Source organism: Micromonospora sp. BQ32 (assembly GCF_059358895.1).
In genome coordinates this window covers 566,283-621,102 of record NZ_JCADBI010000002.1, presented here as the reverse complement: position 1 = coordinate 621,102, position 54,820 = coordinate 566,283, and the positions used below count along the sequence as shown (strand labels likewise).

Sequence of the window (54,820 nt, the reverse complement as noted above, 5' to 3'; positions counted from 1 at the left end):
CGCACGATCGCCCGAGCCGACCGGGTGGTGTGCTTGATCGCGTACCGGCCGCCGACCCGCAGGGGTGCCGTCTCGTCCATCCAGCAGACCATCGCCTCGATGTCCTGGGCCACCGCCGGTGCGTTGTTCGGCCGGCAGATCAGGTCACCCCGCGAGATGTCGATCTCGTCGGCCAGTCGTACCGTGACCGACATCGGCGGGAACGCCTCCGAGACCGGCCCGTCGGCGGTCTCCACGGCGGCGATCCGGCTGGTGAAGCCGGAGGGCAGCACCATCACCTCGTCACCCGGCTTCAGCACGCCGGAGGCGACCTGGCCGGCGTAGCCGCGGTAGTCGGTGACCGTGGTGGACTGCGGACGGATGACGTACTGCACCGGGAACCGGACGTCGACCAGGTTGCGGTCGCTGGCGATGTGCACCCGCTCCAGGTGGTGCAGCAGCGACGGGCCCTCGTACCAGGGCATGTTGTCCGACCGGGTGACGATGTTGTCGCCGCGCAACGCGGAGACCGGCACCACGGTCAGGTCCGGTACGTCGAGCTTCGCCGCGAACGCGGTGAACTCGTCGGCGATCCGCTCGTAGACCTCCTGCGACCAGTCGACCAGGTCCATCTTGTTGACACAGAGGACCAGGTGCGGCACCCGCAGCAGGGAGCAGAGGAACGCGTGCCGGCGGGACTGCTCGACGAGGCCCTTGCGCGCGTCCACCAGGATCAACGCCAGATCCGCGGTCGACGCCCCGGTGACCATGTTGCGGGTGTACTGGATGTGCCCCGGGGTGTCGGCGATGATGAACTTGCGCCGGGGGGTGGCGAAGTACCGGTACGCCACGTCGATGGTGATGCCCTGCTCCCGCTCGGCCCGCAGACCGTCGGTGAGCAACGCCAGGTTGGTGTATTCGTCACCGCGGGCCGCGCTGACCGCCTCCACGGCGGCCAACTGGTCGGTGAAGAGCGACTTGGTGTCGTAGAGCAGCCGCCCGATCAGGGTCGACTTCCCGTCGTCCACGCTGCCGGCGGTGGCGAACCGCAGCAGGTCCATCGGCCGCGCCTCGGGGGCCGCGGCCACCATCTCGGTGCTCATCAGAAGTAGCCCTCCCGCTTGCGGTCCTCCATGGCGGCCTCACTGACCCGGTCGTCACCACGGGTGGCGCCGCGCTCGGTGATCCGGGTGGCCGCCACCTCCTCGATGACCTTCTCCACGGTGTCCGCGTCGGAACGGACCGCGGCGGTGCAGGAGGCATCGCCGACGGTGCGGTAGCGCACCTGCGCCTTGAACCGCTCCTCACCCGCGCGGGGGCGGAAGAACTCGTTGACGGCGTAGAACATGCCGTCCCGCTCGATCACCTCACGCTCGTGCGCGTAGTAGATCGACGGCAGCGGGATGCGTTCCCGGGCGATGTAGTGCCAGACGTCCAGCTCGGTCCAGTTGGACAGCGGGAAGACCCGGATCGACTCGCCCGGGTGGTGCCGGCCGTTGTACAGCGACCACAGCTCCGGCCGCTGGTTCTTCGGGTCCCACTGACCGAACTCGTCGCGGAAGCTGAACACCCGCTCCTTCGCCCGGGCCTTCTCCTCGTCCCGGCGGGCGCCACCGAACAGCGCGTCGAAGCGGTGCTTCTCCACCGCGTCCAGCAGCACCGGCGTCTGGATCCGGTTGCGCATGCCGTCAGCGGACTCCCGGACCATGCCGCTGGCCAGTGCCTCCGGCACGCTCGCCACCACGAGCTGCAACCCAAGCTCGGCGACCCGTTGGTCACGGTATTCCAGGACCTCGGGGAAGTTGTGCCCGGTGTCGACGTGCATGACCGGGAAGGGGACGTTGGCCGGGGCGAACGCCTTCTGCGCCAGCCGCAGCATGACGATCGAGTCCTTGCCACCGGAGAAGAGCATCACCGGGCGTTCCATCTCGGCGACCACCTCACGCATCACGAAGACGCTCTCCGCTTCCAAGGCGTCCAGGTGGGAGACCTGGTACGCCGCGGGGGTGGTCATGACACCGGCTCGATTCGCTCGCTCATCCGATTTCCAGACCTTTCCGGTCGGGCATGTCAAGAAAGTCCGCTCAGGCTACCCGGAATGTTTCTGCAGCGCTGCAAGCAACCGGGTGGCGAGATCCTTGCGGCAGACCAGGAGGTCGGGCAGCCGCGGATCCGCCTCGTTGTATTTCAGCGCAGAACCGTCGATCCGGGAAGCGTGCAGTCCGGTGGCCGTCGCCACAGCGATCGGGGCCGCGGAGTCCCACTCGTACTGCCCACCGGCGTGGATGTACGCGTCCACCTCGCCGGTGACCACGGCGGCGATCTTCGCTCCGGCCGACCCCATCGGCACCAGGTGCGCCCCGACGTCCTCGGCCAGGTCGGTCAGGAACACCGGCGGCCGGCTCCGGCTCGCCGCCAGGCGGATCTTCCGCTCGCCGGCCGTCGCCGCCTCCACCGTCATCGGCGGGTACGCCGGCGGGTAGTCCGTGCCCAGCACCCGGTGCTGCGCCGGCAACCCCACCGCCCCGGCGACCAGCCCATGCGGGCTCGGCGCGTTGCGCGCCCAGAGCGCCACGTGCACCGCCCAGTCCGAGCGGCCCTCCTCGGAGAACTCCCGGGTGCCGTCCAACGGGTCGACGATCCACACCCGGTCCGCGGTCAACCGCGACACCGCTCCGGTGTTCACCTCGGCGGCCCAGGCCAACCGCGACCCCTCGTCCTCCTCGGAGAGCACCGCGTCACCCGGACGCCACTTCGCCAACTCCGTGCGGATCAGGTCGTGCGACACCTTGTCCCCGGCCGACTTCAACGCACCCGTGTCGGCGAAACCCATCTCCGTGCGCAGGTCGAGCAGCGCCTGCCCAGCCCGGGACGCCAGCCACCGGGCGAACGCGCCATCGATCATCGGAGGACTGCTCATCTGTCCGCTCCCGTCGCCTCGCCGCGCTGCCCGCACGGGCCGATCCGCCGCGACTCGCGTCGCCGGTCGCGGCACGCCGAAAGGCGCAGACTACCGGCCCGCTGTTTCGGATTCGGGTACGCCCCGCCCGGCTCAGCTGCCGTGGTAGAGGTTCTGGGTCGGCTCCACGCCCTTGGTGATCACCGACTCCACCACGTCGGCAGCCCGATCCACCAGGAAATCCAGCTCCTTGCGCTCGGCCGCGCCAAAATCCGACAGCACGTAATCCGCCGGATCCTGCCGCCCCGGCGGTCGGCCGACGCCGAACCGCACCCGGGCGTAGTCCTTCGTCCCCAACGACTTCGACATCGAGCGCAGGCCGTTGTGCCCGCCCTCGCCGCCGCCGAACTTGACCCGCACCTGGCCGAACCCGATGTCCAGCTCGTCATGCACCGCGATCACCTGCGTCGTCGGCACCTTGTAGAACTGCGCCAGCGCCGCGACCGGCCCGCCGGAGAGGTTCATGTACGTCAGCGGCTTCACCAGGACCAGCTTCGGCCCACCGAACCCCAGCCGCGCCTCGGCCACCTCGGCCACCGCCCGCTTGTGTCGGCCGAAACGCGCACTCACCCGCCCGGCCAGCAGCTCGGCCACCATGAACCCGACGTTGTGCCGGTTGCCGGCGTACTCCCGACCCGGGTTGCCCAGGCCGACCACCAGCCACGGCCCCGCCTCGTCCGTCACGACCCGTCCCTTCCGACGCCCAACCCACCGACTCCCGATATGCCGACAGGCGCCCCCGAACCTCCGGGGACGCCTGTCGCACAGTACGAACCGATCAGGCCTCGGTGCGCGCCTCGGTCGTCTCGCCACCCTCGGCCGGGGCAGCGTCCGCGCCCTCGGAGCCCTCGGTGGTCTCGCCGACCTCGGCCTCGGCCTCGTCGGTGGCAGCCTCGACCTCGGGCAGCGTCGCCTCAAGCTGCTCGGCGGTCGGGGCGGCGGTCACCGACGCGACGGTCAGGTCCGAGTCGGCGGCCAGCTCGACGCCGGCCGGCAGCTTGACATCGCCGGCGGTCACCTGGGTGCCCGCCTCCAGGCCCTCGATCGACGCCTCGAGGTGGTCCGGGACCTTGGTGGCGTCCGCGGTCACCGAGAGGGTGTCGTGGTCGTGCACGATCAGGGTGTCCCGGGCGGCCTCGCCGGTCAGCTGGACCGGGACCTCGACGGTGACCTTCTCGCCCCGGCGGACCAGGATCAGGTCGACGTGCTCGAAGGTGTCGCGGATCGGGTCACGCTGGATCGCCTTCGGCAGCGCCAGCACCTGGGTGCCGTCGGTGATGTCGATCGCGAAGAGCTGGTTGGCACCGCCCTTGCGGATCGCGGCGGCGAACTCCCGCGACGGCAGCGCGATGTGCTTGGGCTTCTCGCCGTGGCCGTACAGCACGGCGGGCACCTTGCCGGCCCGGCGGGTACGGCGGGCACCACCCTTGCCGAACTCGGTACGGGGCTCGGCGCTGATCTTTACCTCGGACACGGGGAAACTCCTGATGCTTTTCGCTGCGGCGGCTTGTCGTCTAACGGTGCTGGGGCGAGGGGCTCGCTGGGGCTCATGCGTCATGAACGACTGCCCGGAGCACCGCGTCGATGACGGTGCCTCCGTGCGGCGCTTTTCAGCGGCCCGCCGGGCACCCTCGCCGTGGCAACCGCACCAGTCTACCCGAGCTGTTTCCAGGGTTTCCGGCAGTCCCCGATCACGGCTCAAGACCGACGCGTCGGTGGCATTCCCACCAGCGTGCCGGCCCCGTCTCCGCCAGTTTGCCAGCCCCGTTGCCGCCAGCGTGTCGAGTGGCGGAAACGGGGCCCGGGCTCAGCTCAGGCCACCGAAGAGGGTGGTCACCGACCCGTCGTCGAAGACCTCCCGGATCGCCCGCGCCAGCAGCGGCGCGATCGACAGCACGGTGAGCTTGTCCAGCTGCTTCTCCGGAGGCAGCGGCAAGGTGTTCGTCACCACGATCTCGCTGATCGAGCTGTTCTTCAGCCGCTCGGTGGCCGGGTCGGAGAGCAGCGCGTGGGTGGACGCGACCACGATCTCCGCAGCCCCCGACTCCTTGAGGATGTCGGCGGCCTTGGCGATGGTGCCGCCGGTATCGATCATGTCGTCGACGATCAGGCAGACCCGGCCCTCGACCTCGCCGACCACCCGGTTCGCCACGACCTGGTTCGGCTTCATCGGGTCGCGGGTCTTGTGGATGAACGCCAGCGGGCAGCCGCCCAACCGGTCGGTCCACCGCTCGGCCACCCGCACCCGGCCCGAATCCGGTGCCACCACGGTCATCGGTCGGCCGGCGTACTTGTGCTCCACGTACTCGGCCAGGATGTCCATCGCGAAGAGGTGGTCCACCGGGCCGTCGAAGAAGCCTTGGATCTGTGCGGTGTGCAGGTCGACGGTGAGGATGCGGTTCGCGCCCGCGGTCTTCAACAGGTCGGCCACCAGACGGGCCGAGATCGGCTCCCGACCGCGGTGCTTCTTGTCCTGGCGCGCGTACGGGTAGAACGGCAGCACCACGGTGATCCGCTTGGCCGACCCCCGCTTCAGCGCGTCCACCATGATCAGGGTTTCCATGACCCAGGTGTTCACCCCGTGCGTGACGGACTGCACCACGAAGGCGTCCGAACCACGTACCGAGTCCTTGAACCGTACGAAGATCTCACCGTTGGCGAAGTCATACGCGTCGGCCGGGGTCGGCGCGACGCCGAGCACCTCGCCGATCTCCTTGGCCAACTCCGGAAAGCCACGTCCGGAAAAGAGCATCAGGCTTTTGCGGTTTTCGGCGACGATGCTGCCCATGGGCCCGTCTGCTCCCGTTATGTCGGCGGTACCCGACCCGGTGGTGGTGGGTCAGGGACTATTCGGTTGCAGTATCTCCCGAGCCGGATGTGCCGCCCACCGTCTCGGTCGCCCCGTGCATTGCCTCACTGTGGCTTGCGGCACCGGTCGTACCGGACCCACCCTCCGCGTCGCCGACTCGCTGCGCGTCCTTCGCGTCGCGGGCCCGCTGCGCCGCCTCCGCCGCGGCAGTGCCGGCGCGCCGCTTGACCACCCAGCCCTCGATGTTGCGCTGGCGCGCCCGAGCGACACCCATCGCACCCGCCGGCACGTCGTCGACGATCACTGAACCCGCCGCCGTGTACGCCCCGTCGCCCACCTCGACCGGCGCCACGAACATGTTGTCCGCACCGGTCCGCGCGTGGCTGCCGATCACCGTGCGGTGCTTGTTGACCCCGTCGTAGTTCACGAAGACCGACGCGGCGCCGATGTTGGTCTGCTCGCCGATCGTTGCGTCGCCGACGTAGGTCAGGTGCGGCACCTTCGTGCCGGCGCCGATCTGCGAGTTCTTCACCTCGACGAACGTGCCGATCTTCACGTTCTCGGCCAGCTGGGCGGCCGACCGCAGGTACGCGTACGGCCCGACGGTCGCGCCCGGACCCACCTCGGCGCCGACGACGTGGCTGCGGACCACCGACGCGGCGGGGCCGACGACCGTGTCGACCAGCGTGACGTCCGGCCCGATCAGTGCGCCCGTCCCCACCACCGTGCCGCCGCACAACTGGGTGTTCTGGTCGACCACCGCGTCCCGGTCCAGCGCGACCGTCACGTCGATCCAGGTGGTGGCCGGGTCGAGCAGGCTCACCCCGGTGCGCATCCAGGCATCGTTGATCCGGTCGCGCAGCAGCCGGCGCAGGTTCGCCAGTTCCACCCGGTCGTTGCAGCCCAGCGTCTCGACGTGGTCCACGGCGACGTGCACCGCCACCGGCTCACCGGCCGAGCGGAGCAGGCCGAAGACGTCGGTCAGGTACTCCTCGCCCTGGTCGTTGTCGGTGGAGAGCTTGCCCAGCGCCTCGCGCAGCCGCACCGCGTCGAACGCGTAGATGCCGGCGTTGATCTCCCGAATCGCGCGCTGCGTCGCGTCGGCGTCGCGTTCCTCGACGATCTGCTCCAGGTGGCCGTCGGCGTCCCGGACGATCCGGCCGAGGCCGGTCGGGTCGGGCACCTCGGCGGCCAGCACGGTGGCCGCCGCGGCGGCCTCCTCGTGCGCGGTCACCAGCGCGCCCACCGTCTCGGGTCGCAGCAGGGGCACGTCCCCGTTGATCACCACGACCGTGCCGGCGCCGTCCGGTACGGCCTCCAGCGCGATCCGCACGGCGTGCCCGGTGCCGAGCTGCTCGGCTTGGAGCACCGGCGTGGCGTCCGGGGCGACCTCGGACAGGTGCGCCCGGACCTGGTCGGCGCCGTGCCCCACCACGACGACGGTGCGGTCCGCGCCCAGCGGGGCGGCGGCGCTCAGCACGTGACCGAGGAGGGTCCGACCGAGCAGGGGGTGCAGCACCTTGGGCAGTGTGGACTTCATCCGCTTGCCCTCACCGGCGGCAAGTACGACGACGGTACGGAGGTGGGGCTGGGGCACGACGTGGCTCCCGTCGGGACGGCGGACACTCTCGCGGCCATGCTAGCCGCGAGGCCCGGCACGTTTCCCTCTTACCCCCACCGGATCCTAAAACGGACGTAGGTGGGCAGCTCGGCCGCCAGGGTTCGAACCTGAAATACGGGTACCAAAGACCCGGGTGTTGCCAATTACACCACGGCCGATCAGCGACGCGAGCACGTCGCATGAGGGATTGGACATCCCGCCGCTACACCTTAGCGCCCCGGCCGCCGGACGCCAGCGCTCATCCCGCCGCACCGCGGGAGATCGACGGCGTCGACCTTCCGGGGCGGGCGGTCCGCACCTTGGTAGCTCGTTCCCCGGGCCAGTCGGGTACCCGCCGCAGGACCAGCTGACCTGCAATTTTGAGCACTTACGCGAAGATCATTCAAAACTTCCCCGTGCGATCTACGGTGCCGTAAGTTACGGTGACGTAGGCGTAGCTTCGTGATCGTTTCCATCCCCCTGCGAGGTCCCATGTCCACTGCTCTGCTCGATCCCAACACCGCCGGCCCCGGCCCCAAACCACTCACCGACGGCAGCCAGTCCCCCGGCATCCTGGCCGCCCTCTGGGCTTTCGTGGTCATCCCCTTCGTCGCCCTGCTGGTCGCCGTTCCGGTGGCGTGGGGCGGCTGGCTGGGCTGGACCGACGTGATCATCGGCCTGGTCTGGTACGTCGTCTCCGGGCTCGGCATCACCGTCGGCTTCCACCGCTACTTCACGCACGGCTCGTTCAAGGCCAAGCGGTGGCTGCGGGTGACGCTGGCGGTCGCGGGTTCGCTGGCGGTGCAGGGCGAGATCATTCAGTGGGTCGCCGACCACCGGCGGCACCACGCCTTCTCCGACCTGGAGGGTGACCCGCACTCGCCGTGGCGCTTCGGCACCAGCTTCTGGGCGTTGACCCGGGGCCTGTTCCACGCACACGTGGGCTGGCTGTTCCGCCGGGAACTGTCCAACCGCGGGCGTTTCGCACCGGACCTCATCGCCGACCGGGACATCAGCCGGGTCGACCGGCTCTTCCCCGCGCTGGTGGCCATCTCACTACTCGGCCCGGCGCTGATCGGCGGCCTGGTGACCTGGTCCTGGCAGGGGGCGCTGACCGCGTTCTTCTGGGCCGGGCTGGTCCGGATCGGCCTCCTGCACCACGTCACCTGGGCGATCAACTCGGTCTGCCACGTCTACGGCGAGCGTCCGTTCGCGATGCGTCAGGGCGACCGCGCGTCGAACTTCTGGCCGCTGGCGATCCTGTCGTTCGGCGAGAGCTGGCACAACCTGCACCACGCCGACCCGACCAGCGCTCGGCACGGCGTGCTGCGGGGTCAGGTGGACATCTCCGCCCGGGTGATCTGGTTGTTCGAGAAGGTCGGCGCGGCAACGCAGGTGCGCTGGCCAAAGCCGGAGCGCCTGGCCGCCAAGCTCGTGAAGCCGGTCGCACCCCGCTGAAACCGGGCGGTGCACGGGGACGCCGCCTGGCAGGATGGCCGGATGACCGAGCCATGCGGGGGGATCGGACGACTCGGCGGACGGGGGGCCCGGCCCGATCCGGGTACGGTCAGACGGCGCGGCAGGGTGGTCGGACCGCCCGACAGTGAGGCGACGACGTGAACGGGCACAGCGGAGGAACCATTCCACGGCAGGGCGTCACCGAGCGCCAGCAAGGCGGCGACATGCCTGAGGTCAGCGACGACGCGGGGGCGGCGGTCACCGGCCGACGGACGACGCCGACGGCGGCACCGAAAGCCAAGGCCCCCTCCCGGGTCCGCATGTCGGCGGCCCAACGACGGGAGCAGTTGATCGCGACCGGCCGGCAACTCTTCGCCGAGCGCGGTTTCGACGCCACCTCCATCGAGGAGGTGGCGGCCCGCGCCAAGGTCTCCAAGCCGGTGGTGTACGAGCACTTCGGTGGCAAGGAAGGGCTCTACGCGGTGGTGGTGGACCGGGAGGTCCGGGCCCTGCTGGACCGGATCACCACGGCGTTGACCGCCGGGCATCCGCGCGAGCTGCTGGAACAGGCGGCGCTGGCCCTGCTGGGCTACATCGAGGAGGAGGCCAGCGGTTTCCGGGTGCTGGTCCGCGAGTCGCCGCTGATGTCCGGCACGGCCAACTTCAGCAGCGTCATGAACGACGTGGCGCACCAGGTCGAGCACATCCTGGGTGCCGAGTTCAAGAGCCGCGGGTACGACCCGAAGCTCGCCGAGCTGTACTCGCAGGCGCTGGTCGGCATGGTGGCGTTGACCGGCCGCTGGTGGTTGGAGGTGCGGAAGCCGCGCAAGGAGACCGTGGCGGCGCACCTCGTCAACCTGGCCTGGAACGGGTTGTCGCACCTGGAGGCGAAGCCGACGCTGATCACCGCGCGACGTCACTGACCCCGATCAGCGGCGGTGCACGTCGGCCACCGGGTGCTTGCGGTGCTCCAACTCCGCCTCGGCGGATTCCGGTGGGCCGACCTTGTCGTAGAGGCCGGTGCCGAGCAGGATCAGGCCGAACAGCATCGACACGACCACTGTCGACATCGAGAAGTTGAGGAAGTTCGCCTCGGTCTGTAGCACCGACATCATCAGGATGCTGGTCACCAGGAACACCACGCCGGCGGTGAGGTTCATGTAGTGGCCGAGGTTGGTGCGCCGCGACGCCCCGATGATCAGGACGATCCCGAAGATCACCGAGGCGAGCGAGAAGGCCAGGTTGGTCCGGAGTCCGAGGGCCCAGGTGCTGCTGCGGTCGAAGAGCGGATCGCCGATCGTCTCGGCGACGCCCCAGACGCCGAAGACCAGGATGTAGACGCCGATCAGCCCGGAGAGGACCCGGTAGAGCGGCCGTGCCGGATGGTTAACCGGAAAGTGCGGCATGCCCAGACCCCCTGATGTGACCGTTTCAGGGGAATTGTCGCCCAATGCCTAGCCGACTGTCTGGGAAAACCCCAATGCGGGAGGTCCGCCGAATGGCTGGACCAGGTCAGGTTTTCGCCGGAGCCCGAGCTGCGCAGGGATCAAGCCTGACCGCCCGGAGCAGCTCGGGCTCCGGCGAAAACCCACGGCCGCAACCGTAGAAAACCCACGGCCGCAACCAACGATCAGAGAACGAGACGAGCCTTCTGGAACGCCTCCGCCTCATCCTCCGTGCCGACCTTGCCGTACATGCCGACCATGAGCAGCACCAGGGCGGCCGTCATCACCACGATCACGGTGGTGATGCTGAAGTTGAAGATGTTGGCATCGGTCCGGATGAACGCGAGACCCGCCAGGCTGACCACCATGAGGCTGTACGCCAGCCACTGGTTGATCGCCACGTCGATGTTGCGGCCGAGCGCGGTGCCGACCAGCACGACGATCCCGAGCAGCACGCTGAGCAGCGAGAAGCCGAGGTTGGTGCCCTGACCGAGGACCCGGGTGTCGTCCTGGGCGAGGATCTCGTTCCCGGTGCTCGCGATGATGCCGAGCACACCGAAGACGACCAGGTACAGACCGGTCAGCCCGCCGATCGCCCGGTAGATCGGCCGCGCGGGGTGGTTGACGGGGGTGTGGGCCATGTCTGTGTCTCCAACGCCGTGGGGTAGGTGTCGCCGACGATTGTCTCGCATGTGGTGGTGTGACGCCGCACACGGGGCCTGGGCCGGCGCGCCCGGCCGGTCAGCTCTCGGGCAGGTCCTCGGCGAGAGTCATCCAGCTCTCCTCGATCCGCTCCCGTTCGGCGCGCAGATCCTTGAGCTGGGTGTCCAACTCGGCGACCCGGGCGTAGTCGGTGGCGTCCGCCGCGAGCTGATCGAGCAGCGTGGTCTCGCGCTGGTCGAGCTTGCCGAGTTGCCGCTCCAGCCGGGTCAGCTCCTTGCGGGCCTGGCGGACCTCGGCGGCGGACATGCCGCCTCCGGAGGGGGCGGCGGGCGCGGAGGTCGAGGTGACGCCCGCCCGGGGAGAGCCGGCCCGCTCGGCGGTCCGCGCGAGGTATTCGTCCACACCGCCCGGCAGGTGCACCAGCCGGCCGTCGCCGAACATCCCGTACGCCGTGTCGGTGACCCGCTCGATCAGGTACCGGTCGTGACTGGCCACGATGATCGTGCCGGGCCACGAGTCGAGCAGGTCCTCCAGCGAGGCGAGGGTGTCCGTGTCCAGGTCGTTGGTGGGCTCGTCGAAGAGCAGCACGTTGGGCTCGCCGGCCAGCAGCCGCAGCATCTGCAACCGGCGGCGCTCCCCACCGGAGAGGTCACTGACCGGGGTCCAGAGGCGGCGGTCGTCGAAGCCGAACACCTCGGCGAGTTGCGCGGCGGAGACCTCCCGGTCCCCGAGCTGCACCCGGCGGGCGACCTCCTCCACCGCTTCCAGCACCCGCAGGTGCCCGGGCAGCTCGGTGAGCTCCTGGGAGAGGAACGCGGGCCGCACGGTGGAGCCGGTGCCGAGGCGGCCACCATCGGGGCGGGTGATGCCGGCGAGCATCCGCAGCAGCGTGGTCTTGCCGGCGCCGTTGGCGCCGAGGATGGCGATCCGGTCGCCGGGGCCGACCAGCCAGGTGACGTCGCGCAGGATCTCCTTCGGGCCGGCGTGCAGCTCGACGTTCTCCAGGTCGTACACCTGCTTGCCCAGCCGGGAGGTGGCCATCCGCTGCAACGACATCGTGTCGCGCGCCGGCGGCACGTCGGCGATCAACGCGTTCGCGGCGTCGATGCGGAACTGGGGCTTGGAGGTCCGGGCGGGCGGGCCACGGCGCAGCCAGGCGATCTCCTTGCGGAGCAGGTTCTGCCGGCGGGCCTCGGTGGCGGCGGCGACCCGCTCGCGCTCGGCGCGGGCGAGGGTCCACGCGGCGAAGCCACCCTCGTAGGCGCGAACGGTCTGGTCGGCGACCTCCCAGGTGGTGGTGCAGACCGCGTCCAGGAACCACCGGTCGTGGGTGACCACGACCAGGGCGCCCTTGCGCCCGACCAGGTGCCGGGCCAGCCAGTCGACACCGCCGACGTCCAGGTGGTTGGTGGGCTCGTCGAGGATGAGCAGGTCGGAGTCGCGGACGAGCAGCGCGGCGAGCGCCACCCGGCGGCGTTCGCCACCGGACATCGGGCCGACCGGCTGGTCGAGGCCGAGGTGCGGCATGCCGAGGCCGTCGAGGATGGCCCGCACCCCGGAGTCGCCGGCCCACTCGTGCTCGGCCCCCATGCCCTCGGCGAGCCAGGCGGTGCCGAGCACCACGTCCCGGACGGTGGCCTCGGGGGCGAGGGTGAGCTGCTGCGGCAGCCAGAGCACACGCAGGTCACGGCGGTGGGTCACCCGACCGTCGTCGGGGTCCTCCTGCTTGGTGAGCAGCCGCAGCAGGGTGGACTTGCCGGCACCGTTGAGGCCGACCACGCCGATCCGGTCGGCGTCGTCCAGGCCGAGCGAGACGTCCGTGAGCAGCCGCCCGGCGGCGCCGTACCCCTTGGACACCCGGTCCAGATTGACGATGTTCGCCACGTTCCACCCTTCATGATCAAGGCGTCCCGATGCCGGCGGGCACCTGGACGCCTGTCCCAAGGGTACGCGGACGCCCCGAACGCCCGCGCCGCGTGCCAGCGACCCCGGCGGGACGCCTCGTCAGCCGACCCGGGCGCCGGCGACCGGACCGTGCGCGACCCGCGCCTGCCGGCAGACGCCCGCGGCGGTCAGCTCGGCGGCGATCCGCTCCGCGTCGGTCGCGTCGGCCGCGAGAAACACGCAGGTCGGGCCGGAGCCGGAGACGATGCCGGCGAGCGCGCCGGCCGCCTCGCCGGCCTTGAGAGTGTCGGCAAGCGCCGGGCGCATGGCCAGCGCGGCGTCCTGGAGGTCATTGCCGAGCGTACGGGCGAGCACTCGGGGGTCGCGCTGGCGCAGCGCGCCCAGCAGGGCGTCGGTGCTGCCCAGCGGGGCGCCAGCGGCACCGGAGTCGCGGAGCCGATCCAGCTCCCGGTACGCGGCCGGGGTGGACAGGCCGACGTCGGCGATCGCCACCACCCAGTGCCAGGAGGTGGGGCGGGCCAGCACGGGGCTGATCGCCTCACCCCGGCCGGTGCCCAGCGCGGTGCCACCGTAGATCAGGAACGGCACGTCGGAGCCGAGGTCGGCGGCGATGCCGGCCAGCTCGTCGCGGGACAGCCCGGTGCCCCAGAGCGCGTCGCAGGCCACCAGCGCGGCAGCCGCGTCGGCGCTGCCACCGGCCAGCCCACCGGCGAGCGGGATCTGCTTGCGCAGGTGCAGTCGGGCGTGCGGCAGCACCCCCGCGTACCCGGCGAGGGCGTGCGCGGCGCGGATCACCAGGTTGCTGTCGTCCAGGGCCAGCTCGCCGGTGCCCTCACCCTCCATGGTCAGGGCGAGGGTGTCGCCCCGGCGGGCCGTCAGCTCGTCGTAGATCGAGATGGCGTGGTAGATCGTGTTCAGCTCGTGGTAGCCGTCCCGGCGCAGCGGGCCCACCCCGAGGTGCAGGTTGACCTTCGCGGGCACCCGCACCCGCACCGGGCCGACGACCCCACGTCGCTCGTCCTCGTCGTCCGGTCGCCAGGCCTCGGTCACGGGGTGGTGTCCCGCAGGTGCAGGCGGATGTCGAACGGCTTGGCCACGATCAGCTCCTCGGCGTCCTCGGCGGGCACGGCGTCAGCCTACTTCCCGGCCGGCGTACCGACCGGAGCCGACGCGGCGATGGCGGCGAACTGCTCGACGGTCAGTGACTCCCCACGGGCGCCGGGGTCGACGCCGGCGGCGGTGAGCGCCGCGGCGGCCCGGTCCGCGCCACCGGCCCAACCGGCCAACGCGGCGCGCAGCGTCTTGCGGCGCTGCGCGAACGCCGCGTCCACCACGGCGAAAACCCGCTCCCGGGGTACGTCGGCGCGGGGCGGCTCGTGGCAGGTGAAGGCGACCAGGCCGGAGTCGACGTTGGGCACCGGCCAGAACACGTTCGGCGGCACCTTGCCGGCGCCGCGGGCGTGGGCGTACCAGGCGAGTTTGACCGACGGGATGCCGTACACCTTGGAGCCGGGACCGGCGACCAGCCGGTCGGCGACCTCCTTCTGCACCATCACCAGGCCGTGTCGCAGGGTGGGCAGCACGGCGAGCAGGTGCAGCACCACGGGCACCGCGACGTTGTAGGGCAGATTCGCCACCAGCGCCGTCGGTGGCGGGTCGGCCAGCTCGGCGGCGGCGATACGCAGCGCGTCCGCGCGGTGCACGGTGAGCCGGGCGGCATCGGCCCCGGCGTGCCGCGCGACGGTCTCCGGCAGCGCCCCGGCCAGCACCGGGTCGATCTCGACGGCGTGCAGGTGACCGGCGACCGGCAGCAGCCCCAGGGTCAGCGAGCCGAGCCCGGGCCCCACCTCCAGAGCCACGTCGTCGGGGGTGAGGCCGGCCGCGGTGACGATCCGGCGCACGGTGTTCGGGTCGTGCACGAAGTTCTGGCCCAGCTTCTTGGTGGGCGCGACGCCCAACCGGGCGGCGAGTTCCCGGATCTCCGCCGGGCCGAGGAGACCGGTCATGGCTGGCAGCGTAGCGACGGGGTCGGTGCCGACCGTCGGGCCGGGCTCACCACGGGCCGAAGGCCCGGTCGCCGGTGGCGGAGATGGCCGCACACAGCTCGTCCAGGTCACTGCCGGTGGTCGCGGCGAGCGCGCGGACGGTGAGCGGGATCAGGTACGACGCGTTCGGCCGGCCGCGGTACGGCATCGGGGTGAGGTACGGGGCGTCGGTCTCCACCAGCATCTGGTCCACGGGGGTGAGCGCGGCGGCCTCGCGCAGCGCCGTCGCGCTGCCGAAGGTGACGGTGCCGGCGAAGCTCAGCAGGTAGCCGCGGCGGACGCACTCGCGGGCGAAGTCGGCGTCACCGGAGAAGCAGTGCAGCACCACCCGGTCGGGAGCGCCCTCGTCGTCGAGGATCCGCAGCACGTCGGCGTGCGCGTCGCGGTCGTGGATGACCAGCGTCTTGCCGTACCGCTTGGCGATGGCGATGTGCGCCCGGAAACTCGCCTCCTGCGCGGCACGGCCCTCGTCGCCGGTCCGGAAGAAGTCCATTCCGGTCTCGCCGATCCCCCGGACCCGGTCGCGGGCGGCGAGTGACTCGATCTCCCGCAACGCCTCGTCGAGGTCGCCCAGCCGGGGCGCCTCGTTGGGGTGCAGCGCCACGGTGGCCAGCACGGCGGGGTACCGGTCGGCGGTGTCCGCGCCCCACCGGGAGGAGGCGACGTCCACCCCCACCTGGACCAGTCGGTCCACGCCGACCTTCGCGGCCAGCGCGATGGCCACCGCGACCGGGTCGTCGGCCGGCCCGCCGCCGGGCACGCCGGCCTCGCTGACCGTGATGTCCAGGTGGGTGTGGCTGTCCAGCACCGCCCGGGGCAACGACTCGGGGGCGGGCGGAAACTCTCCGGCCCGCCGGGCGGCACGCTCGCGGCGGGATTCAGTGGGCTCGCTCATCAGCGACAGCATCACACACCAGGTCTGTCCATCTGCCCGCCACCCGACGTTCACCCCGGCTACGCCGTGCGACTCTACGGTCGCCGCGTGAGTGGACTCATGCACCACGAGGCGGCGGTGACAGCGTGACGGCACCCATCTCACCGAAGAGCGGAAGGTGACGGCATGAGCGTCACCCCCCAGGCCGGCGGTAGCGCCGGCGAACGGACCGGACTGCACGTGGCGTTCGGTGGCGGCGTGTACCCGGCCGAGGAGATCGCCCGAGGCGCCGCGTACGAGTTGTTCAGCGCCGACGAGGTGGCCGGCTTCGAGTGGGCGCCCCGCCCGGGTAGCGCCCTGCCGTGGCGCCGGTTCGTGCACGTCACCGAGGTGACCGCGGTGTACGGGGCGACGGAGCCGGCCGACGAGCCGGAGACGCCGCTGCTGATGCCCGCCCATCGCGAGCGGGGTTGGGCGTACCTGCACCAGCTCAGCCAGCAGCCGGCGGCGGCGGGTGACCCGATGCTGGCGATGGCACGCGCGTCGGCGGTGGTCCGGCGGGGCACCCGGATGATGAAGGTGCTCTCGACCCAGCAGGTCGCCGGCTACGTACGGGGTTGGCTGCCGCACGGCTTCTGCTACCGGGAGCACGATGTGGCGCACTTGCGTACGCCGGCGACGACGACGGTGCTGCGTACCGATGGTGACGCTGGCCGGGACGGCCCGGACGTGGCGTACGCGCTGCGCTGGCGCGCGTCCGACCCGGGCGACTACGACGTGCCGGCGGGCCCGGCGCACCGCGGCCTGACCGCGCTGGCCTCCCGGGACCGGCTCGGCGCCCCGGTGCTGGGCACCGGCTTCGTCCCCAGCAACGGTCAGCTGATCCCGGAGTTCATCACCCGGGACTTCGCCGACCTGCCGATGCCGGCGAACGCCGCCCTGGTCGCCTACCCGGCGGAGGGGGTGGAGGTGGTGCTGTACACCTACCAGGCCGAGCAGCGCGGGTGGCTGCGGATGGTGGGCCCGCAGTGGCGGCACCTGCTGGCCGCGGTGCCGGGCCTCTCCCCGGACCAGGAGTACGTGCCGAACGCCGACGCGCCCCGCTCCACCCAACTGGTCGGCATGTACGGCGAGAACGAGTACGAGGCGGTCGCCGACCTGCCCGGCGGGTTCCGGGTGCTGGCGATGACCCGGGCGGCCCGTTACCCGGTGGAGGCGGTGGCCCGCCGGGTCCGGTTCGCCCAGTGGCGGGGGGTGCCGTGCCTGGTGCTGCGGGAGGAGGCCGGCTGGCTGCGGATGCGGCTGCGCTATCCGAACCCGGACAGCGTGGCGAGCACCGGCGCGCAGTGCCAGGAACGAGGCGTCTACGAGGTCTGGGCGCCGGCCGCCGAGGTGACCGACGACCAGGTGATGGACACCCGGTACGCGATGTGACGGCGCGCGGCGGCGGGGCGTCCCGCCGCCGCGCGTCGCGCGTTCAGTCGGCGAGCCGGGCCAACTCCTCGTCGACGATCGACGGGTCGAGCTTGCGGAACACCGGCTTCGGCGCGGCGAGCGGGCGGCCCGCCTCGATCGACACCGACTCCCAGCGCGCGCCGACGGTGTAGTCCCCGGTGAGCACCGGGTACGCCGGGCCGCCGTCCAGGTCGTCGACCTGCTCGATCACCGGCATCGGCGCGTGCACGCCGGTGCCTCCGAGCAGCTCGTGCACCTGCTGCGCGGAGTGCGGCAGGAACGGGGTGAGCAGCGTGTTGGCGTCGCTGATCACCTGAAGGGCGACGTGCAGGATGGTGCCCATGCGGGGCTTGTCCGCCTCGTCCTTGAGCTTCCAGGGCGCCTGCTCGGAGAGGTACCGGTTGGCCTCGGCGACCACCTTCATGGCCTCACCGATCGCCTGCTTCTGCCGGTGCCGGCCGATCAGGTCGCCGACCGTGGTGAAGCCGACCCGGGCGACAGCGAGCAGCGCCTCGTCGGCCTCGGTGAGCCCGGCCGGGTCGACCGGCGGGATCGCCCCGAAGTTCTTCGCGGCCATCGAGACACACCGGTTGACCAGGTTGCCCCAGCCGGCGACCAACTCGTCGTTGTTGCGGCGCAGGAACTCGGCCCAGGTGAAGTCGGTGTCGTTGCTCTCCGGGCCGGCGGCGGCGATGAAGTAGCGCAGCGCGTCGGCGTCGTAGCGCTCCAGGAAGTCACGAACGTAGATGACCACCTTGCGGGACGACGAGAACTTGCGCCCCTCCATGGTCAGGTACTCGCTCGAGACCACCTCGGTGGGCAGGTTGAGCCGGCCCAGCTCGCCCGGCTCCCCGTCCCGGGAGCCCTCGCCGGAGTAGCCGGAGAGCAGCGCCGGCCAGATCACCGAGTGGAAGACGATGTTGTCCTTGCCCATGAAGTAGTAGGACTGGGCGTCGCCGCCGACTCCGTCGGCCGATGGGACGCTGCCCGCGCCGTCCTTGGAGTTCCAATACTTTCGCCACGCGTCCGGGTCGCCGGAGCGGCGGGCCCATTCGATCGAGGCGGACAGGTAGCCGATCACGGCGTCGAACCACACGTAGATCCGCTTGTCCGGCCGGTCGCGCCAGCCGTCGAGCGGGATCGGTACGCCCCACTCCAGGTCCCGGGTGATCGCCCGGGGCTGGAGGTCGTCGAGCAGGTTGCGGGAGAACCGCAGCACGTTGGGCCGCCACCCCTCGCGGGTGTCCAGCCACTGCCGCAGCACCTCGGCCAGGGCCGGCAGGTCCAGGAAGAAGTGCTCGGTCTCGACGAACTTCGGAGTCTCCCCGTTGATCCGCGACTTCGGGTCGATCAGATCGATCGGGTCGAGCTGGTTTCCGCAGTTGTCGCACTGGTCACCGCGGGCGCTGTCGTACCCGCAGATCGGGCAGGTGCCCTCGATGTAGCGGTCGGGCAGGGTACGGCCGGTGGACGGGGAGATCGCGCCCATGGTGGTCTTCGGCACGATGTAGCCGTTGCGGTACATCCCCTCGAACAGCTCCTGCACCACCGCGTAGTGGTTGCGGGTGGTGGTGCGGGTGAACAGGTCGTAGGAGAGACCGAGGCCGTGCAGGTCCTCGACGATCACCCTGTTGTACCGGTCGGCCAGCTCGCGCGGGGTCACCCCGTCGGCGTCGGCCTGCACCTGGATCGGGGTGCCGTGCTCGTCGGTGCCGGAGACCATGAGCACGTCGTGGCCGGCCATCCGCATGTACCGGGCGAAGACGTCGGAGGGAACGCCGAAACCGGAGACGTGGCCGATGTGGCGGGGGCCGTTGGCGTACGGCCAGGCCACTGCCGCGAGAACGTGACTCATGAGCAGCAAGCCTAGTGACCCGTCCGGGGCGTCCGCGAACCAATGGGGGGTGCCCGACCGGCGGACCGGGCCGACCACCTCGCCCGTTGGTCCGATTTGTCGTCGACACGCGGCTCAGCTGCCCGTTTCGCCTCCTGCGGCGGTGTGCAATGAACGTCGTGACGGGCAGAGGAGCGGCACGGGACCACGAGGACCGTCCCACCGGGCCGGCGGTCGGCGACGACCCGGGGCCCGAGCACGCCGCGCTCCGGGCCGCCGGGGTCGCGCCGCAGCCCCGGCCGGTGCCCAGCGCCGACCCGGGTGCGCAGCGGCCCACCCCGGCGGGGAGGTCCGCCACCCCGGCCCGCCCCACGCCGGCGGCGCCCTCGCCCACGCCGACCCGTCCGACCCCGGCGGCACCCGTACCCAGCCCGGCCCGGCCCGGCTCGGCGGGCCCGCCGGCCGGCGCGGCGCCGGCCAGCGCGGAGCCCGTCGAGGTGGAGCCGACCACCGGCGCGCCGGTGGACGCGGTGCCGCGTCGGGTGCCGGTCCGGCAGCAGGGCCGCCGGCAACGGGGCCAGCAGCCCGACGGCGGCCCGACGGACGCCGACGGTGGTGCCTTCTGGGCACCGATCGAGCAGGTGCACTGGGATGGCACCCCGGTCCGCAAGGACCCGGCACCGGAGCGGTTTCGCGGCTTCCGGCTGGCGCGACGCCGGGCACCCAGCCGCCCGCCCCCACCGCCGGATCCGCTGCCCGGGCTCGCCGCGCTGGTGCTGCTGAGCCTGGTCGCGGCCTTCTTCGCCTGGGTCAGCGCCGGCCCGTTCTGGCTCGCCGTGGGGCACGCCCGGACGGGCACGGTGGTGATCGACGGCTGCTCCGGCGACGGGCTCACCCAGCGGTGCCGGGGAATCTTCACGGCGGAGGACGGGCGGTTCATCGCCCACGGCGTCCGGGTCAGCGGCGTGCCCGTCGAGGGGAGCGCGGCCGGCACCCGGCTGCCGGCGCGGATGACCGGCCCGGACAGCGGCACCGCGTACGCGGACGTCGGCGTGGGCCGGCACCTGCGGTGGCTGCCCGGTCTGCTGGTGGTGCTGGGCTGCACCGCCGGCATCGTCCGGTGGACCGGGTCGGCCCGGCTGCCCGGCCGCCGACACCGCCGCTGGGCGATGGCCGCCGCCATCGCCGGCCCCACGATGATCACCGTCGGCTTCCTGGCCGCCGCGTGGTGACTCGGCCGTCAGGCGGGCCCGACCACCTCGGTCAGCTGTGCACGATCGTGTAGACGTCGCGGCGGCGCAGCGCGTACTCGGTGGCGACGTCGGTGATGGCGTCCCGGCGGGACCGACCGGCGGCCTCCCGCTCGGCGACGGCGGCGCGCAGGGTGTCGTCGTCGGGGCGTTCGGCGGCGGTCACCGGAGCTCCGGCCACCACCAGGGTGATCTCTCCGCGCGGGTCTCCCTCGGTGGCCCATCGGGCCAGCTCGCCGAGGGGTCGGCGGAGCACTTCCTCGTAGGTCTTGGTGAGTTCGCGGCAGAGCGCGGCCGGCCGGTCCGCCCCGAACGTGTCGGCCAGGTCGGTGAGCGTCGCCGCGATCCGGTGCGGCGCCTCGAAGAAGACCAGGGTGCGCTCCTCGGCGGCGAGCGCGCGCAGCCGGGATCGGCGGCCGCCGGGGGTGCGGGGCAGGAAGCCCTCGAAGCAGAACCGGTCGCAGGGCAACCCGGAGACGGCCAGCGCGGTGGTGACCGCGCTGGGCCCGGGGGCGACGGTGACCGGCGCCCCGACGTCCAACGTGGCACGGACCAGCCGGTAGCCGGGGTCGGAGACGCTCGGCATCCCGCCGTCGGTGACCAGCGCCACCACGTACCCGCCGAGGATGGCCTCGACCAGCTCGGGGGTGCGCCGCTCCTCGTTGCCTTCGAAGTAGGAGACGATTCGACCGCCGACGGTGAGGTCGAGATCGCGGGCCAGCCGGGTGAGCCGGCGGGTGTCCTCGGCAGCGACCACGTCGGCGCTGATCAGCACCTCCCGAAGCCGGGCCGAGGCGTCGGCGGGGTTGCCGAGCGGAGCACCGAGCAGAATCAGGCGCCCAACTTCGGACATTTCACCCACGAATTCGTCTCCTTCATTGCTGGGAATACCGGTATCAGGGACGACGGACGCCGCGAGACACCTTGGCAGCCTACGATCGCCGGGTGACGAGTGCGTCGACAGCGCAGAGCCCGAGCGCCGATCCGGACAAGATGATCCAGGTGACGGGCGAGCCCAGTGCCACCCAGGAGCCGACGACACCGAGCGCCGAGGGCGGCGGGGTGGCCGCGGTGGTCCGGCGACGGTTCGCCACCGTCGACACCCAGGTGGACCGGTTCTCCTGGCTGGCCACGGCAGTGGTGGTGGCCATCGCGGCGATCGTGCGCTTCGTCGGGCTGTCCAGCCCGAAGGGCAAGATCTTCGACGAGACGTACTACGCCAAGGACGCCTACGGGCTGATCTCGCGTGGCGTGGAGTGGAACTACAAGGACAACGTCCCGTCGTACGTGGTGCACCCACCGCTGGGCAAGTGGTTGATTGGCGTCGGCGAGTGGGCCTTCGGCTACCAGGACGCCGATTCCAAGGTCTCCGTCCCCGGGCACCTGATGACCACCGCGCCGGAGTTCGGCTGGCGATTCTCGGCGGCCGTGATCGGCACGCTGTCGGTGCTGCTGCTGGTCCGCATCGGTCGGCGGATGTTCCGCTCGACGGTGCTCGGCTGCGCGGCCGGCCTGCTGCTCGCCCTGGACGGCTTCCACCTGGTGCTGTCCCGCGCGGCGCTGCTCGACATCTTCCTGCTCTTCTTCGTGCTGGCCGCGTTCGGCGCGCTGGTGCTCGATCGGGACGCCCGCCGCCGGCGCTGGGCACGGGCTCTGGACGACGGGCTCGATCCGAGCCAGCCGGGCCGGGCCGGCCGGCCGCCGACCGGTTGGCGCACCTGGCCGTGGTGGCGGCTGGCCGCCGGGGTGCTGATCGGCTGCGCCTGCGCGGTGAAGTGGAGCGCCCTGTACTTCGTGCCGGCCTTCGCCCTGCTGGTGCTCTTCTGGGAGGTCGGCGTCCGCCGCTCGGCGGGGGTCCGCCGGCCCTGGCGGGACACGCTTGTCGACGAGCTGCCCTGGCTGGTGCTCGCCGGCGTGGTCATGGTCGGCACCTACCTCGCCACCTGGTCGGGCTGGCTGCTCACCGACGACGGTTACTACCGGCTCGCGTCGTCCTACCCGAGCGCCCCGCTCAGCGACCGCCCGGTGATCGGCCCGCTGATCAATCTGTTCGAGTACCACCGCGCGGCGTACGGCTTCCACGCCCAGCTCGACGACGCGCACAAGTACCAGTCGTGGCCCTGGCAGTGGTTGCTGTTGGGCCGGCCGGTGGCCTTCCACTACGCCAACACCGGCGTCTGCGGCGAGGCGACCTGCTCCTCCGAGATCCTGCTGCTCGGCACTCCGCTGCTCTGGTGGTCGTTCCTGCCCGCCCTGGTGGCGCTGGTCTGGCTGGGTGTGGCCCGTCGGGACTGGCGGGCCGGCGCGATCCTGCTCACCGTGGCCGCCGGGCTGCTGCCGTGGTTCTGGTTCGCCCTCGACGGCCGGACAATGTTCTCGTTCTACGCCGCGCCGGCGGTGCCGTTCCTGGTGCTGGCCGTGGTGTACGTGCTGGGCGCGCTGATCGCGCCCGCCGGGGGTGACGTGGGTGCGGTGGCGCCGCTGGTGCCCGGCGATCCGAGTTATGAGCGCCGACTGGTGGGCAGCATCGCGGCGGGGGCGTACGTGCTGTTGGTGGCGCTCTGCTTCGCGTACTTCTATCCGATCTTCGTCGGCCGGGTGATTCCGTACTCGGACTGGCTGTCCCGGATGTGGCTCGACGGTCGGTGGATATAAGCATCGACAGGCGACGCGCCGCACAGCGCGACGGAAGAAGGGCCCGCACGCCGAAGCGTGCGGGCCCTTCTTGACAAAGACGCGCGCCCCGATCGCCTGCCACGGGGGAAGCGGGCGATTGGGGCGCGCAAGAAGAGCTTAACCACCGCGCACCACCGGCACAACGGGTCGACTTGGGTCAGATTTCCGACGGATGCTGGCCGGACCCACACCTTCCCTCGCACAGTTGACCGAGGGTGACCCGGCGTGGACCCTGAGCGCGGGCGCGGCCGGTCAGAGGTGATCCCTGAGCCGGCCGGAGTCGCCAGTTCCGCGCCCCTCCACCCAAACGATCATCCAAAGTGGATCTCACTACACTGCGGATCGTGATCAACTTCAGACGATCGACGGCGGTCCTTCTCGGACTGCTGGCGACCACCGCGCTGGCCGGGCCCGCCCCGGCGCGGGCCGACGAGGAGCCGGCACCCGAACCGCCCCGGGTCGAGCTGGTGCTCGACGTCAGCGGGTCGATGCGCGCCGCCGACATCGACGGACGCTCCCGGATCTCGGTAGCCCAGCAGGCCTTCAACGAGGTGGTGGACGCGCTACCCGAGGAGACACAGCTCGGCATCCGGGTGCTCGGCGCCACCTACCGCGGCAAGGACAAGAAGGTCGGCTGCCAGGACACCCAGCAGATCGTGCCGGTCGGCCCGGTGGACCGGTCCGCCGCGAAGGCGGCGGTGGCGACACTTCGGCCGACCGGGTTCACTCCGGTCGGGCTGGCGCTGCGCACCGCCGCGCAGGACCTGGGCACCGGGGCCACCACCCGGCGGATCGTGCTGATCACCGACGGCGAGGACACCTGCGCCCCGCCGGACCCGTGCGAGGTGGCCCGGGAACTCGCCGCCCAGGGCACCAGCCTGGTCATCGACACCCTCGGCCTGGCCCCCGACGAGAAGGTCCGCCGGCAGTTGCTCTGCATCGCCGGCGCGACCGGCGGAACCTACACCGCCGCGCAGAGCGCCGAGGAGCTGACCGACCGGATCAAACAGCTCGTCGAGCGGGCCGGCGACACGCACACCCGGGCACCGACCGTGGTCGGCGGCGCGAACGCCTGCGACTCGGCGCCGCTGCTCGCCCCCGGCGTCTACGCCGACCGGGAGGCGTTCTCCGAGCATCGCTACTACCGGGTGCCGATCCGTCCCGGGCAGGAGCTGCGGGCTTCGGTGAGCATGGCGTTGGACCGAGCCGTCAACCGGGACTACGGGGTGCTGCTGCGGGCCACCGCCGCCGACGGCCGGGAACTCGTCCGGGGCGCGGACGCCGGCAGTGGACGGGCCGACGTGCTCTCCGCCGGGCTGCGCTGGTCGGCCGCCGCCGACGATGAGGATGCCGCCGAGACCGAGGAGAGCTCCGCGCCGGTCATCGAACCCACCACCGTCTGCCTCGTGGTCAGCAACTCGTTCGCCCCGCGTCCCGGCACCGCGGCGACCCCGGGCATGCCGGTGGAGTTGACCATCGACGTGGTCGCCGCCGCACCCGCACCGGACGGACCGGACCTCGGCCGGGGCTGGGCGCTGCTCGCCCTGCTCACCATCGTCGGGCTGATCACCGGTCTGCTCGCCGGCCTGCTCACCCGCTGGTGGGTCGCCACCTGGAGGGAGAACTGATGCGTACCGCGCTGTTCCGGTCAATGGCGGCGCTGCTCGCCGCCGGCGGGGCCGCCCTGCTGCCCGCTGCGGCCGTCGCCGCACCGACCCCCTCCCCGGGCGCCACGCCGGTGAACCGTGCCGGTACGTCGTTCCTCACCGCCACCCCGATCACCGCCGGGCAACCGGTACGGGTGGACGCCTCGATCGGCGACCACCTCTACTGGTCGTTCCCGGCGACGGCCGGCCAGGTGCACGAGATCAACGCCACCGTCACCTTCCCGAAGGGACGCAGCGGCGCCTCCACCTGGACGGTGGACGTCTTCGACGGGCTACGCCGACGCCAGGCGTGCACAGCGGGAGCGCAGACCCCGACCGTGGACGCGAAGGCGTCGAACGTGGTGCTGGGCTGCACGCTGCGCGAGGTGCGGCCGTGGGCGGAGCCCTGGTCGGCCGACCCGCTGCCCGGTACGTACGTCATCCGGCTCTCCGTGATCGACCTGCCGGAGCCGGATCTGGGTGCGCCGATCGACGTCGACCTGCTGGTCGGCACCATCGCCGACCGGGGCGCCTCGGCCGACGACGGCGAGCTGGCCGCCCCGCTGGTGCCGAACACCAAGGCCGGCACGGTGCTCAACGCCGTACCCCCGGTGGACGCGGAGGCCGACGACGAGGGCGACTCGCTGGCGGGCTGGTTGCCGGATCTCGGCTCGCGCTGGGTCTGGACCGGCATCGGCGGCGTGCTCGCCGGGGTGGCCGGCGTGTTCGGTTTCGCGGTGACCCGGCGGCCCCGACGTCGCTGAAACGCCCCTCTGGTGGCCCCACCCGGCGGCGGGGCCACCAGAGGCTCAGCTACGCCGGGAGCCGCGCGGCAACCAGCCGATGAACCGGTCCTGGAGCGACATCACCGGGGCGGCGCGCAGATCTTCGGTGGCGGCGGCGAGGCAGGAGCCCAGATAGACGCTGAGCATGGCGCGATCACCTCCGTACTCCGCCAGCAGCCGGGTGCGCTTCGTCGCGCACGGCCACTCGTCACCGCAGGAGCCGCAGCTCCAGCAGGGGGTCTTCGGGGCGTGTTCGTCAGCCAGCACCCCCGGCCGTTCCAGACCATCGGTCATCGCACGTCCTTCCAGATGTCCACGGGGCTGGCGGCTGCCGTGCCGGCCAGCGTTGATGGTGGTCCCCCCGGAGCCATCAGGGAGAGCGCTGCGCGTCCCTCCGGTGTTACATCTTTGCGGTACCTTCAGCGGTCGTGGGAGTCGGAAATTTGACGGTTGACTCGATGCGTCATTCCTACCGACCAGTAGGTCACCGGAATGCGTGACCTACTGCCACCGACGGTCGCCGTCGCTGTCGCCGGGCCCGAGGACTGGACGGGCGAGTTGCTCCCCGCTGAGCAGGCATGTCTCGGCGAACGAGCCGTGCAGACCCGTCGGCGGGACTTTGCGGCGGGGAGGGTTTGCGCCCGCCGGGCGTTGCGCGACCTCGGCCTGCCGGCGACCGCCGTGCCGGCCGCCGCCGACCGCGCGCCGGTCTGGCCGGCCGGGGTGGTCGGCAGCATCACCCACACCGCCGGCTACTGCGCCGCCGCCGCGGCGCACACCACCGACATCCGGTCCGTCGGGATGGATGCCGAGCAGCACCGCGAGGTCAATCCGGGAGTACGCAGACTCGTGCTGCTGCCCGAGGAGGAGGCCGCCTGCGCGCGGCTACCCAGCGGCACCTGCTGGCCGATCGTGCTGTTCAGTGCGAAGGAGACCGTCTACAAGGTGTGGTACCCGGTGGTCCGCGGTTGGTTGGACTTCCACGACGCCCGAGTCGACCTTGATCCGGAGGCTGGCACGTTCACCGCCCGGATCGCCCCGGCCCGGGTGGACGCGGCGGGGGTCGATGACCCACCCGCATCGATCACCGGCCGCTTCGTGATCGCCGACGGGCTGGTCCGCACCGCCGCCGTGCTTCCGCTGCGCTGACCTCGCTCAGTCACTCAGAGCGATGGATGGGATACCGATCCACATTGGCGTTCGGTGACTGGCCGAACACTGTCCATGCTGGCCAGTGCGGTCTCCCAACGCGTTCGGTGAAACGCCCGCCAGCGTGGCGGCTAAGCGCCCCGCCACCCACGGTAACGTCGAAGAGTTCTCGCACCGCACGTACCGATGCGTCAAGGAGTACGGTGACCCACCCCCAGCCCTCCGCCAGGCCGCACGACCCCCGACAGCCGAACCCGCAGCCGCCGACCCGCTCGTTCGCGGCGACACCGCAGCCGCCGTTCTCGGGGGCTGCGTACCCGGCGGCCGGCGGGCACCCGGATGCTGGCGGCGGATATCGGGCGGCCGGTGGCCCCGGCTACCCGACCATCGCACCACCACCGGCGCAGACGGATCGCGCCAAGAAGTCCGTCGTGGTCGTCGCGGTCACCGCGGCCGTCCTCACCCTGCTCTCCTGCGCCGGTGGCATCGTGGCGGTCGTCATCGGCACCAAAGGCGTCTCGACCACGGTGAGCGAGGCGCGGGCCACCCCGTCGATGCCAGCGCCGTTGAACGGCGACACCCGCGAGCTGTCGCCCGGCGACACCCTGGTCGTCAACGGCGAGGCCGGCACCGTCGAGATCACCGTGACGAAGTTCAGCAGCGCCACCAAACCCTGCAAGTCCCACGGACTGAAGCCCGGCGAGGGCATGTACGTGATCGCCGACGTGACGGTGGCCGTCACCAAGGGCACCGCATCGACGAACCCGCTCTACTTCCAGTGGGTCGCCGCCGACGGCACCAAGACCACCGCGATCGGTGGAGCCTTCTCCGGCTGCGGCAAACCGATGCCGGCCAGCGACGATCTGACCGCCGGCACCAGACGCACCGGCAGTGTCGTGTTCGACGTGCACGACACCTCGGGCGCGTTGGAATACCAGGACCAGTTCCGGACCGCCGGTTCCTGGAAGCCGTGAGGCGCTGACGCGACGTGGGGCCGGCCCGTACGGGCCGGCCCCACGTGCGGGGAGAGTCGGTGGTCAGCAGCCCGTCCAGCGCACCGGAGTCAACCGGTCGGCGAGGACGTTGCGGAACCCGACGATGGTGCCCGAGTCGGAGATGGACCGCGCACCGACGACCACCCCTTCACCGCCACCCGGCAGGACCCGGGAGGTGGAACCCCTGGCAACGCGGTCACCGCCCACCACGACGCCCTTGGCGTTGACGTCGGTCAGTGCCGGCATTTCCTGGTCGAGCAATGTGTGCGAGCCGTTCCGAAGGTCCCACCGAACCCTGGTCGACGTGGTGCCGCCGCCCAGCCACACCTGGCCGATCGCCCAGCGGCCCGCCGCCGCGCCGGCCGTGCTCCACTCGGCGCCCGGGAACGTGAGCGCGTCGATCCGGCCGTTCGGCCGGCGGACCCAGCTGTTCCAGTCTCCGAAGGGCCCGGCGCTACCGACGATGGTCCCGTTGTCAGTGATCCCACCCGCCTGGGCGTCGACCGGGGCGTCGAGCACCTCGACCGTGCCCGGTCGGGCGGCCGGCCAGCGCAGCGCGACCAGTTCCCCGGGGACGATGTCGGAGCCGTAGCCGACGATGTCGCCGGCATCGTTGATGGCGCTGACGAAGATGCCGGTGGACGGCAGCACCGGCAACTGCTCGAGCTTGCCGTCGCGGTACCTCCACGGCTGCCCGTAGCCGGTCTCCGCCGATCCGTTGCCGATCACGACGCCGTCGGCGTTGATGTCGACGGGGGTGGCCGAGCCCTCCGACTCCAGCTCGGTGACCCGCTGCCCGTCCCAGAACAGCAGCAGGTACTGGTTCTCGGTTTCACCGACCCGCAGCGCGGTGCCCGCGACGTAGCGACCCGTCGGGTCGACCGCGTTCGCGTCAGCGCGATAGGTGTCGGTCGGGAACGGCAGCGTACTGATCTTGCAGGTGCGGACGGCGGCCCCGCCGGGCGCGGCGGTCGCCGTGGCGGAGACAGCGACGCCGAGAGAGGTGGCCAGCAGACCGGTCGCGGTGGCTGCGAGCATCCTGCGTCGAGTGCTTCGATTCATCCTTGCTCCCCGTGTGGGGCCCGGGCGCTCCCGGGCTTCGGTTGATACCCGGATTCACACGTGAGCTGCCGTCACGGTTGCGCGCTGTCGCCCAAGCGACAAAGTGGATCCGCCAGACCTACCGCGCCCACGCCTGCTGGCCGGTGATGGCGGGCCGGCCGGTGCGTACCGATTCTTCGATGGCGAGGCTGATCAGGTGGTCCTGGCAGGCTTCGGCGAGGGGATACGGAGCCGGGCCCTCCTCCCGCGCCCACGCCCCGGTGCGGGCGACAATGTCGGCCACCGCGATGTCGTCGTCGGACATCCCACTGCCGACGAACGGATTGCGGTAGACCAGGTCGCCGTCGAAGCTGATGTGCTTCAGGTCGAGCCCCTCGAGGTTGAGATCGAGACCGGTCTGCCGCCGGATCAGGGATGACTCCACCGGCGTGGTCGGGTCGGCCAGTCGGATCACCCGGTCGTCCACCAGCTCACCGCGCGAGCCCCGCACCACCAACCGACGGGTACGCAGCGGGTTCCACCACTGGTTGTCGGTGAAGTCGTACAACCCCATCCGCCCGCCGAAGTCGATTGTCGCGAGGGTGGTGGAGAGCTGCTGCGGGGTGTCGTCGCCGCTCCAGCCGGCCGGCGAGAGCGGGTTGGCCAGCGGCGCGACGAAGGCACGCGCGCTGACCTCGGCGCTCTCGTGACCGACGCCGAGCAGGCCGCGGATCAGCGAGACCGCGTGGTACAGGTGGGTCGAGGAGATCTGGACCGAGGTCGGCTCCCCGAGCACCCCGGCGCGCACCAGCGCCAGCCGGGCCGCGTGCCCGGGCATCAGCAGGTACTGCTCGGCCACCTGCACCAGGCCACTGCCTCCGACGTCGGCCCAGAGCGAGCGCAGACCCGCCAGGTCGGGGGCGGGCGGCGTCTCGGCGAGCACCGGTACGCCGGCCGCGACCAACTCCCGGGTCGCCTCGGGTGTCACCGGCCACGGCACCGACACGATGACGAAGTCCGGCCGCTCGTGGGCAAGCAGCTCCGCCGTCGTACGGAAGGTCCGCACGCCCCAGTCGGCCGTCACGGCGGCTCCCCGCGATTCGGTACGCGTCACCACCCCGGTCACCCGGAACCGCTCGGGGAGCAGCCGGGCCAGGCGAAGGAAGAACTCACCTCGCCAGCCACTGCCGACGATGCCGAACCGGGTCTGGGCCACCGAAGTCATCTGGGCTCCTCACGTAGAGGTCCGGATGCTAACCGCTCTCCTTCGCTACGGTTGTGCCGATGAGCACCGACCCGATGGGCGCCGTACCCGTGCTGGTGACCGACGTACGAGCGCCCCTGGACTACTACCTGGTCCTACCTCGACTCGGCGCCCCGGCCGCCACTGTGGAGGGGATCGTCGTCGAGGAGTTCACCCGCGACCACGACTTCACCACGACCGGGCTGGACAGCGCGGGCTGGACGCCGCAGGCCGGCTGGTGGAGTTCCGCCGCGCTGAGCTGCGGCATACGCACCGACCCCGAGCTGCTGTCGCGGGTGGTTCCCACCTCCCACCGGGAGGCCGAGGACGTCTACCGCGCGCTCGGCGGCGGGCAACTGCCGGACGAGTCGGTGCTCCGTACGCACTTTCTCGACCATCACCCGATCGCCAGCGCCCCACCGCTGCGGCTCGGCCCCGCACAGCCGCCGGCCGGCTTCCACGAGCGGCGGGTGTACCGCGTCCTCTTCGCCAAGGATCTCCGCGCCGAGCAGGTGACGAGCCTGCGGACGGCCTGGCGGACACCGGCCGGCGGCACGAGCGCGTCCGCCGCGAGCGGTCGTCTCGACAAGGGCGCGGACCAGATCACCTGGGAACTGCGGCGGGTCGGCCATCACCTCGCCTGGTGTCTCGACGTGACCGTCCTGCTGAAAACCGATGCGGCCGAGGCGGTGGGCGCGACCCTGAGCGACCTGACCAACGTCCTTCGACAGCACGGCTTGATACCCGTGACGACCGAACGCTTCTCCTAGGACCCGGCACCGACCACCGGACTGCCCGACAAGACTGGAGGCTCGGATGTCAGTCGATCTTGAGGCAACACTGGCCCGGCCCATCTCGCTCGCCGAGATGGTGACCGCCGCGCGGGCCACCCTGGCCGAGCTGCTCGGCCTGGACACGACGCCCGAGCTGAGCGTGTTCACCGACCGACGCTACGAGCAGGGACGCCGCGACCAGCTCCGGCTGCTGCGGCCAGGCCACACCCACCCGCGCCATATGGTCACGGCGACTCGACTACCACGTGAGCCGGGGGAGTTCACCCAGAGATGCGAGCGCTACCTTCGCCAGTTCGCGCATCTCGGCGGGTGGCCGCGCGACGTGTCGATGGAGCGCACGTGACGGGTCCGGTCCGCCACCCGGAGATCGAAAAAGGCCGTCTCCGACTCGCGGAAACGGCCTTTGACCTGGGGTGGAGCTGAGGGGATTTGAACCCCTGACCCCCTCGATGCGAACGAGGTGCGCTACCAGTCTGCGCCACAGCCCCCCGCCGGCGAACCGGCTTCGGTCCCACCCGGCTTACACCGGGCGGGCCGGCAGCAAGGCTAACAGGTCGCCGGCCCACACCGCGAATCCGCCCCCTGCCCGGCGCTCCGGCCCACCCGAAGATCGACTCGGCTTCCTGGAAATCGGGGCATCCCGGACGCCGCGACCACCCGACTTCCAGGAACTCGAGTCGATCAAGCCGGCCAGGCACGACCGAGGCACGGCCCGGACCGAGGCCGAGGCCGAGGCCGAGGCCGAGGCCGAGGCCGCGACCGAGGCACGGCCAGCACGACGGCACGGCCAGGACCGCGTCAGGCGCCTCGGCCGGCTTCGTAGGGGCGGCCACGGAGGCCGCCCGACCGCCGGTACGAGACCGATCCGCCGTTGACCGCCGCCGGCAGGTCCCCCGGTCGGTCCAGGCCCATGGCGGCTCGGCGCACCCCCTCGCGCTGGGCGGCCAGGCGGCGCTGCGCCTCCCGTCGGGCTGCGGCCCGGCGGGCCTGTTCCCGGCGCACCTCGGCCTGCCGGGCGGCCAGCCAGGCGGCCTCCCGGGCCCGGGCGCGGCGACGGCGACGCCCGGCGAGGGCCTGACCCCGCAGGTGGACGACGTACAGGGCCAGGAGCAGGAAGGTGACCCCGAAGCCGACCCAGAAGCCGGGGCTGACGAACAGCACGCCGATCAGCTCGACGACGTTGAGGAGCAGCAGAGCGGCGAGCACCCGGCGACGCCGGTACACGGCGGGGGTGTGCTGTCGGCGCGGCGACGGGCGGCGACGGGACCGCTTCGGCGCGGCGGGCACGGCGCGCAACCGACCGGATCGGCGGGCGGCTGGGGGCGCGGAGACCGGAGCGCTCAACGCGCCGGTAGTCGCGTCCTCGCTGAGGGTGACGATCAGTGAGCGCGGAGGATGGACGGGTCGCCGTCCCGGCACAGTGCGGCGCCGTCGGCGGCGCTGGAGCACCCGCGCCGTCGACTGCGCCCGCTCCGCCACCAGCCGCTCGGTGGCGTCGTACCGGCGAACCAGCGCCGGAGCCAGGGCGAGCAGGCCGGCGGCGGCGAGGACGGCGAGGAGCACCGAGGTCGGCACCCTCACCCCTCCCGTCACCGAATTCGAAGCAACCGTCATCCGACCGCAGGATCTTCCACCGATCACGCCTGGGCGCGTGGATCGTCCGGTCAGGGAGCGCTTGCCGCAGCTTGCAGTTACTTGAGGTTACGGCGCGCCGATCGGGATGCCACCGCGCCGCGCCGATCCCGTCCGTGGGACGACTCGGGAGGACGCCGGGAAATTCTGCTACCGCGCGTTGGCGCGTACCCGGTGCCAGCGGGCCAGCAGGCCACCCTCGGCGGCGATCTCCTCACTCGTCATCGCGTACCCGATGTGGTCCCGCCACGCGCCGTCGATGTGCATGTAGCGCACGTGGTACGACTCCTCGCGGAAGCCCAACTTCTCCACCACCCGCCGGGACGGCCGGTTCTCCGGACGGATGTTGACCTCCACCCGGTGCAGCCCGCCCGGGCCGAACGCGTGGTCCACGGCGAGCGCGAGCGCCGTCGGGATCACACCCCGGCCGGCGACCCGCGCGTCCACCCAGTAGCCGACGTAGCCGGAGCAGAGCGCCCGCCGCACGATGCTGCCCACGTTGATGTGCCCGACCAGCCGATCCCGGTCGGCCTCGCGCAGGCAGACCGCGAACGGCATGCCCTCACCCTCGCGGGCCGAGCGCCGCTGGTCCCGGTGCACCCACCGGAAGGCGGCTGGCGAGTTCATTTCGTCCCAACCGCCGGGCAGCGACGACTCCCAGGGCGCCAACCAGGCCCGGTTGGCCCGCCGTACCTCCGACCACGCCACCGCGTCGGAGCGCCGGTAGGGCCGCAGCAACACCGGGCCGTCGGCCAGCTCCACCGGCCAGCCCGGCGACCGCGCGGGTCCGAAGAGACTCACCCGCACAGTCTCCCGCGCGGGACCGTGTCGCGCGCAAGTGGCCCCGCCGCGTTCACCGCACGTCCGACGGCCATCCGACGCGGGCCGCGAGCGGACCGGCCGGGGCACCTCACCGGCGGCGGTCCAGCAACAGGACGTCCACGGTGGAGCCCGCCGCGGCCGTGGTGACCCGCTCGCCGAGCACCAGCAGCCCATTGGCCTCGGCCAGCCCGGAGAGGGTGAACGGCCCGCCGCTGAGCGGCTGGACCGTGTACCCGCCACCGCGTCGCTCGGCGACGTGCGCCGGCCGGAACTCGCGCAACCCCGCCGGCGACGACACGGTCTCCAGCAGGTGTGCCCGCACACTGGGTCGGAACACCGGCTCCGCGCCGGCGAGCAGTTGGATGGCGGGGCGGGCCAGCACCTCGAAGCCGATCAACGCGGCACCCGGGTCGCCGGGCAGGCAGACCACCGGCACCTCCTCGGCGCCGACCGTGCCGAACCCGAGCGCGGTACCGGGATAGAGCGCCACGTCGGTGAAGGTGACCGGCCCGGCGCGACCGCCCTCGCGCCGGGACAGGATCCGGCGCACCATGTCCCCGGGGCCGGTGCCGGTGCCCCCGGTGGTGATGATCAGGTCGGCGCGCAGCGTCTGGTCCTCCAGCAGCCCGCGCAGCCCCTCCGGGTCGTCGTCACAGATTCCCACCCGGTACGCCAGTGCGCCCACCTCGGCCGCCGCGGCGGTCAGCGCGTGCGAGTTCGCGTCCACCACCTGGCCGGGCTGACTGCCCCGGCCCACATCGACGAGTTCGTCACCGGTGGCCACGATGACCACCCGGGGACTGGGCCGGACCACCACGTGCCCAATGCCGGTCGCCGCGAAGACGGCGACCAGAGCCGGGGACACGTAGGTGCCGGCCCGAGCGAGCAGCGTGCCGGCGGGCAGCTCCTCACCCGCTCGGCGTACCCCGTACCCCCGCTTGGGGGTGCGGAAGATCTCCACCGCGGCCATGCCCTGGTCGGTCCACTCCACCGGGACCACGACGTCCGCGGCGACCGGCAGTGGCGCCCCGGCGGCCACCGAGAAGCACGAGCCGGGGGTGAGCCGGACCGGCCGCCAGCTCGCGGCGCCGAGATCGCCCACCACGTTGAGCCGGATGGTGCGGCCGCCGGGCGTGCCGGAGGGGGCCGGGATGTAACTCGGCCCCCGGCCCCCTCCGGAAATGTCCTCCCAGCGCGCGGCGTAGCCGTCCACGGCCGCCTGGTCGAAGGCCGGGAAGGCGTGCGGCGCGACGACGTCCTCGGCGAGGACGTTGCCGTGCGCCTGGGTGAGGTCGAGGTCGAGTGGCGGCAGCGCGCGCAACCTGCGCAGCACGCTGCCCAGGTAGTCGGCGAGCGGCGTCAACTCGTTCGCGGCCGCCTCGGCGTCGGCCGTCGCGGTCATGTACCAGATCCGCCTGCCGCGTCGGCCTTGACGAAGTCGGCCAGCCAGGACCGGAACTCGGTGCCCAGGTCGTCGCGCTCGGCGGCGATCTGCACCACCGTCTGGAGGTAACCCAATGGCATGCCGGTGTCGTAGCGGGTGCCCCGGTAGACGATCGCGTGCACCGGGGTGCCCTCGGTACGCAGCAACTCCATCGCGTCGGTCAGCTGGATCTCGCCGCCGCTGCCCGGCTTGGTCCGCCGGATCGCATCGAAGATCTTGCCCGGCAGCACGTAGCGGCCGAGCACCGCGAGGTTGCTCGGGGCATCCTCGGGCTGCGGCTTCTCCACCATCCCGGTCACCTTGACGACCTCGCCGATGTCGGTCAGCTCCGACTCGGCCGGCTCGACGGAGGCGATCCCGTACCGCTTGGTCTCGGCCGGGTCGACCTCGAAGAACGCGAGCACCACACCGCCGGTGCGGGCCTGCAACTCCAGCATCGCCGGCAGCAGCGGCTCCGACGGCTTGACGAACTCGTCCCCGAGCAGCACCGCGAAGGGCTGGTCGCCGACGTGCGACTCGGCGTACCCGACGGCGTGGCCGAGCCCGAGCTGCTCGGGCTGCCGCACGGTGTAGATCTCGGCCAGCTCGCTGGGCCGACGCACGGCGGCCAACCGCTCGGAGTCGCCCTTCTCCTCCAGCCTGGTCTCCAGGTCCGGGCGACGGTCGAAGTGGTCCACCATCGACGTCTTACCCCGGCCGGTGATCAGCAACACGTCACCGATGCCGGCCTGGGTGGCCTCCTCGACGATGTACTGCAACACCGGCCGATCCACCACCGGCAGCAGCTCCTTGGGCACCGCCTTGGTGGCCGGCAGGAACCGGGTGGCCAGTCCGGCGGCCGGGATGACGGCCTTGACCGCCAGGGGACGGCCAGTTGCGGCGACCGTCGATGAGGGGTTCGCTGAGTGCTCCGACATGCCGCGAGACTATCGGCCACGGCTCTGCCGCGGCGGGTGTGGCCCAGAAGACGCGCCGCCACCCGGCCCCGGCCGCGCCGCGTCCGGGCCGGCCCGCGCCGCGTCCGGCGCACTGTCCGGCGTGTCGTCGGCCGAATCCGGTCGGGCGTGCGCCGGGCCCGCCAGCGATGATTCCGGTACGCCCACCGTCGGGTCGGACCGGGTGGGCCCGCCCGGCTCCCGGATGGCCTGCACCGGCTGGCCGGCGCGCGGCAGCCCGTCGGGTGGGCTCACCGCACACGCGAGCACCGGGATCTCCCGGGTCGGCAGATCCGAGCGCGCCTCGGCGACCCGGTACGTGTCACGGCCCGCGGCCTTGGCCGCGTAGAGCGCGTCGTCGGCGGCCTCCAGCACCTCCCGCCCGGTGCTGCCGTGGTCCGGGAAGACGGCGATGCCCACCGACACGGTCACCAGGACCGGCCCGGCGTACGCCTCGACGGCGATGGGCGTGTCGCGGACCGCCGCGCCGAGCCGCTCGGCAACGATCGCCGCGCCCCGCGCGTCGGTCTCCGGCAGCAGCAGCACGAACTCCTCCCCGCCCTGGCGGAAGGCCAGGTCGACCTCGCGAATCTCCCCGCGCACCCGCCGGGCGAACTCGGCCAGCACGGTGTCCCCCGCGGCGTGCCCGTACGTGTCGTTGACGTCCTTGAACCGGTCCAGGTCCAACGCGAGGACGCTGAGCATCCGCCCGAAGCGGCTGGCCCGTTCCACCTCCCGTCGGATCGACTCGCGCAGGTAGCGGTAGTTCCACAGCCCGGTGAGCGGGTCGGTGAGGGAGAGCCGCTGCGCCTCCTCGTGCACCCGGACGTTGTCCACCGCCACGGCCGCGTGGCCGGCGAAGGTGCGCAGAGTGGCGAGGTCGTCGTCGTCGAACTCGTCGGCGCCCAGCCGGTCGTAGAGGGCCAGCACGCCGAGCGCGGCCGCCGTGCCCGCCTCGTCGGCCGGCCCCGCGGGTCCGCCGAGGGTGGTCGTGGCGCCGCCGCCCGGGGCGGCGAACGGAACCGCGACGTACGTGCGGCAGCGTGGTTCACCCGTTGGCGCCTCGGTCGGCTCCGCCCTGCCTCGCTGCGGTTCCCCGGTGGCGGCGACCTCACCGACCACGCCGACGCCGACCGGCACCCGGAGCGTCTGCGCCCCGTCCGCCTCCTCGGCCGGCAAGCGCCCGTCCAACCCCTCGGTGCACTGCGCGACGAGCATCCCGCCGGTCTCCACCAGCAGCACGGCGCCGGCCCGCGCGCCGGTGGCCCCGATCGCGCTATGCAGGATCACCCGCAGGATGCGTTGCAGGTCGTGCGTGCTGGCCAGGGTGTCGCCGAGCACCGCGAGGTGCCCGCGCAACTGATCCCGGTTGCTGGTCAACGCCGCGACGTAGGCGCCGGTCTCCCGGGTCATCCGGTTGAACGCGGCGGCCAACCGCCCCAGCTCGTCGCGACTGCGCACCGGCACCCGGGCGGTCAGGTCGCCCTGGGCCACCCGGTCGACCGCACCGGCCAACTCCGCCAGCGGTCGGGTGGTCACCCGGGCCAGCCGCCAGGCGGTCAGCACGGCGAGCAGCCCGGCCAGCACGACCACCCCGACCAGGGTGGCGTGCAGCCCCGGTGGCCGTTCGCTGGGCACGGAGAGCACCAGTGGCAGCGGCTGCGCGTCGGAGGGCCCGAGCCGGCGCACGTACCGGCCCTCGGTGGTCTCGGTGACCTGCTCGCCCCGGACGTCGACGGCGGCGGCCAGCACCGCGTCGCGTACGTCACGGGACTCGGTCGTGTGGGTGACCCGCGCGGCGCTGGCCCCGCTGTCGAGCAGGGTGACCGCCACCCCGGTCACCGCCGCCAGTCGGGCCACGAAGGCCGGGTCGACCAGTTGCGCCGCGGTCACCGTGCCCAGCCGGGCGCCACCGCGATCGTGCAGGTCGACCTGGGCGGCCAGCGCACGGACCGGGCTGGTCGAAGCCCCGTTCGAGTTCCCGTTCGAACCCTCGGTCGAGCCGGCGCAGTCCTTCCACGGGGTCGACGGCGCACCGGGCGAGACGTAGGTGACCTGACCGGCCACGTCGGTGATCAGCACCGCGGCGGCCAGACCCCGGCCGACCAGTTGCGCGGCGGCGACGGCCGGATCGGCGGTGAGCGCCACCGCGTCGGCGGTGGCGCGTAGCTGCTGGCAGAGCGCGTCGACCGAGGTACGCACGGTGGACGCCGCCACTGCCAGGCGCTCGGTGGAGCGGCTGCGGTCGACCGCCGCGACCGTGGAGGCGACGAAGAGCGCGCCGAGCAGGACCGGCCCGAGCACCACCACGAGGAAGGCTGCCGTCAACCGCCCGCGTAGCGTCACTCGGTCCCCCCGGAAGTTCCGCCTCCGTTGCTTGCGATGCTGACACAGAGCAACCGTGGGAGAGGCGTTGCGTCAGGAGTGTTGCGTGCCGGAATTTTCTGATGAAGCGGAAGTGACCCGGATGGCGAAGCGGGACACCCGCGTCGAGCTGCTCGCTCGCCGCCGGTCGCTGCCCGCCGCGACGAGGGCAGCGGCCGCCGGGCGCGTGCAGGCCGAGCTGGTCGCCCTGGTACGCCGGCTGCGCCCAGACCGGGTGACGGCGTACGTGCCGGTCGGCTCCGAACCGGGCGGCGCCGACCTGCCCGAGGTCCTGCGGGCGGCTCTGCCGGCGGACGCCGAGTTGCTGCTGCCGGTGCTCCTCCCCGACCTGGATCTGGACTGGGCGGCGTATACCGGGCCAGCCGCCTTGATCGCGGCGGGTCGGGGTATCCGAGAGCCAACCGGTGCCCGTCTCGGGGTGGCCGCCGTGACGCACGCGGAGCTGGTGATCGTGCCGGCTCTCGCGGTCGACCACCACGGTCGGCGGCTCGGGCGCGGCGGCGGCTCGTACGACCGTGCCCTCGCCCGGGTGCCCGAGGCAGCCCTGACGGTGGTGCCCCTGCACGACGGTGAGCTGGTCGAAGCCCTGCCGGTGGAGCCACACGACCGCCGGGTGCGCGCGGTCGTCACTCCCGCCGACGGGGTGCGTACGCTTGACGGCGGCCCGGGTGCGGCGCACGGTGTCGCGCCCCACACGTCCGCTGGACGAACCCGGGGCGAATGACGCACCATTGGCACTCGAATACGTCGAGTGCCAACTGGCTGAGCCCAGATCCGGAGGAGAACGTGCCCACGTACCAGTACGCCTGCACCACGTGCGGTCACCAGCTCGAGGCGGTGCAGTCCTTCTCTGACGAGCCGCTGACCGAGTGCCCGGCGTGTCAGGGGCGGCTGCGCAAGGTCTTCAACTCGGTCGGCATCGTCTTCAAGGGTTCGGGCTTCTACCGCACCGACTCCCGGGCGTCCGGCTCCGAGACGACGGCCGGCGGCACGGCCAGCAAGCCGGCGAAGTCCGAGTCGTCCTCCGGTGACAGCTCGTCGTCCTCGTCGTCCTCTTCGGGGTCCTCGTCCGGGTCGTCCTCGGGCTCGTCGTCCTCCTCGGGGTCGTCTTCTGGGTCGTCCTCGGGTGGATCGAGCGGCGGCAAGACGGCGGCGGCCAGCTCCGCGTCCTGATCGGCGAAGGCCCGACCCGTCGGGTCGGGCCTCGGTCCACTCCGGGTCACCCTTGATCCGCTCGGGGTTCCAGGAAGTCGGCCTGCCCCCGTTGCTCTGACCGCCCGGATTCCTTGATCGCGAGTCGATCAAGGCGGGTGCCCTAGCAGATCGAACCGGTGGATGGGCGTTATCCACAGGCCGGATGGTTGTCCACAGGCGTGGGCCAGAGGGTCGGCCGAGGCGACGGAATCTGCCTAGCCTGCCGTCCATGGGTGCCACTGCGGCACTCGGGGACGGGAGGCGGCAGCGACGATGGTCGATCCGGATTCCGCGCGGGCGTTACGCCCGCTGCGCCAGCTCACTCTGCCCGGTGGGCGCACTCTGCTCCGGGCCGGTCTGGTCGCCGCGCTGCTCGGCCTGGCCGCCGCAGTCCTGCACAGCCCGGCGGAATGCCCGCCGACCGCCGTACCCTCCGACGCGCCGTCGGTGGCAGACCACACGGCCCGGCAGGTCGGCCAGGGCCTTTCGGCCGACCCCCGCACGACCGGCTCCCGCCGGGGTCAGTCCCAGTGCGGGGGGCGTTCGGCGAGCAGCCAGTCGTCGTTGCCGCCCGACCGCTCACCCCAACCGCGGTCGGTGTCGTCGGAGGTCTGCTCGGGCAGCACCACGAAGTCTTCGCTCAGGTCGACGGCGCGGTCGTCGTCTCCACGCGCGCCGCGGGTGCCGGGGTCTTCGGTGCTCACAGGCGGCAAGACTAGCGCAGCCCAATGGCGGTGGACCGGGCCCCCAAACCATGGCGCGCCGGCCAGAAACCACCGGGCGGCCGACAGTGGGCACGCCGGCCAGAAGCGGCCGGGCAGCCGGTGGCGTTGGTAGCGTCGGACGGCGTGACGACCCCCAGCGGTGGCAGCACCCCGGACGACTACTGGCGACGGCCCGACACCGGTGACGACGCGGTGGCGGACCAACCTCCCGCCGCGCCCGCGACCACCCCACCGGCCGGGCCCACCGGCCCGGCATCAGGGAACCCTTCCAGCGGGTACTCCGGCCCGCCGCCGAGTGTGCCGCCGCCAGCGGGTTGGCGTCCACCCGTACACCTGCAGCCGGCGCCGCCGCGACAGCTGCCGCCGCAGGACATGGCCGACCTGGACGCGGCCGAGCAGCGCTCGCAGCGGGTCACCTACGGCTTCGGCGCGGCGGCCGGCGTGGTGCTGCTGGTTCTGCTCTGCCTGCTCTGCTCGCGAGTCGTCTTCTGATGCTCACCCCCGGCGCAGCGGCTCAGAGGGTGGTGCCCCAGACGGCCTCGGCGCCGGAGTGGCCGCTCAGGTAGACGTAGATCAGGGCGGCGATGGCAAGCGCCACGGCCGCTACCGCCAGCACCGGGGTGACCAGCGCGGGCAGCTGCGGCACCCGGGGGTGCCCACTCGTCGCCACGAGCAGCAGGATGGCCACGATCCCGAGCGGCACCACGATGCGGAACAGGATGTCCCCGTAGCGGGAGTGCTCGAAGATCTGATCGAGGATCGGCCCCTGGAAGCCCCGGGCCACCAGCGCGTCGGTGAGCGCCTCACCCGACTTGACCGCGACGTAGGCGGTCACCGGCGCGACCACGGCGAGGAGGCCCAGGGCCCAGTCCAGCCGGGGCCGCCACCGCGGCAGTCCCACGTACGCGATGGCCAGCACCGCCAGCAGCGGCACGAACACGACGACCGCGTGGATTACCAGGACGTGCACCGGTAGACCCAGGATCTCCTCGAACATCGAACCCTCCAGGTGGATCATGGTCAGGGGTGGTCAGCCTATGGTCCGCCGATCGTCCCCAGGCTCTCGACCGGACACACGCGCGCCGTGTCGATCGGGTTCACCCGCTGGGCCGTACTCCCGATCTTGGCTGGCTGTGTCGGTGGCCACCAGGAGCGGACGACGGTTGTCGATGCTGATCGGGCGTGCTGTCATTGGCAAATGTCCGGTGCCGAGGAGCTGCTGCGGTCGAAGGGCCTGCGTGTCACGCGGCCACGCCTCGCGGTGCTCGACGTGCTGGCCGGCGGCGGCCATCTGGAGGTCGACGAGATCACCCGGCGGGTCCGCGAACGCCTCGACTCGGTCTCCACCCAGGCGGTCTACGACGTGCTCGGCGCGTTGTCCCGGGCCGGGCTGTCGCGCCGGATCGAGCCGGCGGGCAGTCCCGCCCGCTTCGAGGCACGCGTGGGCGACAACCACCACCATGTGGTCTGCCGGGGCTGCGGCGAGATCGCCGACATCGACTGCGCGGTGGGCAGCGCCCCGTGCCTGGAACCGGATACCGCGCACGGGTTCGAGGTGGACGAGGCCGAAGTGACCTACTGGGGCCTCTGCCCGGGCTGCCGGGCCCGCCGCTCCGCCGACGTCTGACCGGTGCCACCGGGGGTCCAGGCGCGGCACCGGTGGACGTGACCGGCGGGGTCGGCCCGACCGTGGCACTCTTGGGCGGTGGACTCCGATGACCTCGGCCTCTTCGGTCCGGGTTCGGTCACGTGGAAGGTGCACGAGGAGCCGATCCTGATCGTCGCCGGCCTGCGCTCGCTCTACCTCCAGGCGTTGCATCCGCGGGCGATGGCCGGGGTCGCGCAAAACAGCAACTACCGCACCGATGCCTGGGGCCGCCTGGTCCGCACCGCCACCTACGTGGCGACCACCGTGTACGGGACCACCGCCGAAGCGGAGGCCGCCGGGGCGCGGCTGCGTCGTCTGCACGAGCGGTTGCGGGCCACCGACACGCTCACCGGTGAGCAGTTCCGGATCGACGAACCGGACCTGCTGCGCTGGGTGCACGTGACCGAGGTCGAGTCGTTTCTGAGCACGGCCCGCCGTGCCGGGCTGCCGCTGAGCGACGACGAGGTGGACGGCTACTACACCGAGCAGCGCCGCGCCGCCGCACTGGTCGGCCTGGACCCGGCCACCGTCCCCGGCACCGCCGCCGAGGTCGCCGAGTACTACGAGGCCGTACGGTCACAGTTGCGGATGACCCGGGAGGCCGCCGAGACGGCGGTGTTCCTCACCGCCCCGCCGCTGCCGTGGAAGCTCAGCCTGCCGGTCCGGTTGGGGCTCACGCTGGGCCCGCCGCGCTGGGCGTACCTGGGGATCGCCGGCACCGCGTTCGCGCTGCTGCCGACGTGGGCGCACCGGATGTACGGGGGCCTCGGTCTACCGACCACCGCGCTGTCGGCGGACCTGACCGTGCGCGCGCTGCGGCTGGCGTTCGCCGCCGTCCCCCGCCGCTATCTGGAGGGGCCGTTGATTCAGGCGGCCAAGGAGCGGGCCGCGCGGCACGCCGCTGCCTCGCTGGCCGGCTGACCCGGCCCTCGGCGCGGGAGATCAACCGTCGGCGGGCCGGTCCATGGCCGCCCACGGCTCCTTGCCCGGGGCCTGCGCGCCGGCCGGACAGTGTCGCCGGAAGTCGCACCAGCCACAGCGAGGGCTGGGCGCCACCGGGAAAGCCTCGTCCGCGTCGGCGCCGTCGGCGACTGCCCGTTCGGCGGCCATGATGTCGCGGGCTGTCTCTTCGGCGCGGGTCAGTTGTCGGGCCAGCGACTCGACGGTGTGGTCGTGGCCGGCGACCGTGCCGGTCGGCAGGTGGTGCAGCTCCACCCGGCGACACGGCCGACGGAACACCCGCTCGGCGGCGTACGCGTAGAGCGCCAGCGCCTGCGAGCCCCGGGCGTCGTCCGTGTCCAGCCCGGTGCGACCGGTCTTGTAGTCGACGATGACCAGCTCGGGCCCCTCCGGCCCGGGCCGCGAGTCGATCCGGTCGGCACGGCCGTTGAACGCCAACACCGCGGTCTTGACCGCCACCACCCGCTCCACGCCGAGCGGGTCGGAATTCGGCTCCAGCGTCTCGACGTACGCCTCCAGCCAGCCCAACGCCCGCCGGTAGGCGGCCCGCTCCTGCTCGTCGTCGCGGTAGCCCTCGCGGACCCAGGTGCCCTTGAGTAGCGTGGCCAGCGCCTCGGGGCGTCGCCGGTCGGCGGGCAGCGCGTACCAGTTTTTCAGGGCGGTGTGCACGCTGGCGCCGAGCGAGTTGTGCGCCCACGGCGAACCCTTGGGTGGGGCGGGCCGGTCGACGTAGGAGTAGCGGTAGCGACGCGGGCAGTCCGCGTACGCGCCGAGTTTGCTCGGGGTGCAGACGAAGAGCCGCTCTGGCATGCCCTCGAAACCGAGCTGCTCGGCGTCGCCGGCGCGCTGCCGAGGGGCCCGGCCGCCGGCGGCCGGCCGCCCCGCTGATGAGGATCGTCGCACGCCTGCGATCCTGCCATCCACCCCCGACATCGCGCGCGTGCCGTCAGGCCATGTTGACGTACTGCGTGACGAAGGCGGCCACCGCGTCGGCGATGAGCTGCACGGCGATCGCCGCCAGCAGCAGGCCGGCGATCCGGGTCAGTACCTCGATCCCGCCCGGCCGGAGGATCTTCACGATGCCGCCGGAGAAGCGCAGGACGATCCAGACGGCGACCATCACGGCGAGGATCGCCACCGCGATGGCGCTGAACTCTCCCAGCCCGTCGGCCTGCTGGACGAAGAGCATGGTGGCCACGATGGCGCCCGGACCGGCCAACAACGGCGTGCCCAGCGGCACCAGGGCGATGTTGGAGGTGACCTGCTGGCTCGGGTCGTCGGCCTTGCCGGTCAGCAGTTCCAGGGCGACGAGCACGAGCAGCAGCCCTCCGGCCGCCTGCAACGCGGGCAGGTCCACGTGCAGATAGTCGAGCAGGGTCTGTCCCGCCACCGCGAAGATCACGATGACGCCGAGCGCCAACGCGACGGCCTGCCAGGCTGCCCGGTTGCGGTCGCGGGCGGGCAGCGGGCCGGTCAACGCCAGGAAGATCGGCATCATGCCCGGCGGGTCGGTGATCACCAGCAGGGTCACGAAAACCTCGCCGAACAGCTTCAGATCCACGTGATCAACCTAGCCGCGCCGCAATGGGCGAAATACCCGGATCAGCCCGAAGCGACCTCGGTCACCCCGTCGGCGACGATCCGCTCGTACGCCTCGACGCTGGTGCTGAACGCGCCGAGCTGGACGGTCTTGTGGGTGCCGTGAAAATCCGAGGAGCCGGTGATGAGCAGACCCAGCTCGGCGGCGAGCGCCCGCACGTGTGCCTGCTCGGCCGGGCTGTGGTCCTCGTGGTCGGCCTCCAGCCCGGCGAGCCCGGCGGCGGCCAGCTCGGCGATCAGCTCGTCGGGCACCACCCGCCCGCGTCGGGTGGCCCGCGGGTGGGCGAAGACCGGCACACCTCCGGCCACCCGGACCAGTCGGACGGCCCGGAACACGTCGATGTCCTCCTTGGGCAGCCGGTACCGCTCGCCCAGCCAGTTCGGGCCGAACGCCTCCCGGACGCTGCCGACCAGGCCGGCGCGGATGAGTGCCTGCGCGACGTGCGGGCGTCCCACGGTGCCGCCGCCCGCGCCGGCCAGGATGTCCGGCCAGTTCACGTCGATGCCGTCGGCCTGTAGGAGGCCGACCATCCGTTCGCCGCGCTCCTCCCGGGCGGCCCGGACCCGGGCCAGCTCGGCCACCAGCTCCGGGTGGTCCGGGTCGAACAGGTACGCGAGCAGGTGCAGCGGCACCGCCGGCTGCGCGCCGGACCAGCGACAGGACAGTTCCGCGCCCCGGATCAGACGCAGCCCTGGCGGCAACGCGCCCACGGCCGGCGCCCAGCCGGCCGTGGTGTCGTGGTCGGTGATCGCCAGCACGTCCAGCCCGGCGTCGAAGGCCGCGCCGACCAGCTCGACCGGGGTCAGCGTGCCGTCGCTGGCCGTGGAGTGGGTGTGCAGGTCGATCCGGGGGACGGAGCCGGTACGCGAGGTCACCGTCCGACGCTACCGAGGAAACAGCGAGCCCGGCTCACATGGGGGTCACCCCGGCCCGGCGGAGTCAGAAGCCCTTCACCAGGATCGGCCGGTCTCCGGCTGGCACACCGGGCACCGCGGCGGGGCTGGCGGGCTTGCCCGCCCGCACCTGGCCGACGTCGACCCGGACCAGCTCCCCGGTGCCGTCAAGGTAAGAGGCGTGAGTCTCGGTGCTCCAGACGATCGCCCCGGTCATCGACGGACCGGCCGCGACGGCGGTCGCTCCCGGCCCGAGCCGCTGCAGGTCGATCAGCAGCGACTGGCCGGCCTTGCCGGTCCCCCCGTTCACCAGTAGCCACCGGCCGTCCGGCGAGACCCCGCCGACCCCGTCCTGGCTGAGGTCCGGGCCGCAGCCGGTGCGTACCGGGTCCAGGTGACGTGTCGGGGCGAGTACGGCGAGGCAGGTCCGGCCCGGATCGGTGGTGGCGACCTGGCCGACGAGCCGCCCGTCGGGCAGCCGCCCGTAGACGTTCAGGCTCTTCTGGTCGACGGCCTCGGGCAACGGCCCCGCACCGGGCCGCCAGAGGGTGTGACCGGCGCCGGCCGGGTCGAGTCGGACCAGCACGCTGTCAGCGACGAACCGGACGGGCTCCGCCGCTGCGGGCACCGGGGTACGCACCGCCCCGATGAGTTGGGTGCCGACCACGCCCGCCACCAGCAGATCGCCTCCGTCGCGCCAGGCGACCTGGAGGCTGTCCGGGGCCAGGACGATCGCGCCCGCCCCGGCCAGCAGCACCTGCACCAGGCCGTCGTCCTGCACCACCCAGAGGGAGCGCCCCGCGGCGCTCGGTGCGCCGACCACCAACCAGCCGCCGCCGCTGGGCAGGGGCTGGGCGCGTTCGGCCGGCCCGACGTCGGGCAGTACCAGCCGCCGCCCGTCGGCGCTGATCAGCGTCTCGCTGGCGAGCGGAGCGGTCGACGTCCCGGGCGAGGGAGCGGGGCCGAGAACGCTGGCCGTCGGGAGCGGTCGGTTGGTCGGGTCCGGGTCGCCGATCACCACGATCGGTGCCCCGTCCCGCCTGGTCTCGGCACCGAGCTGGGCCATGCCGGCGCTGAGCAGCACGGTGGTGACCGCCGCGAGGGCGAGGCCGGCGGCGGTGCGTCGACGCCGGATCCGGTTTGCGCGGCGGATGGCCTGGCCCGCCGGATCGGCGCTCAGTGGGCGGGCAAGAGCCACCTGGTGCGAGAGTGTCTCCCGCACCGCACCTTCCAGCTCGTCAGGCCGCACCTGGTATGAACGCGGCGGGCCGTCCGTCAGGTTGTCGTGCCGGCCTGGGAGCTCGCTCACTGCTGCTCCCCGGAGCCCGTGCCGACGGGCACGGCCGCCGGGGCGGTGGGCAGCACGACCTGTGGGGCGATCGGACGCGGCACGGCGGGGCGCGGAGCGGAGCGGGGCACGGGTCGGCCAGCCGCCGGTCCCGGCCTCGGTGCGGCGGCGGCACCGGTGACCGGGACCCGTCCGGTCCGGGAACCCGGGCCCGTCGTCCGGCCGGCGGCACCGGTCGCGCCCGATCTATCGGCCGCAGTGGCCGACCGGCCGGCGATGCCGGCTGCGGCGGCGAGGTCCGGTGCGTCCGCGCCCAGTCGTCGACGCAGCGTGGCCAGTGCCCGGGACGTCTGGCTCTTCACCGTGCCCGGTGAGATGTCCAGCATCGCGGCGGTCTGCGCCTCCGACATGTCCTCGTAGTAACGCAGCACCAGCACTGCCCGCTGCCGGTTGGGCAATTCCCGCAGATGCCGCCAGAGCAGGTCACGGTCGAGTTGCTGCTCGATCTCGTCGACACCGGCCCGCTCGGGCAGCACCTCGGTCGGTCGTTCGCCGTGCCAGCGCCGCCGCCACCAACTGGTCGACGTGTTGACCATCACACGCCGGGCGTACGGCTCGACCGCCTCGATCCCGCCGAGCCGCTTCCAGGCGAGATAGGTCTTGGTCAGCGCCGTCTGGAGCAGGTCCTCGGCCGTGGCCCAGTCTCCGGTGAGCAGGTAAGCGGTGCGTAGGAGCGCGGCGGAGCGGGCCGCGACGAACTCGCGGAACTGCTCCTCCAACGAGTCCTTGCTCGCCACCGCCCACCTCCACACCCCCGCCGTCCTGGCAGAGTGCCATGTCAGGGGCGCTCTGGTCCATGACGAAAGGTGCGCACTTACTCCGATGTTCGGTCGAAAACCTTCACGCCCCGTCGTCGGCCTTGGCCTCGTCGGCCTCCTTGCCGAGCCGCGCCTCGACCGCCTGCGGCTCGTACATCTCCTCGACGACGCGCAGGTAGAGCTCGTTCGGGTTGGGCAGGTTCTTGATCTCGCGGAGCGCCTGCTCCTGGCCGGCGGACTCCAGCACGAAGGTGCCGTAGTTGAGCGCTCGGCCGGTCGGCGTCTGCTCGTACTTCATGTCGGTGACCCGGACCAGCGGCATCATGGCCACCTTGCGGGTGACGATGCCGTTGACCACCATGACCCGCTTGTTGGTCAGGATGAACCGGTCATACCACCAGTCCGCTACCTTCCACGCCACCCAGCCCATCACCGCGAACCAGAGCAGCACGGCGATGGTGGTCAGCGCGCCGACGTCCTGGCCGGCGAGGAAGCCGGAGAGGTAGCCGAGCACGAAGGTCGCCGCGATGCCGATCAACAGCGGGTTGGTGAGGTGGATCCAGTGTCGCTTCCACTCGCCCCGGTAGCGCTCGGTGGGGAAGAGGTAGCGAGCCACCAGCGAACTGGGCTCGTCTTCCAGTGGCAGCACCCGCCGAGGAGTCGCACCGGTCGCGTCGGCACGCAACCCGGCCAGCTCGTCCTCGGAGATCTGCGGCGGCTGGTAGCTGGCCTCCGGATCACGGATCCACCCCCGACCGGAACGACCCTGGCCGGCATAGCCGGGCCCGTCTCCATAGCCGACGTCGTCCGAAAGGGACGGACCGTCGGACAGGCCGGGACCGGCTCCGTAGCCCGGGCCGTCATCAGGCCCGATCCGCGGGATCGGCTCGGTGTCACGCTCGCGGCGTTCCCGGTCGGGGTCGTCCGGGTCGAAGGGTGGACCGGAGGGGCTGCCCATCGGCGGCTAGGCGACGAGGCTGGTGAAGAAGTCGCCAAACCCCTGGGCGATATCCATGATCCCGCCGCCGAGCGACTTGAACACGTCCGCCGCAGAGTTTGGCCGGTAGGCGACGAAGAAGATCAAGAATGCGATTCCGGCCCAGGTGAGGACCTTCTTGACCATGGCGGGCCATCCTCTCGCGCGGCGCCGGGTCCCATTACCGCAGCGGCACCCAGAGTATCAGTGTGGTGTCGTACAGTGAATATCTGCGTCCGTTCTCCGTCAATCCGGGAGAGTTGTCAAGCTCTACCAGGTAAATACGGGGACGGTGCGCCGTACACGAGCTCGGGCGGAGTCCACTCGGTCAGGTCGTGTAGCACGACATCTTCCGCGAGCAGGTGACCCGCACTCGCCGGCCAGGCTATCGCATGGAGCCACATTCCCCGAGCCTCGCCGGCGTACGCGCTTCGATCCGTCGGTGAATTCACCAACCACAGTGGAGTGGGGTGCCCGCCGACCTTGATCTTCGCCTGTCCGACGTGGTCAGGATGACCCGAGCCCGGATCGGTCAGCGCGTCGACCAACTCCGGCCCCGGATCCGGGCCGGCCAGTCCGGCGAGCCGGGTGCCCAGGCCCACACCGGGTTCCTCGGCCACGAAGACCAGATCGGCCGGACCACCGCCGAGTGGCGCCGGGCCCGCGCAGGCCACCACGGTCGCCCGCACTCCCGTCCGGTCGTCCCCGGCGTACGCCACGCCGGTGAGTGTCCAACCGGGCGGCAGCGGCCACGGGCACCACAACGGCGTCACCGGCGGATCGCCGATCGCGGTGATCCGCTCCACCACGCTCGCCACGATCTCCGCTCCGATGTGCTCGGGCACGTGCAACGGCGGCACCGGGCCGCAGCGCACACACCTCGAGTCGGTGTTCATCAGATCCGGCGCCCGTACCGGGCCCCCGCATCTCGGACAACTCACCGCGACACTCACATCCCCACCGTTCCCCCGTACTGCCGGCACGTCAAGCCGTAACGTCCGATTCGGCACCGGACGTGGGTCAGTCCGGCGGCGTACCGGCGTGCGCGCGGATCCAGGCGTGCATCGCGATTCCGCTGGCCACGCCCGCGTTGATCGACCTCGTCGAGCCGTACTGGGCGATGGAGTAGAGCTGGTCGCACGCGGCGCGGGCCGGCGCGGAGAGGCCGGGCCCCTCCTGGCCGAACAGCAGCACGCAGTCCCGCGGCAGGGTGCCGGTCTCCAGCGGTCGCGACCCGGGCAGGTTGTCGATGCCGAACACCGGCAGCTGCCGCTGGGCCGCCCAGGCGACGAACTCCTCGATCGTCTCGTGGTGCCGTACGTGCTGGTACCGATCGGTCACCATCGCGCCACGCCGGTTCCACCGTCGCCGTCCGACGATGTGCACCTCGGCGGCGTTGAACGCGTTGGCGTTGCGCACCACCGTGCCGATGTTGAAGTCGTGCTGCCAGTTCTCGATCGCCACGTGGAAGCCGTGCCGGTGCCGGTCCAGGTCGGCGACGATCGCCTCGTGCCGCCAGTAGCGGTAGCGGTCGACGACGTTGCGCCGGTCGCCCTCCGCCAGCAGTTGCGGGTCGTAACGGGGGTCGTCCGGTGGGTCCCCCGGCCAGGGGCCCACGCCCACCTCGAGCTGGTCGTCGGTCACGGTCATCAGAGGGTACGGACCGCCTCGACGGTCGGCGCGACGACCTGCCGATCAGCCCAGGTCGAGGGCGGCACCGAGCCGGTCCAGGAAACGCCGGTCCGTCGGGCTGGCCGGTGGGTCCGCCCGGCGCGCGCCGGTGCCGGGCACCGCCCGACAGACCCGGGCCGCGACCGACTGCACCCACTGGCGGTACGCGGCCGAGTCGGCGGGGTCGGCCCGCCGCCGGAGGACCCGGCTCGCCGCCCGGCACGCGGCCAGCAGATCCACCAGGTCGGTGAGCCGCTCGGTGGGTTGCGGGGTGCCGTCGTGGCGGGCGTAGATCGTGGCGACCACCGCGCGGACCAGGTCACTGTCGGAGGCTCGGCCCGCAGCCACGGCATCCAGGCCGGCCAGGCCGGCCATCACTCCACGCTCCGTCCGGCCAGGACCGGGTGCCGCGGCGGCCACGAGAACCCGGCCGGGCAGGCTGGTGAGCAGATCCCACTCGGCGGCGGAGTAGACAGCGGTGGTCAAGGGTGCGGCTCGGCGGCCGGCAGAGGACGGCTCTCCGGCGACGGAGTGGCTCATCGGAACCTCCGGCGTCAGCATATGCCCCGGAACGGGAACCGGGCCCCTTCCCCAGCAGACCCGCTGCGGGGACGGAGCCCGGTGTTCGTCGACGGTCGAGCCCGCCGTGACGGTCAGCGCGGCTCGGGGAAGCTGGGCCGCTCCGGATCCACTCCGTCGGGCACCGCAGCGGCCGCGTACTCCCGCTTGGGGACCATGACCTTGCGCCGGAAGACGCACACCATCGTGCCGTCCTGGTTGTAGCCGCGAGTCTCCACCGACACCACGCCCCGGTCGGGCTTAGAGCCGGACTCCCGCTTGTCCAGCACCGTGGTCTCGCCGTAGATGGTGTCGCCGTGGAAGGTCGGCGCGACGTGCCGCAGTGACTCGACCTCCAGGTTGGCGATCGCCTTCCCACTCACGTCGGGCACCGACATGCCGAGCAGCAGCGAGTAGATGTAGTTGCCGACCACGACGTTGCGCTTGAACTGGCTGGCCGTCGCGGCGTAGTGCGCGTCCATGTGCAGCGGGTGGTGGTTCATGGTGAGCAGGCAGAAGAGGTGATCGTCGTACTCGGTGACGGTCTTGCCCGGCCAGTGCCGGTAGACCGCGCCGACCTCGAACTCCTCGTAGTAGCGACCGAACTGCATGCTGGTCCCTTCGACGGGCGGCGATGGAGTTCGGCACAGCATGCCTTACCGATGGTTAAGGCGACCTGCGGGGCGCGACCGCGGCGGAAATGTCACACCGGTCACTCGCCTGGGGGGAGACGCAATGAGCGGCGGGGCCCTCCCCGGCACCCGCCGCCCACGCTCTGATGTGAGGAATTCTGCCCTACGCCTGCGTAGGTTCAACAGAGATCGCCGTCACATTTATCTTTTTGTAACATTACTCTACGTGACGAAGAGGAGGTTGATCAGCGATCTCCGCAGGCCGGATACCTCCTTGTCAAGGCCCAAGTTACCGATTCGTAGTGCTCAATCGCGTGGATCTCCCTGGAAACGCTCCCATTACCGCAGGTCACGCAAGTGCGTCGTGCACTTGCGTTCCGCAGGTCGGGTGTGAACAGACGTGTATCGATGACCCGCAGCGCCCTCCGGCAGCCCCGAACACGTTTCGTGCCCCACCGCCCGGGAATTCGATACGGTCAGCCCTGGTTCTACGGGACGTAGATAAACCGCGGTGATCGGAGAGTGCAATGGCAACCGTTGAGCTGACCTCGGCGAACTTCGACGAGGTGACCGGCAACGACGGCATCGTCCTGGTCGACTTCTGGGCCGACTGGTGTGGTCCGTGCAAGCGGTTCGCCCCGGTCTACGAGCGCTCCTCGGAAAAGCACCAGAACATCGTCTTCGGCAAGGTCGACACTGAGGCCCAGCAGGAGCTGGGCGCCAAGTTCGACATTCGCTCGATCCCGACGATCATGGCGATCCGTGACGGCGTCATCGTCTTCGCCCAGCCGGGCGCCCTTCCCGAGTCCGCGCTCGAGAACCTGATCGAGCAGGTCGAGGCGCTGGACATGGACGACGTCCGCAAGCAGCTGGCCGAGCACAACCACTGAGTCGTCCGCGCGACGACACGCGAGGCCGGGCCCGATACGGGCCCGGCCTTCGTCGTACGCCCACCAGCCCTCGCATGATCACCTGCCTGGTCAGGGCGAACTGGCCGTCGGAGGGACCCGACGCAGTCGGTACATCCCGTATCGTCACGACCCGATGGAGAACCTGACCACCCGCGGGCGCGTGACCCGGCTGGGCGCGACCGCACTCGGTCTCGTCCTCCTCGTCGTCGGCACCTTCTGGGGCAGCGACGACGACTTCCCGTTCGGCCCGTTCCGGATGTACTCCACCTCCAACCCGCCGAACGCACCCGCACCCGACACCCGTGTCGAGGGGGTGAACAGCTCCGGGACGGTGATCGACCTCGACCAGAACGCAACCGGCATCCGCCGCGCCGAGATCGAGGGTCAGCAGGCCCGATACGCCGCCGACCCGACGCTGCTCACCGAGGTCGCCGACGCGTACGCCGAACGCCACCCGGACGCCCCCGCGCTGGTCGAGGTCCGCATCGTCATCCGCTGGCACGGCATCCGCGCCGGCCGACCGACCGGCCAACACACCGACCAGACCGTCGTCCGCTGGCAGGCCCCCCGATGACGCGCTGGCTGACCGAGGCCGTACCCCGGGGCCGGGTGGCCGCCTTCCGCACCCTGATCTACCTGTTCGTCGCCGCCGACCTGGTGATCTTCACCCCCTGGGTACGTACCCGGGTCAGCGTGCCCGGCGACCTGTACCAGCCGCTCCTGATCGGCCGCCTGCTCCCACTGCCGACGCCAACTGAGACGCTGGTGACAGTGATCTTCTGGGCGTTGCTGCTGCTCGCCCTCCTCGCCGCCACCGGACGGGCGCCCCGGCTGCTCGGCTGGGCGGTGTGCGCGCTGTACCTGCAGTGGATGATCATCGCGATGAGCTACGGAAAGGTCGACCACGACCGGTTCGGGCTGCTCGTCGCACTGGCCGTGCTGCCCACCGCCGGTCGCGCCCGACACGGCGACACCACCCGCACCGAGGCCGGCGGCTGGGCCCTACGCGTCACCCAGATCGCCGTGATCTGCACGTACTTCCTGGCCGCCTTCGCCAAGCTGCGCTTCGGCGGCCTGGACTGGCTGACCGGCTCGGTCCTGGCCCGCGCGATCATCCGGCGCGGCACCGACCTGGCGGACCTGATCGCACAGGTGCCGTACCTGCTGATCGTCGCCCAGTTCGGCATCGTGGCGTTCGAGCTGCTGAGTCCGGTGGTCTTCTTCCTGCCACCCCGCTGGCGACTCGCCATGGTCGGCTTCTTCTACTCGTTCCACGCGGTCACCATCGCGACCATCACGATCTCGTTCGCGCCGCACCTGGCCGCGATGACCAGCTTCCTACCCTTGGAGCGGGTGCGCCCGCTGGTCTGGGTACGCCGGCTCGTCGGCCGCGGCTCTCCCGACTCGGCGACGACGGACGCCCCGGAACCGGGCGTCGACCCCGGGCCGGTACTACCCGGCCAGGGCACGGTGGCAGTCGGCGCAGAGCCGGCGCTCGACGATCAGGCGCCGGTGGTCGGGCGGCCGGCCGGGCCGTAGAGCCGCTCCCGGGCCTCCTGCGGCAGGGAACAGGCCGCCGTGCCACCGGGAAGTCGGTGCCGGTTGCGCGCCACCCAGCGGTACAACGGCCAAGCCGCGGCGCGTACCGGCGGGAACCGCAGGCCGGCGCCGGCCACCCGCCAGAGTGGACCACTCGCGGTGAGCAGCCTCGCGATGGCGTCCGGGCCGGCGGCGCGGAAGCCGTCCGCGCCGACCCACTGCACGGCCTCCTCGCACTCGGCCACGGTGAGGCCGAGCGCGTCCAGGTCGGCGAACTGCCAGGGCACCACCCGCGCGGCGGTGGGGATGCGGCGCTCGATGAACTCCGCACAGCTCGTGCAGAACGCGCAGTCCCCGTCGTAGACGAAGGTCGACGTCTCCATGGCGTCCATCCTCCCCTCTCCCACCATCCGAACGCCCACCGGTGTACGGCGGGTCACTTGCGCTCGCCTCGTACACGTGTTCGAATAGTGGCCATGCGCTGGGACAACCTCACCGCTCCCCCGGTTGAGGGAGACCCCGAGCGGGCAGCGCCAGCGACGCCACCCCTGCCGCTGGCGCTGCCCGGCGCCGTCGCCCGCACCTTCGACACCCCCGAGTTCGCCGGGATGACCTTCTACGAGGTGCAGGCCAAGTCCATCCTCAACCGGGTCCCCGGGCAGTCCCGCGTCCCGTTCGAGTGGACGATCAACCCGTATAGAGGCTGTTCTCATGCATGTGTTTACTGTTTCGCGAGAAATACTCACACCTATCTCGATCTCGATGCCGGTGCCGACTTCGACCGGAAGGTGATCGTCAAGGTCAACGCCGGCGAGCTGGTCCGGCGGGAGCTGGCCGCGCCGCGCTGGCGGGGCGCGCACGTGGCCATGGGCACCAACGTGGACTGCTACCAGCGCGCCGAGGGTCGTTACCGGCTGATGCCGCAGATCATCGGCGCCCTGCGAGACTTCACCAACCCGTTCTCGATCCTCACCAAGGGCACGCTGATCCTGCGCGACCTGCCGCTGCTGCGCGAGGCCGCCGAGGTGACCACGGTGGGCATCTCCTTCTCGGTGGGGTTCGTCGACGAGCACCTCTGGCGCACCGTCGAGCCGGGCACCCCCCATCCACGCCGCCGGCTGGACGCCGTCCGGGCACTCGCCGACGCCGGCTTCTCCGTCGGCGTGCTGATGGCCCCGATCCTGCCCGGCCTCAGCGACAGCGACGAGTCGATCGACGCCACCGTCTCGGCGATCGCCGCCGCCGGCGCGACCAGCGCGACCGCCCTGCCCCTGCACCTGCGTCCCGGCGCCCGGGAGTGGTACGCGCACTGGCTCGCCCGCGAGCACCCGCACCTCGTGCCCCGCTACCGCGAGCTCTACCGGGCCGGCGCGTACGCCCCGCAGGCGTACCAGCGGGAGTTGACCGCGCGGGTGCGGATCGCCGCCCGCCGGCACGGGCTGCACCGCGGGGAGCGGGGCGACAACCGCAGCCTGCCCGAGCCGACGCCACCGTCGGTGGCCGAGCAGCTGACCCTGCTGTAGCCGGAGCTACAGTCGGCGGGTGCGTACCGCTCAGCAGATCCTCGCCGACTCCGCCGTGATC

The 54,820-nt window shown here is 72.0% G+C and carries 58 protein-coding genes, 2 tRNA genes and 1 pseudogene (2 of these 61 only partly in view); 21 read left to right on the top strand and 40 right to left on the bottom strand.

Annotation, left to right across the window (positions count from 1 at the left end; genetic code table 11):
• From AC5L30_RS06560 to AC5L30_RS06525, 8 genes are all read right to left on the bottom strand, one after another.
• Positions 1–1,082, bottom strand: partial view of a sulfate adenylyltransferase subunit 1 gene (locus tag AC5L30_RS06560; RefSeq protein ID WP_494865987.1) — the 5' portion only. 214 nt of this gene lie to the left of the window's left edge; the window shows 1,082 of its 1,296 coding nt (coding positions 1–1,082); the start codon lies at positions 1,080–1,082; its stop codon lies off the left edge, out of view.
• On the bottom strand, positions 1,082–1,993 hold the full coding sequence (cysD, locus tag AC5L30_RS06555) for a sulfate adenylyltransferase subunit CysD (RefSeq protein WP_494865986.1): 912 nt from the start codon (positions 1,991–1,993) through the stop codon (positions 1,082–1,084). Before cysD ends, AC5L30_RS06560 begins: the two co-directional genes overlap by 1 nt.
• A 75-nt stretch (positions 1,994–2,068) precedes the next feature.
• Positions 2,069–2,899 carry a 3'(2'),5'-bisphosphate nucleotidase CysQ gene (locus tag AC5L30_RS06550; RefSeq protein ID WP_494865985.1) on the bottom strand — a complete coding sequence of 277 codons (831 nt, stop codon included), beginning with the start codon at positions 2,897–2,899 and terminating at the stop codon, positions 2,069–2,071.
• Positions 2,900–3,031: 132 nt separating this feature from the next.
• Positions 3,032–3,622 (bottom strand): aminoacyl-tRNA hydrolase, encoded by a 591-nt coding sequence (pth, locus tag AC5L30_RS06545; protein ID WP_494865984.1) that lies wholly within the window; start codon positions 3,620–3,622, stop codon positions 3,032–3,034.
• Positions 3,623–3,716: 94 nt separating this feature from the next.
• Positions 3,717–4,412, bottom strand: a complete 696-nt coding sequence (locus AC5L30_RS06540) for a 50S ribosomal protein L25/general stress protein Ctc (protein ID WP_494865983.1) — start codon at positions 4,410–4,412, stop codon at positions 3,717–3,719.
• A 333-nt stretch (positions 4,413–4,745) separates the two neighbouring features.
• Positions 4,746–5,726 carry a ribose-phosphate diphosphokinase gene (locus tag AC5L30_RS06535; RefSeq protein ID WP_433266678.1) on the bottom strand — a complete coding sequence of 327 codons (981 nt, stop codon included), beginning with the start codon at positions 5,724–5,726 and terminating at the stop codon, positions 4,746–4,748.
• Positions 5,727–5,784: 58 nt separating this feature from the next.
• Complete coding sequence (gene glmU / locus AC5L30_RS06530; RefSeq protein WP_494865982.1) at positions 5,785–7,344, bottom strand: bifunctional UDP-N-acetylglucosamine diphosphorylase/glucosamine-1-phosphate N-acetyltransferase GlmU; 1,560 nt, start codon at positions 7,342–7,344, stop codon at positions 5,785–5,787.
• A gap of 110 nt (positions 7,345–7,454) precedes the next feature.
• Positions 7,455–7,526 (bottom strand) — tRNA-Gln (locus AC5L30_RS06525).
• A gap of 313 nt (positions 7,527–7,839) precedes the next feature.
• Here AC5L30_RS06525 and AC5L30_RS06520 point away from each other — a divergent pair.
• Both AC5L30_RS06520 and AC5L30_RS06515 read left to right on the top strand, forming a co-directional pair.
• On the top strand, positions 7,840–8,805 hold the full coding sequence (locus AC5L30_RS06520) for an acyl-CoA desaturase (RefSeq protein ID WP_494865981.1): 966 nt from the start codon (positions 7,840–7,842) through the stop codon (positions 8,803–8,805).
• A 224-nt stretch (positions 8,806–9,029) separates the two neighbouring features.
• Positions 9,030–9,728: a TetR family transcriptional regulator gene (locus AC5L30_RS06515; RefSeq protein ID WP_494865980.1), complete on the top strand. Its 699-nt coding sequence runs from the start codon at positions 9,030–9,032 to the stop codon at positions 9,726–9,728.
• Positions 9,729–9,734: 6 nt separating this feature from the next.
• On the opposite strand, the gene AC5L30_RS06510 is transcribed toward AC5L30_RS06515, so the two are convergent.
• The 6 genes from AC5L30_RS06510 to AC5L30_RS06485 form a co-directional block, all read right to left on the bottom strand.
• Positions 9,735–10,211: a DUF4383 domain-containing protein gene (locus AC5L30_RS06510; protein WP_387172409.1), complete on the bottom strand. Its 477-nt coding sequence runs from the start codon at positions 10,209–10,211 to the stop codon at positions 9,735–9,737.
• Between the two features lie 224 nt (positions 10,212–10,435).
• Entirely contained in the window at positions 10,436–10,891 is a 456-nt protein-coding gene (locus AC5L30_RS06505) for a DUF4383 domain-containing protein (RefSeq protein ID WP_112605896.1), read from the bottom strand.
• Positions 10,892–10,991: 100 nt separating this feature from the next.
• The gene (locus AC5L30_RS06500; RefSeq protein ID WP_494865979.1) at positions 10,992–12,797 is read right to left on the bottom strand and encodes an ABC-F family ATP-binding cassette domain-containing protein; all 1,806 of its coding nucleotides are present in this window, start codon (positions 12,795–12,797) and stop codon (positions 10,992–10,994) included.
• 120 nt (positions 12,798–12,917) lie between these two features.
• The gene (locus AC5L30_RS06495) at positions 12,918–13,868 is read right to left on the bottom strand and encodes a 4-(cytidine 5'-diphospho)-2-C-methyl-D-erythritol kinase (RefSeq protein WP_494865978.1); all 951 of its coding nucleotides are present in this window, start codon (positions 13,866–13,868) and stop codon (positions 12,918–12,920) included.
• Between the two features lie 86 nt (positions 13,869–13,954).
• The gene (gene rsmA / locus AC5L30_RS06490; RefSeq protein ID WP_494865977.1) at positions 13,955–14,824 is read right to left on the bottom strand and encodes a 16S rRNA (adenine(1518)-N(6)/adenine(1519)-N(6))-dimethyltransferase RsmA; all 870 of its coding nucleotides are present in this window, start codon (positions 14,822–14,824) and stop codon (positions 13,955–13,957) included.
• Positions 14,825–14,870: 46 nt separating this feature from the next.
• Positions 14,871–15,770, bottom strand: coding sequence for a TatD family hydrolase (locus AC5L30_RS06485; RefSeq protein ID WP_494865976.1), 900 nt, complete (start codon positions 15,768–15,770; stop codon positions 14,871–14,873).
• 153 nt (positions 15,771–15,923) lie between these two features.
• Here AC5L30_RS06485 and AC5L30_RS06480 point away from each other — a divergent pair, with 153 nt between their 5' ends.
• Positions 15,924–17,171, top strand: coding sequence for a hypothetical protein (locus tag AC5L30_RS06480; protein WP_494865975.1), 1,248 nt, complete (start codon positions 15,924–15,926; stop codon positions 17,169–17,171).
• A 43-nt stretch (positions 17,172–17,214) separates the two neighbouring features.
• On the opposite strand, the gene metG is transcribed toward AC5L30_RS06480, so the two are convergent.
• A complete protein-coding gene (metG, locus tag AC5L30_RS06475; protein ID WP_494865974.1) occupies positions 17,215–19,047 on the bottom strand; it encodes a methionine--tRNA ligase in 1,833 nt (610 codons plus the stop codon).
• 149 nt (positions 19,048–19,196) lie between these two features.
• Between metG and AC5L30_RS06470 the strand changes: the two genes are divergently transcribed.
• A complete protein-coding gene (locus AC5L30_RS06470) occupies positions 19,197–20,258 on the top strand; it encodes a hypothetical protein (protein WP_494865973.1) in 1,062 nt (353 codons plus the stop codon).
• A gap of 31 nt (positions 20,259–20,289) precedes the next feature.
• Here AC5L30_RS06470 and rsmI read toward each other — a convergent pair whose 3' ends face one another.
• Positions 20,290–21,129, bottom strand: coding sequence for a 16S rRNA (cytidine(1402)-2'-O)-methyltransferase (gene rsmI / locus AC5L30_RS06465; RefSeq protein WP_494865972.1), 840 nt, complete (start codon positions 21,127–21,129; stop codon positions 20,290–20,292).
• A gap of 140 nt (positions 21,130–21,269) precedes the next feature.
• Here rsmI and AC5L30_RS06460 point away from each other — a divergent pair, with 140 nt between their 5' ends.
• The 3 genes from AC5L30_RS06460 to AC5L30_RS06450 all read left to right on the top strand — a co-directional run bounded on the left by AC5L30_RS06460 (position 21,270) and on the right by AC5L30_RS06450 (position 25,362).
• Complete coding sequence (locus AC5L30_RS06460) at positions 21,270–22,931, top strand: dolichyl-phosphate-mannose--protein mannosyltransferase (RefSeq protein ID WP_494866090.1); 1,662 nt, start codon at positions 21,270–21,272, stop codon at positions 22,929–22,931.
• A gap of 365 nt (positions 22,932–23,296) precedes the next feature.
• Positions 23,297–24,580 carry a VWA domain-containing protein gene (locus AC5L30_RS06455; RefSeq protein ID WP_494865971.1) on the top strand — a complete coding sequence of 428 codons (1,284 nt, stop codon included), beginning with the start codon at positions 23,297–23,299 and terminating at the stop codon, positions 24,578–24,580.
• On the top strand, positions 24,580–25,362 hold the full coding sequence (locus AC5L30_RS06450; protein WP_494865970.1) for a peptidase: 783 nt from the start codon (positions 24,580–24,582) through the stop codon (positions 25,360–25,362). Before AC5L30_RS06455 ends, AC5L30_RS06450 begins: the two co-directional genes overlap by 1 nt.
• A 45-nt stretch (positions 25,363–25,407) precedes the next feature.
• Here the strand turns inward: AC5L30_RS06450 and AC5L30_RS06445 are convergent, their stop codons facing one another.
• A complete protein-coding gene (locus AC5L30_RS06445; protein ID WP_494865969.1) occupies positions 25,408–25,677 on the bottom strand; it encodes a hypothetical protein in 270 nt (89 codons plus the stop codon).
• A 198-nt stretch (positions 25,678–25,875) separates the two neighbouring features.
• On the opposite strand from AC5L30_RS06445, the gene AC5L30_RS06440 reads away from it, so the two are divergent.
• Positions 25,876–26,532: a 4'-phosphopantetheinyl transferase family protein gene (locus AC5L30_RS06440; protein ID WP_494865968.1), complete on the top strand. Its 657-nt coding sequence runs from the start codon at positions 25,876–25,878 to the stop codon at positions 26,530–26,532.
• A 203-nt stretch (positions 26,533–26,735) separates the two neighbouring features.
• Positions 26,736–27,506: a DUF4352 domain-containing protein gene (locus tag AC5L30_RS06435; RefSeq protein WP_494865967.1), complete on the top strand. Its 771-nt coding sequence runs from the start codon at positions 26,736–26,738 to the stop codon at positions 27,504–27,506.
• Between the two features lie 63 nt (positions 27,507–27,569).
• On the opposite strand, the gene AC5L30_RS06430 is transcribed toward AC5L30_RS06435, so the two are convergent.
• Entirely contained in the window at positions 27,570–28,589 is a 1,020-nt protein-coding gene (locus AC5L30_RS06430) for a hypothetical protein (RefSeq protein WP_494865966.1), read from the bottom strand.
• Positions 28,590–28,707: 118 nt separating this feature from the next.
• Positions 28,708–29,793, bottom strand: coding sequence for a Gfo/Idh/MocA family protein (locus tag AC5L30_RS06425; RefSeq protein WP_494865965.1), 1,086 nt, complete (start codon positions 29,791–29,793; stop codon positions 28,708–28,710).
• A gap of 59 nt (positions 29,794–29,852) precedes the next feature.
• Here AC5L30_RS06425 and AC5L30_RS06420 point away from each other — a divergent pair, with 59 nt between their 5' ends.
• Both AC5L30_RS06420 and AC5L30_RS06415 read left to right on the top strand, forming a co-directional pair.
• Positions 29,853–30,581, top strand: a complete 729-nt coding sequence (locus tag AC5L30_RS06420; protein ID WP_494865964.1) for a hypothetical protein — start codon at positions 29,853–29,855, stop codon at positions 30,579–30,581.
• A 46-nt stretch (positions 30,582–30,627) separates the two neighbouring features.
• Entirely contained in the window at positions 30,628–30,948 is a 321-nt protein-coding gene (locus tag AC5L30_RS06415; protein ID WP_494865963.1) for a hypothetical protein, read from the top strand.
• A 71-nt stretch (positions 30,949–31,019) separates the two neighbouring features.
• On the opposite strand, the gene AC5L30_RS06410 is transcribed toward AC5L30_RS06415, so the two are convergent.
• The 6 genes from AC5L30_RS06410 to AC5L30_RS06385 all read right to left on the bottom strand — a co-directional run bounded on the left by AC5L30_RS06410 (position 31,020) and on the right by AC5L30_RS06385 (position 37,784).
• Positions 31,020–31,093, bottom strand: a tRNA-Ala gene (locus tag AC5L30_RS06410).
• Between the two features lie 310 nt (positions 31,094–31,403).
• Positions 31,404–32,180, bottom strand: coding sequence for a divisome protein SepX/GlpR (gene sepX / locus AC5L30_RS06405; RefSeq protein ID WP_494865962.1), 777 nt, complete (start codon positions 32,178–32,180; stop codon positions 31,404–31,406).
• Between the two features lie 207 nt (positions 32,181–32,387).
• The gene (locus AC5L30_RS06400; protein ID WP_494865961.1) at positions 32,388–33,038 is read right to left on the bottom strand and encodes a GNAT family N-acetyltransferase; all 651 of its coding nucleotides are present in this window, start codon (positions 33,036–33,038) and stop codon (positions 32,388–32,390) included.
• A 109-nt stretch (positions 33,039–33,147) separates the two neighbouring features.
• A complete protein-coding gene (locus AC5L30_RS06395) occupies positions 33,148–34,461 on the bottom strand; it encodes a molybdopterin molybdotransferase MoeA (protein WP_494865960.1) in 1,314 nt (437 codons plus the stop codon).
• Positions 34,458–35,420, bottom strand: a complete 963-nt coding sequence (locus tag AC5L30_RS06390) for a UTP--glucose-1-phosphate uridylyltransferase (protein ID WP_494865959.1) — start codon at positions 35,418–35,420, stop codon at positions 34,458–34,460. The genes AC5L30_RS06395 and AC5L30_RS06390 overlap by 4 nt, the downstream gene beginning before the upstream one ends.
• A 9-nt stretch (positions 35,421–35,429) precedes the next feature.
• Positions 35,430–37,784: a GGDEF domain-containing protein gene (locus AC5L30_RS06385; protein WP_494865958.1), complete on the bottom strand. Its 2,355-nt coding sequence runs from the start codon at positions 37,782–37,784 to the stop codon at positions 35,430–35,432.
• An 85-nt stretch (positions 37,785–37,869) separates the two neighbouring features.
• Between AC5L30_RS06385 and AC5L30_RS06380 the strand changes: the two genes are divergently transcribed.
• Together AC5L30_RS06380 and AC5L30_RS06375 are read left to right on the top strand one after the other, a co-directional pair.
• The gene (locus tag AC5L30_RS06380; protein WP_494865957.1) at positions 37,870–38,547 is read left to right on the top strand and encodes a 5-formyltetrahydrofolate cyclo-ligase; all 678 of its coding nucleotides are present in this window, start codon (positions 37,870–37,872) and stop codon (positions 38,545–38,547) included.
• A pseudogene (locus AC5L30_RS06375) lies at positions 38,544–38,702 on the top strand (FmdB family zinc ribbon protein); the annotation flags it as partial. The gene AC5L30_RS06380 and the pseudogene AC5L30_RS06375, both read left to right, overlap by 4 nt.
• A gap of 62 nt (positions 38,703–38,764) precedes the next feature.
• Here AC5L30_RS06375 and AC5L30_RS06370 read toward each other — a convergent pair.
• Together AC5L30_RS06370 and AC5L30_RS06365 are read right to left on the bottom strand one after the other, a co-directional pair.
• A complete protein-coding gene (locus AC5L30_RS06370) occupies positions 38,765–39,046 on the bottom strand; it encodes a hypothetical protein (protein WP_494866101.1) in 282 nt (93 codons plus the stop codon).
• A gap of 492 nt (positions 39,047–39,538) precedes the next feature.
• On the bottom strand, positions 39,539–39,721 hold the full coding sequence (locus AC5L30_RS06365; protein WP_355574959.1) for a hypothetical protein: 183 nt from the start codon (positions 39,719–39,721) through the stop codon (positions 39,539–39,541).
• 144 nt (positions 39,722–39,865) lie between these two features.
• Here AC5L30_RS06365 and AC5L30_RS06360 point away from each other — a divergent pair, with 144 nt between their 5' ends.
• Complete coding sequence (locus tag AC5L30_RS06360; RefSeq protein ID WP_494865956.1) at positions 39,866–40,234, top strand: hypothetical protein; 369 nt, start codon at positions 39,866–39,868, stop codon at positions 40,232–40,234.
• 22 nt (positions 40,235–40,256) lie between these two features.
• Here the strand turns inward: AC5L30_RS06360 and AC5L30_RS06355 are convergent, their stop codons facing one another.
• Positions 40,257–40,739, bottom strand: coding sequence for a DUF2231 domain-containing protein (locus AC5L30_RS06355; RefSeq protein WP_494865955.1), 483 nt, complete (start codon positions 40,737–40,739; stop codon positions 40,257–40,259).
• Positions 40,740–40,940: 201 nt separating this feature from the next.
• On the opposite strand from AC5L30_RS06355, the gene AC5L30_RS06350 reads away from it, so the two are divergent.
• Positions 40,941–41,369: a Fur family transcriptional regulator gene (locus AC5L30_RS06350; RefSeq protein WP_494865954.1), complete on the top strand. Its 429-nt coding sequence runs from the start codon at positions 40,941–40,943 to the stop codon at positions 41,367–41,369.
• Positions 41,370–41,447: 78 nt separating this feature from the next.
• The gene (locus tag AC5L30_RS06345; RefSeq protein WP_494865953.1) at positions 41,448–42,311 is read left to right on the top strand and encodes an oxygenase MpaB family protein; all 864 of its coding nucleotides are present in this window, start codon (positions 41,448–41,450) and stop codon (positions 42,309–42,311) included.
• A gap of 21 nt (positions 42,312–42,332) precedes the next feature.
• On the opposite strand, the gene AC5L30_RS06340 is transcribed toward AC5L30_RS06345, so the two are convergent.
• From AC5L30_RS06340 to AC5L30_RS06290, 11 genes are all read right to left on the bottom strand, one after another.
• On the bottom strand, positions 42,333–43,283 hold the full coding sequence (locus tag AC5L30_RS06340; RefSeq protein WP_494865952.1) for a RecB family exonuclease: 951 nt from the start codon (positions 43,281–43,283) through the stop codon (positions 42,333–42,335).
• Between the two features lie 13 nt (positions 43,284–43,296).
• Positions 43,297–43,911, bottom strand: coding sequence for a MarC family protein (locus AC5L30_RS06335; protein WP_091394729.1), 615 nt, complete (start codon positions 43,909–43,911; stop codon positions 43,297–43,299).
• Positions 43,912–43,952: 41 nt separating this feature from the next.
• Positions 43,953–44,825, bottom strand: a complete 873-nt coding sequence (locus AC5L30_RS06330) for a PHP domain-containing protein (protein WP_494865951.1) — start codon at positions 44,823–44,825, stop codon at positions 43,953–43,955.
• A 64-nt stretch (positions 44,826–44,889) separates the two neighbouring features.
• Positions 44,890–46,152: a hypothetical protein gene (locus tag AC5L30_RS06325; protein ID WP_494865950.1), complete on the bottom strand. Its 1,263-nt coding sequence runs from the start codon at positions 46,150–46,152 to the stop codon at positions 44,890–44,892.
• Entirely contained in the window at positions 46,149–46,928 is a 780-nt protein-coding gene (locus AC5L30_RS06320; RefSeq protein ID WP_494865949.1) for a SigE family RNA polymerase sigma factor, read from the bottom strand. Before AC5L30_RS06320 ends, AC5L30_RS06325 begins: the two co-directional genes overlap by 4 nt.
• Before the next feature lie 103 nt (positions 46,929–47,031).
• Complete coding sequence (locus AC5L30_RS06315; RefSeq protein ID WP_494865948.1) at positions 47,032–47,907, bottom strand: PH domain-containing protein; 876 nt, start codon at positions 47,905–47,907, stop codon at positions 47,032–47,034.
• Positions 47,908–47,913: 6 nt separating this feature from the next.
• Positions 47,914–48,072: a hypothetical protein gene (locus tag AC5L30_RS06310; RefSeq protein WP_007455302.1), complete on the bottom strand. Its 159-nt coding sequence runs from the start codon at positions 48,070–48,072 to the stop codon at positions 47,914–47,916.
• Between the two features lie 116 nt (positions 48,073–48,188).
• Positions 48,189–48,866: a DUF6758 family protein gene (locus AC5L30_RS06305; RefSeq protein WP_494865947.1), complete on the bottom strand. Its 678-nt coding sequence runs from the start codon at positions 48,864–48,866 to the stop codon at positions 48,189–48,191.
• A 79-nt stretch (positions 48,867–48,945) separates the two neighbouring features.
• Positions 48,946–49,569, bottom strand: a complete 624-nt coding sequence (locus AC5L30_RS06300; protein WP_494866089.1) for a TrmH family RNA methyltransferase — start codon at positions 49,567–49,569, stop codon at positions 48,946–48,948.
• Between the two features lie 51 nt (positions 49,570–49,620).
• Positions 49,621–50,157, bottom strand: coding sequence for a hypothetical protein (locus AC5L30_RS06295; RefSeq protein ID WP_494865946.1), 537 nt, complete (start codon positions 50,155–50,157; stop codon positions 49,621–49,623).
• Positions 50,158–50,249: 92 nt separating this feature from the next.
• A complete protein-coding gene (locus AC5L30_RS06290) occupies positions 50,250–50,765 on the bottom strand; it encodes a MaoC family dehydratase (protein ID WP_030486570.1) in 516 nt (171 codons plus the stop codon).
• Positions 50,766–51,313: 548 nt separating this feature from the next.
• Here AC5L30_RS06290 and trxA point away from each other — a divergent pair.
• From trxA to AC5L30_RS06275, 3 genes are all read left to right on the top strand, one after another.
• The gene (gene trxA / locus AC5L30_RS06285) at positions 51,314–51,676 is read left to right on the top strand and encodes a thioredoxin (RefSeq protein WP_030329190.1); all 363 of its coding nucleotides are present in this window, start codon (positions 51,314–51,316) and stop codon (positions 51,674–51,676) included.
• Positions 51,677–51,830: 154 nt separating this feature from the next.
• On the top strand, positions 51,831–52,271 hold the full coding sequence (locus AC5L30_RS06280) for a hypothetical protein (RefSeq protein WP_406059758.1): 441 nt from the start codon (positions 51,831–51,833) through the stop codon (positions 52,269–52,271).
• Complete coding sequence (locus AC5L30_RS06275) at positions 52,268–53,236, top strand: HTTM domain-containing protein (RefSeq protein ID WP_494865945.1); 969 nt, start codon at positions 52,268–52,270, stop codon at positions 53,234–53,236. Before AC5L30_RS06280 ends, AC5L30_RS06275 begins: the two co-directional genes overlap by 4 nt.
• Here the strand turns inward: AC5L30_RS06275 and AC5L30_RS06270 are convergent.
• Positions 53,200–53,619, bottom strand: a complete 420-nt coding sequence (locus AC5L30_RS06270; RefSeq protein ID WP_494865944.1) for a thiol-disulfide oxidoreductase DCC family protein — start codon at positions 53,617–53,619, stop codon at positions 53,200–53,202. The genes AC5L30_RS06275 and AC5L30_RS06270 overlap by 37 nt on opposite strands.
• Positions 53,620–53,712: 93 nt before the next feature.
• Here AC5L30_RS06270 and AC5L30_RS06265 point away from each other — a divergent pair, with 93 nt between their 5' ends.
• Entirely contained in the window at positions 53,713–54,759 is a 1,047-nt protein-coding gene (locus AC5L30_RS06265) for an Rv2578c family radical SAM protein (RefSeq protein ID WP_494865943.1), read from the top strand.
• 19 nt (positions 54,760–54,778) lie between these two features.
• Positions 54,779–54,820: the 5' end (the start) of a CoA-binding protein gene (locus tag AC5L30_RS06260; protein ID WP_494865942.1), read on the top strand. Its footprint extends 366 nt past the window's final position; only the first 42 of its 408 coding nucleotides appear in the window; its start codon is at positions 54,779–54,781; its stop codon lies off the right edge, out of view.

Bases quoted from the DNA above. Each gene is read 5' to 3' on its own strand.
- cysD (WP_494865986.1), bottom strand. From the start codon at position 1,993: ATGACCACCCCCGCGGCGTACCAGGTCTCCCACCTGGACGCCTTGGAA.
- AC5L30_RS06550 (WP_494865985.1), bottom strand. From the start codon at position 2,899: ATGAGCAGTCCTCCGATGATCGATGGCGCGTTCGCCCGGTGGCTGGCG.
- AC5L30_RS06535 (WP_433266678.1), bottom strand. From the start codon at position 5,726: ATGGGCAGCATCGTCGCCGAAAACCGCAAAAGCCTGATGCTCTTTTCC.
- AC5L30_RS06520 (WP_494865981.1), top strand. From the start codon at position 7,840: ATGTCCACTGCTCTGCTCGATCCCAACACCGCCGGCCCCGGCCCCAAA.
- AC5L30_RS06515 (WP_494865980.1), top strand. From the start codon at position 9,030: ATGCCTGAGGTCAGCGACGACGCGGGGGCGGCGGTCACCGGCCGACGG.
- AC5L30_RS06510 (WP_387172409.1), bottom strand. From the start codon at position 10,211: ATGCCGCACTTTCCGGTTAACCATCCGGCACGGCCGCTCTACCGGGTC.
- AC5L30_RS06505 (WP_112605896.1), bottom strand. From the start codon at position 10,891: ATGGCCCACACCCCCGTCAACCACCCCGCGCGGCCGATCTACCGGGCG.
- rsmA (WP_494865977.1), bottom strand. From the start codon at position 14,824: ATGACCGGTCTCCTCGGCCCGGCGGAGATCCGGGAACTCGCCGCCCGG.
- AC5L30_RS06485 (WP_494865976.1), bottom strand. From the start codon at position 15,770: ATGCTGTCGCTGATGAGCGAGCCCACTGAATCCCGCCGCGAGCGTGCC.
- AC5L30_RS06480 (WP_494865975.1), top strand. From the start codon at position 15,924: ATGAGCGTCACCCCCCAGGCCGGCGGTAGCGCCGGCGAACGGACCGGA.
- metG (WP_494865974.1), bottom strand. From the start codon at position 19,047: ATGAGTCACGTTCTCGCGGCAGTGGCCTGGCCGTACGCCAACGGCCCC.
- AC5L30_RS06470 (WP_494865973.1), top strand. From the start codon at position 19,197: ATGAACGTCGTGACGGGCAGAGGAGCGGCACGGGACCACGAGGACCGT.
- rsmI (WP_494865972.1), bottom strand. From the start codon at position 21,129: ATGTCCGAAGTTGGGCGCCTGATTCTGCTCGGTGCTCCGCTCGGCAAC.
- AC5L30_RS06460 (WP_494866090.1), top strand. From the start codon at position 21,270: ATGATCCAGGTGACGGGCGAGCCCAGTGCCACCCAGGAGCCGACGACA.
- AC5L30_RS06450 (WP_494865970.1), top strand. From the start codon at position 24,580: ATGCGTACCGCGCTGTTCCGGTCAATGGCGGCGCTGCTCGCCGCCGGC.
- AC5L30_RS06445 (WP_494865969.1), bottom strand. From the start codon at position 25,677: ATGACCGATGGTCTGGAACGGCCGGGGGTGCTGGCTGACGAACACGCC.
- AC5L30_RS06440 (WP_494865968.1), top strand. From the start codon at position 25,876: ATGCGTGACCTACTGCCACCGACGGTCGCCGTCGCTGTCGCCGGGCCC.
- AC5L30_RS06430 (WP_494865966.1), bottom strand. From the start codon at position 28,589: ATGAATCGAAGCACTCGACGCAGGATGCTCGCAGCCACCGCGACCGGT.
- AC5L30_RS06425 (WP_494865965.1), bottom strand. From the start codon at position 29,793: ATGACTTCGGTGGCCCAGACCCGGTTCGGCATCGTCGGCAGTGGCTGG.
- AC5L30_RS06420 (WP_494865964.1), top strand. From the start codon at position 29,853: ATGAGCACCGACCCGATGGGCGCCGTACCCGTGCTGGTGACCGACGTA.
- AC5L30_RS06415 (WP_494865963.1), top strand. From the start codon at position 30,628: ATGTCAGTCGATCTTGAGGCAACACTGGCCCGGCCCATCTCGCTCGCC.
- AC5L30_RS06395 (WP_494865960.1), bottom strand. From the start codon at position 34,461: ATGACCGCGACGGCCGACGCCGAGGCGGCCGCGAACGAGTTGACGCCG.
- AC5L30_RS06390 (WP_494865959.1), bottom strand. From the start codon at position 35,420: ATGTCGGAGCACTCAGCGAACCCCTCATCGACGGTCGCCGCAACTGGC.
- AC5L30_RS06355 (WP_494865955.1), bottom strand. From the start codon at position 40,739: ATGTTCGAGGAGATCCTGGGTCTACCGGTGCACGTCCTGGTAATCCAC.
- AC5L30_RS06350 (WP_494865954.1), top strand. From the start codon at position 40,941: ATGTCCGGTGCCGAGGAGCTGCTGCGGTCGAAGGGCCTGCGTGTCACG.
- AC5L30_RS06340 (WP_494865952.1), bottom strand. From the start codon at position 43,283: ATGTCGGGGGTGGATGGCAGGATCGCAGGCGTGCGACGATCCTCATCA.
- AC5L30_RS06315 (WP_494865948.1), bottom strand. From the start codon at position 47,907: ATGGGCAGCCCCTCCGGTCCACCCTTCGACCCGGACGACCCCGACCGG.
- AC5L30_RS06310 (WP_007455302.1), bottom strand. From the start codon at position 48,072: ATGGTCAAGAAGGTCCTCACCTGGGCCGGAATCGCATTCTTGATCTTC.
- AC5L30_RS06295 (WP_494865946.1), bottom strand. From the start codon at position 50,157: ATGCTGACGCCGGAGGTTCCGATGAGCCACTCCGTCGCCGGAGAGCCG.
- AC5L30_RS06290 (WP_030486570.1), bottom strand. From the start codon at position 50,765: ATGCAGTTCGGTCGCTACTACGAGGAGTTCGAGGTCGGCGCGGTCTAC.
- trxA (WP_030329190.1), top strand. From the start codon at position 51,314: ATGGCAACCGTTGAGCTGACCTCGGCGAACTTCGACGAGGTGACCGGC.
- AC5L30_RS06280 (WP_406059758.1), top strand. From the start codon at position 51,831: ATGGAGAACCTGACCACCCGCGGGCGCGTGACCCGGCTGGGCGCGACC.
- AC5L30_RS06275 (WP_494865945.1), top strand. From the start codon at position 52,268: ATGACGCGCTGGCTGACCGAGGCCGTACCCCGGGGCCGGGTGGCCGCC.
- AC5L30_RS06270 (WP_494865944.1), bottom strand. From the start codon at position 53,619: ATGGAGACGTCGACCTTCGTCTACGACGGGGACTGCGCGTTCTGCACG.
- AC5L30_RS06265 (WP_494865943.1), top strand. From the start codon at position 53,713: ATGCGCTGGGACAACCTCACCGCTCCCCCGGTTGAGGGAGACCCCGAG.